42 protein-coding genes, 4 tRNA genes, 2 pseudogenes and 1 riboswitch (2 of these 49 cut by a window edge) are annotated in these 57671 nt (G+C 52.9%); of the genes and pseudogenes, 15 read left to right on the top strand and 33 right to left on the bottom strand.

The genetic code is table 11. The annotated features are described in order from the left end of the window. The 14 genes and pseudogenes from CRN80_RS16515 to CRN80_RS32150 all read right to left on the bottom strand — a co-directional run. Positions 1-2012 carry the 5' portion of a Mov34/MPN/PAD-1 family protein gene (locus CRN80_RS16515; protein ID WP_098950605.1) on the bottom strand. It extends 211 nt beyond the left edge of the window, so 2012 of the gene's 2223 nt are visible here — the first part of the coding sequence; its start codon is at positions 2010-2012; the stop codon falls past the left edge of the window. Between the two features lie 2 nt (positions 2013-2014). Next, positions 2015-3118: a hypothetical protein gene (locus CRN80_RS16510; protein WP_098950604.1), complete on the bottom strand. Its 1104-nt coding sequence runs from the start codon at positions 3116-3118 to the stop codon at positions 2015-2017. A 1175-nt stretch (positions 3119-4293) separates the two neighbouring features. Beyond that, positions 4294-6348 (bottom strand): protease Lon-related BREX system protein BrxL, encoded by a 2055-nt coding sequence (gene brxL / locus CRN80_RS16495; RefSeq protein WP_098950603.1) that lies wholly within the window; start codon positions 6346-6348, stop codon positions 4294-4296. Beyond that, a complete protein-coding gene (gene pglZ / locus CRN80_RS16490; RefSeq protein WP_098950602.1) occupies positions 6332-8953 on the bottom strand; it encodes a BREX-1 system phosphatase PglZ type A in 2622 nt (873 codons plus the stop codon). The genes brxL and pglZ overlap by 17 nt, the downstream gene beginning before the upstream one ends. A gap of 99 nt (positions 8954-9052) precedes the next feature. Then, positions 9053-9991, bottom strand: coding sequence for a nucleotidyl transferase AbiEii/AbiGii toxin family protein (locus tag CRN80_RS16485; protein WP_098950601.1), 939 nt, complete (start codon positions 9989-9991; stop codon positions 9053-9055). Next, positions 9981-10745 carry a type IV toxin-antitoxin system AbiEi family antitoxin gene (locus CRN80_RS16480; protein WP_098950600.1) on the bottom strand — a complete coding sequence of 255 codons (765 nt, stop codon included), beginning with the start codon at positions 10743-10745 and terminating at the stop codon, positions 9981-9983. The genes CRN80_RS16485 and CRN80_RS16480 overlap by 11 nt, the downstream gene beginning before the upstream one ends. A 173-nt stretch (positions 10746-10918) precedes the next feature. Further along, positions 10919-12607 carry a DUF262 domain-containing protein gene (locus CRN80_RS16475; RefSeq protein ID WP_098950599.1) on the bottom strand — a complete coding sequence of 563 codons (1689 nt, stop codon included), beginning with the start codon at positions 12605-12607 and terminating at the stop codon, positions 10919-10921. Between the two features lie 53 nt (positions 12608-12660). Then, positions 12661-16278 (bottom strand): BREX-1 system adenine-specific DNA-methyltransferase PglX, encoded by a 3618-nt coding sequence (gene pglX / locus CRN80_RS16470; protein ID WP_098950598.1) that lies wholly within the window; start codon positions 16276-16278, stop codon positions 12661-12663. Beyond that, positions 16275-16904 carry a hypothetical protein gene (locus tag CRN80_RS16465; protein WP_098950597.1) on the bottom strand — a complete coding sequence of 210 codons (630 nt, stop codon included), beginning with the start codon at positions 16902-16904 and terminating at the stop codon, positions 16275-16277. The genes pglX and CRN80_RS16465 overlap by 4 nt, the downstream gene beginning before the upstream one ends. Positions 16905-16988: 84 nt before the next feature. After that, positions 16989-20666 (bottom strand): BREX system P-loop protein BrxC, encoded by a 3678-nt coding sequence (brxC, locus tag CRN80_RS16460; RefSeq protein WP_256588486.1) that lies wholly within the window; start codon positions 20664-20666, stop codon positions 16989-16991. A gap of 5 nt (positions 20667-20671) precedes the next feature. Beyond that, on the bottom strand, positions 20672-21244 hold the full coding sequence (locus CRN80_RS16455) for a DUF1788 domain-containing protein (RefSeq protein WP_073638088.1): 573 nt from the start codon (positions 21242-21244) through the stop codon (positions 20672-20674). Next, positions 21241-22038, bottom strand: coding sequence for a DUF1819 family protein (locus tag CRN80_RS16450; RefSeq protein WP_098950595.1), 798 nt, complete (start codon positions 22036-22038; stop codon positions 21241-21243). The genes CRN80_RS16455 and CRN80_RS16450 overlap by 4 nt, the downstream gene beginning before the upstream one ends. Next, positions 21974-22725 (bottom strand): annotated as a pseudogene (locus CRN80_RS32155) (ADP-ribosylglycohydrolase family protein). Before CRN80_RS32155 ends, CRN80_RS16450 begins: the two are co-directional and overlap by 65 nt. Continuing rightward, positions 22725-22937, bottom strand: a complete 213-nt coding sequence (locus tag CRN80_RS32150) for a hypothetical protein (RefSeq protein ID WP_371861767.1) — start codon at positions 22935-22937, stop codon at positions 22725-22727. The pseudogene CRN80_RS32155 and the gene CRN80_RS32150 overlap by 1 nt, the downstream one beginning before the upstream one ends. Before the next feature lie 65 nt (positions 22938-23002). Here CRN80_RS32150 and CRN80_RS16440 point away from each other — a divergent pair. Continuing rightward, positions 23003-23248, top strand: a pseudogene (locus tag CRN80_RS16440) (WYL domain-containing protein); the annotation flags it as partial. Positions 23249-23562: 314 nt separating this feature from the next. On the opposite strand, the gene CRN80_RS16435 reads toward CRN80_RS16440, so the two are convergent. Together CRN80_RS16435 and CRN80_RS16430 are read right to left on the bottom strand one after the other, a co-directional pair. After that, the gene (locus CRN80_RS16435) at positions 23563-24561 is read right to left on the bottom strand and encodes a hypothetical protein (RefSeq protein ID WP_098950594.1); all 999 of its coding nucleotides are present in this window, start codon (positions 24559-24561) and stop codon (positions 23563-23565) included. After that, complete coding sequence (locus CRN80_RS16430) at positions 24561-26126, bottom strand: hypothetical protein (RefSeq protein WP_256588485.1); 1566 nt, start codon at positions 26124-26126, stop codon at positions 24561-24563. Before CRN80_RS16430 ends, CRN80_RS16435 begins: the two co-directional genes overlap by 1 nt. A 1140-nt stretch (positions 26127-27266) precedes the next feature. Here CRN80_RS16430 and CRN80_RS16425 point away from each other — a divergent pair. From CRN80_RS16425 to CRN80_RS16395, 8 genes are all read left to right on the top strand, one after another. Then, a complete protein-coding gene (locus CRN80_RS16425; protein ID WP_098950593.1) occupies positions 27267-27659 on the top strand; it encodes a hypothetical protein in 393 nt (130 codons plus the stop codon). A gap of 38 nt (positions 27660-27697) precedes the next feature. Continuing rightward, entirely contained in the window at positions 27698-29077 is a 1380-nt protein-coding gene (locus CRN80_RS16420; protein WP_098950592.1) for a relaxase/mobilization nuclease domain-containing protein, read from the top strand. Positions 29078-29166: 89 nt separating this feature from the next. Further along, positions 29167-29871: a hypothetical protein gene (locus tag CRN80_RS16415; RefSeq protein ID WP_098950591.1), complete on the top strand. Its 705-nt coding sequence runs from the start codon at positions 29167-29169 to the stop codon at positions 29869-29871. Positions 29872-29997: 126 nt separating this feature from the next. Next, positions 29998-30240, top strand: coding sequence for a hypothetical protein (locus CRN80_RS30715; protein ID WP_138183534.1), 243 nt, complete (start codon positions 29998-30000; stop codon positions 30238-30240). Between the two features lie 347 nt (positions 30241-30587). Beyond that, entirely contained in the window at positions 30588-30860 is a 273-nt protein-coding gene (locus tag CRN80_RS16410; RefSeq protein ID WP_098950590.1) for a hypothetical protein, read from the top strand. A 1693-nt stretch (positions 30861-32553) separates the two neighbouring features. After that, positions 32554-33702, top strand: coding sequence for a hypothetical protein (locus tag CRN80_RS16405; RefSeq protein ID WP_098950589.1), 1149 nt, complete (start codon positions 32554-32556; stop codon positions 33700-33702). 174 nt (positions 33703-33876) lie between these two features. Continuing rightward, on the top strand, positions 33877-34443 hold the full coding sequence (locus tag CRN80_RS16400) for a hypothetical protein (RefSeq protein ID WP_138183533.1): 567 nt from the start codon (positions 33877-33879) through the stop codon (positions 34441-34443). A gap of 2 nt (positions 34444-34445) precedes the next feature. Beyond that, positions 34446-35687, top strand: coding sequence for a PD-(D/E)XK nuclease family protein (locus CRN80_RS16395; protein WP_098950587.1), 1242 nt, complete (start codon positions 34446-34448; stop codon positions 35685-35687). 775 nt (positions 35688-36462) lie between these two features. Here the strand turns inward: CRN80_RS16395 and CRN80_RS16390 are convergent. After that, positions 36463-37020, bottom strand: a complete 558-nt coding sequence (locus tag CRN80_RS16390; protein ID WP_098950586.1) for a hypothetical protein — start codon at positions 37018-37020, stop codon at positions 36463-36465. A gap of 136 nt (positions 37021-37156) precedes the next feature. Here CRN80_RS16390 and CRN80_RS16385 point away from each other — a divergent pair, with 136 nt between their 5' ends. Further along, positions 37157-37435 carry a helix-turn-helix domain-containing protein gene (locus CRN80_RS16385; protein ID WP_178081022.1) on the top strand — a complete coding sequence of 93 codons (279 nt, stop codon included), beginning with the start codon at positions 37157-37159 and terminating at the stop codon, positions 37433-37435. Positions 37436-38247: 812 nt separating this feature from the next. Here CRN80_RS16385 and CRN80_RS16380 read toward each other — a convergent pair. Then, positions 38248-40008: a UvrD-helicase domain-containing protein gene (locus CRN80_RS16380; protein WP_098950584.1), complete on the bottom strand. Its 1761-nt coding sequence runs from the start codon at positions 40006-40008 to the stop codon at positions 38248-38250. Positions 40009-40403: 395 nt separating this feature from the next. Between CRN80_RS16380 and CRN80_RS16375 the strand changes: the two genes are divergently transcribed. After that, on the top strand, positions 40404-40934 hold the full coding sequence (locus CRN80_RS16375) for a glyoxalase superfamily protein (protein ID WP_065874734.1): 531 nt from the start codon (positions 40404-40406) through the stop codon (positions 40932-40934). Positions 40935-41017: 83 nt separating this feature from the next. Here the strand turns inward: CRN80_RS16375 and CRN80_RS16370 are convergent, their stop codons facing one another. From CRN80_RS16370 to CRN80_RS16350, 5 genes are all read right to left on the bottom strand, one after another. Beyond that, positions 41018-42544 carry an IS66 family transposase gene (locus CRN80_RS16370; protein WP_098950583.1) on the bottom strand — a complete coding sequence of 509 codons (1527 nt, stop codon included), beginning with the start codon at positions 42542-42544 and terminating at the stop codon, positions 41018-41020. 49 nt (positions 42545-42593) lie between these two features. Further along, positions 42594-42929 (bottom strand): IS66 family insertion sequence element accessory protein TnpB, encoded by a 336-nt coding sequence (gene tnpB / locus CRN80_RS31730; RefSeq protein WP_065874732.1) that lies wholly within the window; start codon positions 42927-42929, stop codon positions 42594-42596. Then, on the bottom strand, positions 42926-43243 hold the full coding sequence (locus tag CRN80_RS16360) for a transposase (RefSeq protein WP_098950582.1): 318 nt from the start codon (positions 43241-43243) through the stop codon (positions 42926-42928). Before CRN80_RS16360 ends, tnpB begins: the two co-directional genes overlap by 4 nt. Before the next feature lie 96 nt (positions 43244-43339). Further along, the gene (locus tag CRN80_RS16355) at positions 43340-44989 is read right to left on the bottom strand and encodes an ATP-dependent endonuclease (RefSeq protein WP_098950581.1); all 1650 of its coding nucleotides are present in this window, start codon (positions 44987-44989) and stop codon (positions 43340-43342) included. Positions 44990-45304: 315 nt separating this feature from the next. After that, a tRNA-Arg gene (locus tag CRN80_RS16350) sits at positions 45305-45379 on the bottom strand. 468 nt (positions 45380-45847) lie between these two features. Here CRN80_RS16350 and CRN80_RS16345 point away from each other — a divergent pair. The 3 genes from CRN80_RS16345 (at position 45848) to CRN80_RS16335 (ending at position 46989) form a co-directional block, all read left to right on the top strand. After that, positions 45848-46075 (top strand): hypothetical protein, encoded by a 228-nt coding sequence (locus CRN80_RS16345; protein ID WP_098952627.1) that lies wholly within the window; start codon positions 45848-45850, stop codon positions 46073-46075. A gap of 11 nt (positions 46076-46086) precedes the next feature. Then, complete coding sequence (locus CRN80_RS31725) at positions 46087-46266, top strand: PA3371 family protein (protein ID WP_003193590.1); 180 nt, start codon at positions 46087-46089, stop codon at positions 46264-46266. Positions 46267-46662: 396 nt separating this feature from the next. Further along, positions 46663-46989, top strand: coding sequence for an Arc family DNA-binding protein (locus CRN80_RS16335; RefSeq protein ID WP_003193592.1), 327 nt, complete (start codon positions 46663-46665; stop codon positions 46987-46989). Between the two features lie 102 nt (positions 46990-47091). Here the strand turns inward: CRN80_RS16335 and mgtE are convergent, their stop codons facing one another. The 8 genes from mgtE to ltaE form a co-directional block, all read right to left on the bottom strand. Then, positions 47092-48534: a magnesium transporter gene (gene mgtE, locus CRN80_RS16330; RefSeq protein ID WP_098950580.1), complete on the bottom strand. Its 1443-nt coding sequence runs from the start codon at positions 48532-48534 to the stop codon at positions 47092-47094. A 349-nt stretch (positions 48535-48883) separates the two neighbouring features. Further along, positions 48884-48960: transfer RNA gene (locus tag CRN80_RS16325), tRNA-Arg, on the bottom strand. Between the two features lie 72 nt (positions 48961-49032). Beyond that, positions 49033-49109 (bottom strand) — tRNA-Arg (locus CRN80_RS16320). 108 nt (positions 49110-49217) lie between these two features. Next, positions 49218-49308, bottom strand: a tRNA-Ser gene (locus CRN80_RS16315). 62 nt (positions 49309-49370) lie between these two features. Beyond that, on the bottom strand, positions 49371-49559 hold the full coding sequence (gene csrA / locus CRN80_RS16310) for a carbon storage regulator CsrA (protein ID WP_003175645.1): 189 nt from the start codon (positions 49557-49559) through the stop codon (positions 49371-49373). Positions 49560-49732: 173 nt separating this feature from the next. Beyond that, complete coding sequence (locus CRN80_RS16305; protein WP_098950579.1) at positions 49733-50974, bottom strand: aspartate kinase; 1242 nt, start codon at positions 50972-50974, stop codon at positions 49733-49735. Between the two features lie 94 nt (positions 50975-51068). Then, positions 51069-53687, bottom strand: coding sequence for an alanine--tRNA ligase (alaS, locus tag CRN80_RS16300; protein ID WP_098950578.1), 2619 nt, complete (start codon positions 53685-53687; stop codon positions 51069-51071). A 146-nt stretch (positions 53688-53833) separates the two neighbouring features. Beyond that, positions 53834-54838, bottom strand: a complete 1005-nt coding sequence (gene ltaE / locus CRN80_RS16295; protein WP_098950577.1) for a low-specificity L-threonine aldolase — start codon at positions 54836-54838, stop codon at positions 53834-53836. Positions 54839-55028: 190 nt separating this feature from the next. Beyond that, a riboswitch (FMN riboswitch) is annotated at positions 55029-55198 on the top strand. Positions 55199-55295: 97 nt separating this feature from the next. On the opposite strand from ltaE, the gene CRN80_RS16290 reads away from it, so the two are divergent. Further along, the gene (locus CRN80_RS16290; RefSeq protein WP_003193604.1) at positions 55296-55805 is read left to right on the top strand and encodes a 6,7-dimethyl-8-ribityllumazine synthase; all 510 of its coding nucleotides are present in this window, start codon (positions 55296-55298) and stop codon (positions 55803-55805) included. 641 nt (positions 55806-56446) lie between these two features. Here CRN80_RS16290 and astE read toward each other — a convergent pair. Further along, complete coding sequence (gene astE, locus CRN80_RS16280; RefSeq protein ID WP_098950575.1) at positions 56447-57451, bottom strand: succinylglutamate desuccinylase; 1005 nt, start codon at positions 57449-57451, stop codon at positions 56447-56449. Positions 57452-57462: 11 nt separating this feature from the next. Then, a protein-coding gene (locus CRN80_RS16275; RefSeq protein ID WP_003175651.1) for a hypothetical protein crosses the window boundary here: on the bottom strand, positions 57463-57671 show its 3' portion. It continues 79 nt past the right edge of the window; the window shows 209 of its 288 coding nt (coding positions 80-288); its start codon lies beyond the right edge, outside the window; it ends in the stop codon at positions 57463-57465.

The following is a 57671-nucleotide window of genomic DNA, read 5'->3' as shown; positions in this document are numbered from 1 at the left end:
TGCAGTCGCCCAGCGGAAGCTTCGGAGATCGCCTCAATGCGCGGTTTGAGATCTTTGATGCCGCGGATGAAGTAGGTTGGCGAACGCTTGCTGTCGAGAGGAGCTGGCAGTGCAGCGACGATGTGGAGCACATTGCGGACGAGATCGAAGCTTCCAATCAGTACGCCACCGGTTTCATTCCTGCCAGACTGACGTCGCAGTTCACGCATTGTTTGTACAACGTCGTCGGACACGGTGACCCGCATGCCACCGTTACGGAATCGATGCGCAGGATGAACAGGCACCGCTACAGAGTCGACCGCGCCAGACACCGTGTCCATTCTCCAGGCACGGAAGCTCGCGTTCTCTTCATCAACAATCTGAGTCAGACGCCCTGCGGCTAAGCCACACAGGGTATGAACCTGCCACGGAGGTAATGGACGAGATAAATCTTGGCACGCATTCGCATAGCGGATCCGGTCCATCCGCGCCGCCGCAAGGTGACCTTTGAGCTTTTCCTCATTGGCTACCGTCCAGAAATACTGCGCCTCGATCTCATCGATCCGCGTGGCCCTGGATAAGCTTTCTGCAAGTACAACCAGGTCAGAACCGCTCGGTCCGAAGAACGCACTTACAACCCGGTTAGCCGGCTGATCGGACAACCAGCTCACCACTGCGGGCGACGCACTGAAGTCGACGGTGATTTCCGCGCTGCGCAGGGCTGCATCAAGCACCTGAGCGTCACCACCCGGGTTGAATACATCAACCGCTATGAACTCGTTACCAGTAGCCGCCAAGACATTATCCAGCTCATGGCGCAGGATCTCTGCCTTCCTGAATCCGACTGCACCATCCCGTTGAACCTGCCTTACTACGTTATGAGGCAGCAGAATGTCATTATCCACGACTGTCCAAGTGCCCAATCCCGAGCGGGTAGTCACCATGGCCACATTCGAGCCAATCGCCCCAGCCCCAATACCCAGAAAACGCACGTCCTTCGGTCGGTCGATGCCCGAGAATTTTCTCGCCGAGGCACGGTTTAGTCTCGTGACCACACGCCACGGCTCAAGACGAATGGAAGCTAAATCCACTCCGTGAGTAGTGCCGAGAACGGTGATGGTCGTGACACCTGCCATCGTTGCAGTGATGCTCAAACGTTCGCCAAGAATGGCTAGGGATTCAAGGTAGCTGTAACACCAGACCTCGACCTCCTCATCATCACCTTCATTGATACGTCGCTTTGGCACCATGAGTAGCAGTATGGGCAAGCGCTCAGTGGCCTTTTCAAGCTGCTCAGGCTCCTTCAGCCAGTCGGCGAAATCACCAATAAGATCGAAGCCAAAGCCTTCGGTAAGCTTATGGAGCGCACCAAGGTCATAGGGAGTTAGCGCCAAGCCCCGATGAACCTGCGAAGGCAGACGGCGGGCGTACACGGCAAACTTGATCTTGCCCCCCTCTTTAGGAGGCTGCGGCCCAACTGCGACAGCGTATCGACCACCATTCTCCACAGCCCATTGAGCATGCCAGGTACCATCAATACGACCTGGAGGCACGATGAGTGTGTGAGCCCCAGGGTGGATCAGAGGCTCTAAATTCTGCTCATCATCATGGATCGTCCCGGCGGCCATAGAAGAGAACCAAGATCTAATACGTTCAATGAGCACCTGTCCAGTGAGCCCCGTTGCCAGGTCGGACCAATTCTCTTCCCAGATGCAAAGGCACAAGCCGCCGTCCGTATCTGGATCAATATTCGTGTGTACCATACCCACAGGGAAATCGGCCCGCTCAGAGCGCACCCTAGGTGGCCAAGAATCGTCATTGGTCATGAAGACTATGCTGATCGGCTCTCTGGAACAGATCGGCACTTGACGACGCTGCTCCAGCCCCAGCTCAAGCTCGATGTCCAGACGATCCTGAGCGCCGTCTTGGCTAACGGAAAGCAGAGTCGCGTATGGGTAGCTTTCAGACTCTAGAAGGTACTGCACAACCGAACGAGCGAGCCGCGAGCGAGGCGCATCAAACTGCCCAGTCATGATCAGATCCCCGCGCGCGGGGCGGGCGTCGCAATCACGATCTTGCTCGGTTCCTTCTTGATCTTGTAACCGGTGCTCTTGATTTCAATCACTAAAGGTTCTGGCTTGCTTTTAGAAGGGTGCTCCATCGATACGACCCACTCGCCCCCCAGGTGCTTTGCAACCCCTTTGTAGTAAGCCGCGGCTTGGCGATGAGGGGGCTGTTTATCTTCGTCGTCAGAAGGAATGACCTTGCTAGTCGAAACCAAAAGCCCTCCACGCTGCCCAGCCTCTTCGTAAAGCCACTTAGACGACGCAGAAGGCTCAGTCTTTTCTTCACCTTTCTCGTCAGACAGAGACTTGTAGCTACAGTGGTGTGGGACGTTGTTGATGTCCCATACCAGGCGATGCTCTCGGTCGTGGTAGCGAGTGACATCGACGATGTCATCAATCACCTCGTGGGTGACGTCAGCAGACAAAATCAGTTTGGTCTGTTGACCATCCACTTCGAATGTCGCCTGCATGAACAGCGCATCGTTATTGCGAACGCGCACGACATTTTCTTCGTCGCGCTTCCCGAATGGGGAGTGGACGAAGAATTCGACACCGTCATGTGCAAGGTTGAACTCCGGGCAAAGTGTCCCTGCGTCAGTGATCAGGTTGCGACGCTTTTTCGGCTCGATGTCACGTTCGGTCAGGAAATCATCAAGCTCCTCAGGACGAGAGAAGACACGCACACCCTCCCCTTTGATGAAGCGGTGCCGCGCCTCAGCGCGAAGGGTACGAGCCTGTCCGGTGACCCCCTCCTCCAAGACAGCATGTGCCGGGACCCACATTGTTTTGATCTTGATGCGATCGTCGTCCTGATACTTTTCCGCATGCTCAAGCCAGAAGACTTCCTTGGCCCGGTTGCAGTGGTCTTTGTCCAGGTGAGTGAACGCAACCACATCGATCGTCTTGTCATCCCCAAGGATGTCGCGAAGCTGTTTTTCAAGGTCGCAACGCTTATCTTCGTCATCGTCCGAACAATGCATGTCAGCGAAATCGAAGAGAATGCGACGGCCGTTTTCCAACTCGATCAAGCAGGTATCGGCGTTGCCGATGGGGAAGAACCGAACAATGTGCATACTAGGTCCCTTAGGATGGGGTCGTCCGAATGGCATGAGGCCATCTTTTAATCACGCAGCCAAAATTACTACATCTTGTGTGGATAAATCAACATAGGCACAACATGAGCGAATCGTTCGGATATTTATCATCCCGTTTGCCCACTCATAAGCTGACTTAAAGGTCAAAATCAGAGGACTCTAGGCAGGGCCCGGCCCACTCTCTGTCATAAACGCAGCTTTCGATGGAATGCGGGCCAGACCTCACTCGAAGGTCGGCACAACCCCCCAGCGGTCTCAAGCTTCAAAGGTACAAATACAGGCAAGGCAGAAGCCTGCCAGTCACGATAGATAAGCACAGTGCGGCTGCGCCGCACCGAACACAGCGATCACCCTGGCTAACGCCGCTTCAGTAACGACGCGCATGTTCATGGGCTCGGTCGCGAGCCAAATGGAATCGATGCGAATCATCGCAGAAGGTCTCGAAGAAAGGTCGAGCAGGCAGCAGCATTTTCAGTGGGCCAGTTCACTTTGACGGTGCCATGTGGATGCTGGATTCAACACAGATATTCGATGATGCTGAGTGCAAGCTTGCCCCGACCAGCGGCACCGGTAACGGAATAAATGCAGGTTGCAGCGCAGTGCTTTGCTGCGCTTGCAGCCGAATCCATTTGTGGACGAGGTTTGCGTTGAGGCTATGGTTGAGTGCGACGCTGGCAATTGAAGTACCGCGCTGGGCACACTCTTGGATGACTTGGGCGTTGAAGGACTTGGAGCAGGAACGGCGTGTTGGCTGCATGAAATACCCGCTTAAAAGGCTAGAACTGGTGCCCACTTAAATTTAAGTGCACACCATGTCTTGGCTTTGTGGGGCTGGGTAGATGACTTGGCCGGACGTACAAATATCACCCGTCCAGACTCGCTCAGGTGGTCAGCCACTTCATACATGGATATCAATCGTGTAGTGATTGGGCACGAGGAGCGACCCGGTGGGAGCATTCTGCGGAGCAGGTCCCTGGAGACAAGCTCCAGGAATTGACCCAGCGGGCGCCGCTCAGCCAACTGGTTTTTGCCTCTAAGAATCAAAATCCTTGAAGCTCGACCTCCGCTCGTTGCACCATCACATCCGAACCGGATGATCGGCGAGTCGGTGCACCGACTCGGGGAACTCGATTGATTGAGCGCACACCCAAACTTCAGCTAACACCCAGAGCCTTAAAAGCGGCATCTACCGGATCGCTGTAAAAACTGGTTTGAAATTTTGCAAACAGCTCGCCAGGTACTGTTGGGATATCGGTAACGCTAGCCATTGGCAGGAGAATCCGTTTCGCGCCAGCGTCAAATGCAACTTGCATGCATTCTGCGAGGTTTTCGACTGGAATCACATTGCCACCCAAGCTCATATCGCCGAGCACAACCATCTGCGCCTGGAGTGGTCTCTGCATCAGCACGGAACAGTAAGCTACAAACCCAGCGAGAGTCAGCGCCTTAGGTGCGCCAGTATTATGAAGCTCGACCGCATGAAGGTGATAGTCGTGATCCCCCACTTTTGACGCAGCACTCACCCGACTGATGTTTGCTTTGAAGTAATCAAAGGCAACTTTCAGCGCTTCCTTAGCGGAAGAGCTGTTCCCAAGACCAGACATATTCAGCCGCCCGCTGCCTGCCGTCACTTGCGTCTCCAGACGGTACAACCCCAGATGTCCGTTAGCGCCTGTGGACACGAGGTGCATCACTCCTGGCTTGCCTTGGCCCTCAGGAATAAGTCCACCACCGCCCTGCTCCGGCACGCTGATGAATGTCTCTTCCAACGTGTCCGCATCGATGTAAGAAAAGTGGACATCGTAAAACTCCATTCCCCCGATTTTCTTCAACTGTTCTTTTACCCTTCGACGCGCCTCCAATGCATATTCAAGGCAACGGCGGACTGCCTCGCGATCATAATCTGCGCTGGGGTGCAGCAGCTTGAGGAGACCAGAAACCGTACGCCTCACTGCAATGGTGTCCCGCTGATTCAGATTATTCCCAAGCTTGAAATAGCGGTCTATGGCATCAGCGAAATTACGCTTACGCATTTCGCGCATGAACTCGGCTAGATAATCAGTGATCAACCCATAGCGATTTGTAAAAAACTCAGGCCGCATCTTAGGTACTTCCCACCCAGGAATGTAGGCGTGGAAACGATCAAAGAATGCTGAGTCGATCATTGCTGAGGGAAACGGAGCCAAGAGATGGCTGGTCTTCACCAGTGTGTCTACAGGCTGATTGATGTTACCCACGAACATCATGCTTGCGGATGCGGAAATGGAGTCCCGGCCACGAGCAAAGGAGCCCGAGGCCATGAAATCTTTCATGATCTGGACCCCATCCTTGTCCTTGAATGAGATACCCGCCACTTCATCAAACGCAACGACGTCCCACATCCCCACCAAGCCGATCTGACGCCGAGACATGTTGTAAAAGAGGTTCGCAACCGTCGTTTGACCACCTGAAACCAGAATACTGTTCGGGCTGACTTCTTTGTAGATGTGACTTTTACCGGTGCCGCGCGGCCCCAACTCACAGCAGTTGTAGTTGTTCTCTACGAAAGCGATCATCCGCGTAAGGAGATGCCACTTCGTGCGCGCGTTGAAATGAGCCGGTTCCATACCCGTCGAACGTAATAGCACGTCCATCCACTGATCTTCTGTGAAGTGCTTCCGAGCCTCCAGCAGCGCATCCATGTCCATGTTTGGCATTTGGATCGGCTTCAGATCATGGACGGTGAAAGGCGAGCCTTTGGCGCCCTCTTCGAACAAATAGTTCATCGTCACGATGCACCAGATACCGCCCGCCAGCAGCTTCTCGAACTCTTTGATAAAGCGGCTGGGTATTTCGGCATCCTTGACCCCCAGGTTCATGAATAGCGCCTGGTAAATATCTCGACGCTCGTTCAGGCTCACGGAAACCTTGTCGATGATCTTGAAGCTACCTCGCTCACGGATCTTCGACTTCACCTTCTCGGCTTCGTCGGGGCGCACGTAGTTCTCTGAGAGAATGCGCTTGACCGTCTCCAGACCGTCTGCAATCACTTCTTCGTTATCTGATGCACAGTACATCCCGAGCAGATACTCAAGAACGTAAACAGGTACGTTGATACCTTCCTTCAATCGCTTGGTGAGATCCTTGCGAACCACCTTGCCCATGAAGAACTCGTTCAGGCGGCCATCAAGGTCCAGATCGAGGTTTTCACTGTCAGAAATCAAAGTCATTGCTGATCGCCAAGTTGATACGGACATCAATACGGAACTGCTCAACATCGGTTTCGGCATCAAGCAGTTTGAAATAATACCGCTCGCCAGAAGGGAACGGTCGATTCAGCAGGGTCAAGATTACCTTGCGCTGCCGCTGATCAAGGTTTGGTGAGTCGCTATCGAACGACACCTGCTCGACGACAGAAACCGCCTCTCCAACGGCGTCAAAGACCCCAACGCGCAATACAGCAGGCTGAACCCGGTCAGACACAGGCTCGGTCTGCAACAGATTGAATACATAGCGGTTGGTCGTCACGGTGAAATTGTTACCCAGCACTGTCACCTGCGCCTTCCTAACTGCTGTCTCTTTGGCCTTTTGGCCTCTCACCTGCTGGACCTTCAGCACAGGAACGGCAATTTCCTGCAATGTTCCCCCGCCGTGGATGAACCGAGCCCCACCCACAAAGTGGAATCGGCTAACCCCACGGGGCGACCAAAACATCATATCGTCAGTAATGCCCGCAGTTTCTCGGATGTACCCACTCAACACCTGTTCACTGGTACCGAGGTTACGCCCAATCAAATATCGCTTTTTCGATACCACGCTGTTGGCAGGCTTGGTAACGAGCTTGCTTTTGTCCAATGACTCTAGCGCTGAGTCCTGGAACAGGAAACCGTGGTCGGCCGTGACCAACACACGATGCCCATTGAGATTGTTGATGATGCGACTCACGATGGATTCCAACTCGTGGATCGCGTCACGGCAGGCGGTAAAGGTGCTGCTTTCCGTGCTTGCTGTGTCGCCTACGGCATCAATCTTGTTGTGGTAAATGTAGATAACCCGGTGGGGCTTGATTAGCTCCCGCCCGTCAGTCTTGTTCATATTCAAAAAATCTTCCGCACGGATGGCCAGACCATTCACTGCCGAAAGAATTTTGTTGCGCGCGTCCAACCCATCTGTGCTCAGCCCATCCACCTGCACCAAACCAGCATCGGTGTAACTAAGAGTTTTGTGGGGTAGCAGGCTCGCCATCCCGAGCTTCGTGTAGGACGGCAGCACTCCCAAGTGACTACCCAACTCAGCCGCGAACCTGTACTTGCCGTTGAGCGAGTCACTCAGTTCTTGAGCAACTTCATAGCGCAATGCATCGCTGATAACTACAAAAACACGCCGGTCATCGCCACCCTTCAAATAGCGATCAACTTGGTCGGCATAAAAATTCTGCTGATTAGGAACCCCTGGGAGCTTCCATTGCTGGAGCAGTCCGCCATCGAGGAATGCTCCCCATTTCTGTGCGAGAGGCTGGAGGAAACCCGTCAAGTAATCTTGCTCAACCCGAGATGTCAACGGAGACAACGCATCCGGGCTTCGGGCATACACGACGTCAGCAGCCTCGTGGTAGATCCTATACAACTGATCAAAGCGGTAAAGCTCTTGGGTATACGCGTTGTAACAAGCTTCCGGAGACTCGAAGGAGAAACCACCCGCATAGCGCCTTCTTAGCTCAAACAACTCAGAGGCTGCGATTAGCGAGCTGTAATAGGAGTGCCACACCGAACGGTTCGCGTCATCGTTATCTGGCCAGCGGGGATTAGCCCAATATCCGTCCATTCGACGAGCCGCCATATCCCGTAGCTGCTGACCCATTATCTCGCTGGTGTTGCTCAGCACAGAATCGCGTAGCCGTTCAGCTATCTGCCGCTCAACGTCGACAAAAGTGCTGACCAACATGAGTGCCTCCACAGATGCCTGAGCCAGCAAGTCACCCGGCCGCAATTCCATTGCAAGTCTGCTGGACAACCGATCATACGCGCGCTGACGAAGTGTACTGTCTCGCCATTGGGACAGGAAGACGGCCACGTTAGCCGCACGTACTGTGCTCAACTGGAGAGAGTGCATGCTGCTTGGTGCCTGTGCGCCCAGTGCATAACCAATGTCGGTAGCAAACAAACGCACAAAAAAATGCTTCACCGATGGATCGGTATGCTGATATCCAAATGCTTGTAGCATGAGTTGCCAGAAGACCGCCTGCATCTCGAATTTGCAGATTGAATCCCACAACACGTTCTCTTCGAGGTTTTCAGCGTCAGCAAGCGACGAAAATATTGCAGTAAAAACCGCAAACTGCTCCGCTTGCTCAACTTTCGCGAGCACAGCCAGGATCTTAAGGTCTACGGCGGCCTCATCGTCATCCGGACTCAAAAGACGCTGAATCTTCGCGACCCTATCCTTGCTAGCAAAGAATGCGCTGCGAGCCTTCAAGTGATCTCGCAAACTTTGACGTCGCAACCCTAGCTCTTGCAGTAGCATGGATGTCCTATCCGCAGCGAAAGAGGCGGCATAAAGGCGGATATCCAGTAGCCAATCATCCTCGGGGGCAGGAGGGCTAGCCTGCTCATAAATGAGAAAAAGAGAGTCCGGCCTGTCGGTTTCTATGGTTTTCTTGATCGCTAACGCGGGCACCGAGGAGCGTCTTAGGACCTGGACGTCTGGAAGAACGATGCTATCCAGTAGCTCACTGAACTCGCCCTCCGGATCTTCCCACCATACAACTCGACAAACGCTGAACAGCTGCAACAAGCTTTGGCCAATCTTTTCTAGTTGTGCAGACTGCTCTGACATGATTCACCGCCCCCAAGCGGGTTTAAAATATTACGAAATAAAACCCTAAAAGGGTGCTTTAAGAGCAAAAAATAAACCGACCGTTTCAAGAGCCGATCACTAGCCTTGTGTTGCTCGGCCCGCAAGTATTTGGTCAACGACAGTTTGCAGAGTATCAACCGCGCCCGCCCGCCTTGAAGCAGACATTTCCATGATGTTACGCAGCTTCCATCGAACCGCTGGCAACTGATCAATCCCAGGCAAATTTAACAACGACCAGTCCGGCTCCCCACGCTTAAGAGAAAGCAAAAAAGCGGCGTCTCGCTCGGTGAATTGCTCACGAATTGCAGTAAGCAACGACGCCCTAGTGGATTCCAATTGATCGAGGGTAACTGGCTCACGCGTCATGCCCGAAAACTCTGCCTGGAAGATCCCATCAAGCTTCTTCCATCGAGGGGAAAGAAGCTCTGCCATAGGTCGACCATGACTGATCAGATAAACCAAGAAACCTTCAAAAATTTCACGTGTCAGCCCTTCTTCACGGAGCATTAGCATGACATCAAAGAGATCTCTGGGATGCTGTCTATCCAGGGCCGCGCAAATTTTTCCGCCATAAAGATCAGGCAAAGAAACGCATAAGATAGAAGCAAATCCAAACTCGTCCTCCACCTGCGCGACCACAGCACGCTCAGTGGGTTGATGAACCGTGCCTCGTAGAACCGGCGACACCTCGACCTTGATCTGAGCTTGTTGGCTTCTCACCAAAATTCGCAATTCATCGTCCCGATTGCTTTGGACGGTTGCACCTGTATTCGGCAAGCCAAGACCCACGGCATCTGCAATACGTCCAAGCGCAGCTCGAACATCCAACAAAGCCTGGTGACGATCAGAGCTGGGTAGGTAAGCCAGATCGATATCCACCGAAAGACGAGGCAGATCTCGAACAAACAAATTGATCGCAGTCCCGCCCTTGAGCGCAAAACAATGCTCAGCCGCCACGTAAGGTATCACCTGGACCAACAAACGGACCTGAGCGGCGTAACGAGGATCAAGAGACATTGGCAAATTTCCCTGGCACGGTTATGAGGAACTCTTTATCAAGTCGACCACCCGGCGTGATCTGACGCTTGCCTTTGCCTATATCCACCTTCGAAACGTCTATTCGGCTATACCATGCGTGGCCAGCATTTCGAGCCAGCAAAAGGAACACACGTTTGACGCGAATGGAGGTGCAGGCCTCAAGCAGTCTTTGCAAGCGGCGGGGGCTAAGGGTACCTAACCCGCTGAACGAGTCGACCACACCGCTAAAAAGACTCTCGTCCGCGCTTCGATGGATAAGCTCAAGCACGGCACGCTCTGGGGTGGAAATTTGCAGGTGAAATTGAGAGTAAGGCACCTGAAAGGCTTGCAACGCAGGATCTTCCATTGAGGCGAAGAGCCCGGTGGAGTGAAAATTTACCGAGACTTCCCATGCGTACTTTCTGAACCAGCCAGGCAGGCTGGTGCCGGCTGTGGCGAACAGTTCGACAGTCTCTTTCCCGAATGATAGGTAATGGCTGTATCCAGCCAGGCTCAAAGCCGTCGCCCCACCCGGCCAAATCCGTAATGGCTCGTCCTGTTGCAATGCGAAAACGCCGCCTTGCCAGTCAATCTTATCGCCGCTTCTCTTCCACGTGCCGTGACCAATACGCTCCAGCCAGCCACTGTGCTGATATTTTTGTACCAGGTTTGGCCCTACGCCATGCTCATGTAGCCACGCTTGCGTGGCAACAGCACCGGAGGGCCAATCGGAAAGGAGCTGGTTTATTTTCACCGCCAGTATTTATCCATAAGGATTATTTTCAGCTAGATTTTAAACCAGTTAGCCGGATTCAGCCAGTCAGATGTCGGTAAGTATGCTCCTAAGGAGCCCGCTCCAAACCACGGCTACGCACCCTACCCGAAGACCATCAACTGATGTGAAATGACCATCGTTCTAACGCTGATTCAAATCTTGAACTCAGCCGAAACTTCCTTCTTTAACTTTTCCTCACGGTGACGAATGAATCTCTTTATTGATTCAAGATCATTCCAATCACAACCGACTTCATTTATTTCATTTTGAGACATTAAAGGCGCTAAATTGAAATGAATAACCTTCTCATCACCACCTTTCCGCCCCTTGCTGGAGTTGGAGGCCGCATGATCAACCACCAAGTTACCCAGATTATTCAGATAGTTCTCTCTAAAGTCATCATCAAACTCAACAGACAATGCTTTCTTTGCAGTGATATGCTCAATACTAAGCTTTTCACGGGCATCCTTTGAAGCGTAGTCTCTGCTCGACAACAATGGAAAGCCCTTACGCCGACGAAGACTATTCTCGTAAGAAAAAAGAATATATCGAACTACATTTTTTTCAAGCCAATCATAATAATTATTATAATCAAAGGCTTCGCGAGCCCGCCCGTTAATGTTCCACCAATTCCCCAAAACAAAGCTCTCGATCACCTCAACGACATCTTTATCGTTGCGCATAGAAGTAAACTGATAGCTTTCACCGTTGCTTCGCAGTCGAGCTAAAGAGGAGCGGAAGGTAAAGGCATTGATGGCTTTAACCAAGCGCGGAAATTCAGATGGTCTTTCACTATGCACCTTCATGAGTGCGGGATAGAAGGGCGCAACACGGCCAATCATAAATGTTTTCGCCAATTCCGGATCAATGAATCGGCGATCTCGGATCTGAGCGAATAATTGAAAACTTTTTTTCAGGCGAGCTGGATAGTCTCTAATTTGCTCTCTCGCCTCCTCCCGTCGCTCCGAGTCACTCACCAACCCCAGTATTTTCTCCTTGATGTAGGCCTTCGGTTTATCAGTGTAATCGCTCGGATACGTCTCAAACGCAAGCATATGATAACGAAGTACATCCCGATCATTAATGTTGTGTGACTCTATCAAGCGATAGATTTCAGCAAAGTCCTCTTGGATTTTACCTATCACTTGCTCGGGGTGGTCGTAGACAATGCCCGCGTTATACATCAGGAAACTTTTGATCGACTCCAGATCGGTCAATCGCCGCCCCCGGTCATTCAACAGTTCAAATATCTGAGTAGCCGTACTAATTTTGTCCACCACATAGAGCAGCACATCAGCATTGATGGCGGTTGTATAAACTCGCTCAAGCATAGCTAGATCATGGCGAGCGAGCTGCGCATCAAAATATTGCCGGGCGTTCAACAAAAGCCGTTGCGAATGGGTTATTAGTGTTACGTCTTCGGTTGCAGGCGGGCGGTCGCCCAATATAAGGTCATGTAAAAAGGCATTACCTTCATTCGCCGACTCAAGCTTGAAGACATCACCATCACGCACAAATATGCGTCGAGTACGTTCAGATACCAGCGTAGAGCCTTGGGAAATAAGTCTCCCAAGTAACACGTGCATAAAGATGACCAGAGTCGTAAGCCGTTGCTGTCCATCAACGATATCCACAAGCGCGAACTCGCTCTTGCTTCCATTCAGATGGAAGAGAAAGGACCCTAGGAAATACGGTCTGTCCGGGTGCTGACTCCTAAGGTCATTGAAAAAGTCCTCAAGATTGTCTTCACGCTCCCAGGAATAGGCACGCTGATAGCTGGGAACACTGAAGATACGGGTGCCGTCGAAAATATCTTTGACAGTGGATTTGCCTGTTTGCACTTAAATTTTCCTTGTCGAGATAAAGCGGCCCACATCAGTGAGCCACCAATCAGTCAGTCTTCCTTACCACCCGTAATTGCTTTTACTTCGGCCAGCAGATCACCAAATTTCCCGTAGTTGACCTTGACGCCGTCATCTAGGTTGAGAGCGATCCGTTGGTCCGCGTATGGACGCAGCGTTTCATCGAAGCGGCGGAGTTCTTCGAGTTGTTTGGTGAATTTGTCTTTGCGCTTTTGCAAGGCTTTCTGCTGAGCGCTGCCGGTGGCGCTGTTGATGTCGTCAGCAAGCTTATCGATGCGCGCCTGCATGCGGCTTTGCAGGGGAACAACATACTCCATGCGCATGCGTGAAAGCGTGCCCTCGTTGTAGCGGTGCAGGTAAACCAAGCACTCGAAGGCCTTTTGTTTCCCACTGGAGAACAACCAGTAAATTGGGCGCTTCTTGTAGGTTTGCAGGTGATCTTTGTAAAAACTGGTGGACAGGTAGCGACGAAGGGTCTCGTCAGCAGACTCGCCTGACTTACGGCCCAGGCTGTCGGCCAGCCACTCCATATTTTCAGGTAAGGCATCATCCCCCCAAGTCACCCTAACGAACTCGCGTACGCGCTCAGCAGCATCATCCGCAAACCAGGCATCATCTGTAACTGGGATGATTCCGTCGCTATCTGCTGGAAATTTTGTGTAACGCGAAGGGTCGAATTCTGTATTGCCACTACGGGCGTATATCAAGCCTGACTCGTCGAGGCTATAGCGTCCCATAATGCAGCCAACGGAGTAGGAGATCAGCTGCCGCATGTCCTTTTCTCGATTAGCACGATACAGCGTAATTTGCTCTTCTTGTACTTCAGAAGATAACTCATCCTGCAAACCATAGGCATCAATAAATAAACGATTATTTTCTGTTTCCAACGCTATCATTTTATCGACTCTTGCATTTATTCCACTTTCAATAGCCGCCCAAGAATCTGCGAGCGAGTCGGCTTTTCCAGTGGCAACCAAAGGCAAGGATTGGAAATTCCAAGAAAGCTCATTAGAGTCCCAATCAAGCGTAGCAATACCAATAGCGGCCTTTGCTACCTCTTCAACTCCTGAAACCATAGAATTGAAGGGAATATTAGAAACATCTCCCTTATTAAACGAAACTGTCTGACAGGTGTAAGACAGGAAATGCTGCGCCACATTGGAACAAAAAAAAGCCGCCAAAAAACCGGACGATACATCCTTGAATGGAAAAGCGGACTGAGCCGTATCATCAAATATATAACCAGAAGGAAAAAACCTTCCTGCAAATCTTCCGGCTCCAATTTTATTCCAGCAAACGCCTTCTTGGAAATACTTATGGCTACTTCTGGGGCTTGCCTTCAACCTGCCATTGGCATCTGAAAAGTTACGAATCTCATTCCCGTCTTGATACCAGTTCACTACCCACTCATTATTACCGTACCATTTCCTAAATGGCCCTCCACTATTACATGGAAACCATTTCAACCCACTTACATATGTTTCCTCTTTAGAAACAACAGAAACACCAATCTTATTAAAATCTATCTCATACCAAAAACGCATAAAAAAGTTATTATCGCCCGTCGTTAAGCCTGCACAAGTATCAGCACAGTCAGAAACGCTACCCAAGGAGCTGTAGATATCAACTACCTTGCTGCTCGCCCAGTAAGCAATCGGCGCTCCTGGAATCCTCTTAAACTCACTCTGCTTAAGCCGATCAAATTTATTACAAGACAATAGTAAATCAGACTGCTTTTGAAGCTCATCACCATTCGTGAGCTTTATAAAAGTAGGCCTAAATTCCTCAATATTAATCCCAAACATAACAAAAGCAGTTGTTTGCACCACCTCACCTGAAATTTCAGAGAAGGCTCTAGCCCCAAGATGCGCCATTGAGGATATCGTTCTATCCGCTAGCAATTTCTCACGTAAAACCTGGTAAGACGAAAGGAACATCCAACTCTGCATGGTTACCATGCTATTAAAACCACTACACTTGCAAAAATAAAATCCGCGTTCAATAAACATTGCAAAAATATCAGACTTGCTATCCTGGAATTCTTTTTTTGCAAAATCCTTAAGCACCGAAGTCATTGCCATCCCGCCCATATACGGTGGGTTCGCCACTACCGCGTCGTACTGAATTGCCAGCAAGCTGGCAGGCAAAGCAAAGGACTCTAATACTTGACTGGAGTAATTTTGCGAAAGGTCATCACCCAGGCTACGGACACTGACGAGCATTTCAATAATTTTGTTCAACTTGGTCTTAAGGCCATCCGGCACTCTGATCAGCGAACCGAAGGTTTTGCCATGCTCAAACAACTGAATCAGTTTGCGTAGGTCGAGCGCGGTAAGCCCAGAACTATGCTGGGTCGCCAACTGCCCGCCACCAAACAACTGCCCAGAGTGGAATGCCTCCCCTCCTTCGATTTGAATAGCAGCATTGATGATGGCCATAGCCATCTCCTCGTCCGGGAGACCTGTACTTTGCTGAATGGCCATGACGTTGAGGTGCGGCGGGTTATCCTCATCATCAAACAGGCGGCGATCATCCTCACGGGCCTTCATCAGCAGAGCAAAACCGGCGAGCTGTGCGGCACGGTCGTCAATATCCAATCCGAAGAGGTTCTTTTGCAGGATAAGCCGAGGAATGTCGCGCAAGCGATAACCACGTTCCTCATATATAGCCCGCAGCAAGTTATAGGCTTCAACCAGGATATGGCCTGAACCACAGGCAGGATCTAGGAAGGTCAGGGACTCAGGATTGAGAATGCCGCCATCCTCATTCATACGTACCTTGATGAGCGTATCAAGCTGGGCCTGAGCTTCCGGCGTTTGTTCGGCTGGCTCAATGTAGTACTGCATTTTTTCTTTTAGGCTAGAACCAGGATTAGCCATCAACCAGAGACGACCTAGGCTGTTCTGGACTAGGTACTGAACGATCCAGTTGGGGGTGAACAACTGGGTGGCGGCGGGAATGTCTTCGCTTTTGACCACCTTGCCGATGACTAGATCCTTCTTCTCGCTGATGTAGAACTGATAAAGCCAACCGATGACTTCAACCTTTTCCCAGTCACCCTCCTCAATATCGCCAACCAAGCGGGCGATGGGTGAATCGGTACGTAGCAGGTTGTCCGGTAGCAAAAGCTCAGTGGCATCATCCAGCGCCTCGAAGAGGAACGGCATGTTGCGGTGCAGCTCATGGCACTGGGCGAGCAGAATTTCGCGGTAAAGCATTTCGTCCTTATTACCCGCAGTTTTCAAGCGGATGACTTCGGCCTTATCTAATCCGAACAGGTCGAGGTGCTGGACATTATCGAGGATCTCCGGCTGCTGGCCCTGCGGATGGCTGAGCACACGATATCCGTGGCTGAGGTACCCCTTGAGTTCCATGAAGCGGATGGCAACCAAGCGGTTGAACCACGTGTAGGCCAGTGCCTCAACTACAGCGCTAAAGCCCTGTTGCTGAATACGCAGGTCCAGCGTGGCCCGCTGCTTTCCAATGATGGCCGGAAATGGCTGGCCGCCGATCAATAACACATCGCCGTTTTGTTCGATACTGACGGGCTGGGTCGGATCCAGCCCCAAACGCCGTGCACGCAGAGTTACGGCCTCGATAAAATCGAGACGGGCTTGGGGAGCGTATTTCTTGAGTGCAGAGCGGTTCATGCGTTTTCCTTGCTCGACGTCCTAGGCTTATGCGACTTAAGGGCGCGGCCATACATCATTAGGTATTTGTCAAAGTCGCTTTCTGAGTACTGAAGCTTGTTAGTCGCTTCGGTTAGAAAACATTTCAGGTGAGCGATATCGCGCCAGTCAGAAGGCTTTTTCTTCGGCTGTTGCACGCGTAGAAAATGATTCATTGCGCGAAAATTATGCTGGTCAATAATCGGCACGTCGCTAGGATGAATCAGGTGAGTCAGAAAAGCCGAAGTGATGTAGCGCAGCCGCCCAAGCCGCTCGTTCCACCATTGAAAGGTATTCTGCGGAGAAGGGGCGTCAGGAAGAACACCTACCCAATTGAGATACTCCCCCCAAAGCGCCGATATTTCAGTTATCAATAGCCCCTGTTTACTGGGATAATTGGCCTTCCCCCAGTGCCCCCATTTCCAGAGCAATGCCAAATCCAGTTCGACGACAGGTTTGAAGGCTGAAAAAGTCTGCTTGAAGCGTTGGTAGTCTAGCGCCGGATACTTGGCATAACTGTATTGGGAAAAATGCTCGCTATAGGTGGACTGGACCTCGCCCTTGATAAGCTGCCAATCGGCAGACCCAAATACTTTTTCAACATCCATGGTCGCTTGCTCCAATGCGCCGACTAAGAAGAACGACGGCTGTACCCCATACAGCCGCCATTTCTGTTTTTGAACCGGAACTCCTTAACGAATTTCCACCCGCTGGTTGTCAGCCACCGCTTCTTCCAGCTCCTTGCGCAGCTTGGCAAGAAAGTTATCAATGTCGACCTGGGTCTCGATGTAGCCAGAACCGGCAAGCAGCTGAGCATCGATGATCCGGCGCTTTTTGATCGGTACAATTGGTGCCACTACTGCCGCTGGAGAGTTATTAACGGGGGCGGTTGGTTCGGCCACGATCAAATCTGGCGTACCGCTATCCGATACTGGAGGTTTAGGGTCCGATTCGCTGGCAGCCTTTTTGGCTTTAGCTGCGGCTTGCTCCGCCAACTGCTGTAGATGGTCCAGTGCCACATCGGCAAGCTCTCTGGCTTCTTCCTGCATTTGGCTGATGTGAGCCAAACTTCGCTGCTTAGCGATGCGCTGACGAAGGGTTTGCAATGGCAGCAAACTGCGGTTTCGTTGATCAGGACTGGCAAGCAACGCGTCCAGCTCAACGCTGACCTTGGTTATGTACTTCTCAACCCAGGAGTCGGCGCGCTCATGGGATTCCCGAAGGAAGCTGTCATTGACTTGGGTAGCAGCCTGAATCAGCCCTTCTCCTTCGCGAATAAGATTGTACGGCGCTTTGGCACTCAAGATTTCGTCAATACGCGCCAAAGCACGGGCCGCCTTTTCGTCCTTCTCCAGCTTCGGCCGGTTGGGCTGAAAATCTAACTGTGCGGAACGCAACTTGTTCCAAGCCGTTTTCTGGCTGCTATAGAAATTATCCAGATCGCCGTAGCTATCGGAGAGATCGAGCAACGGGTTGCGCTCTTTGAGGAACAATTGGATGGCATCGAAGCTATCGGGAGCAGTCTTTAGCTTACCAATCACTTTGAGGCCCAGATCGATTTCATCCAAACCGGGATACTGGCCGTTTTGTGCCAACACACGCCATTGCTTAAGCTCGCCCTCCCATTTGATCAGACTGCTTTGCAGGTGATCGTAGAGGGTATCTTCACCGTCCGGGGCAATTTTCTGAAACACGTCCTTGAACTGCTGGCGGGCCTTTTGCAGTTCACCTGAGCCTACCTGCTGGCGTTTCTGAATTTCGGTGGTGCGCCAGCGAGCAGGAGTGGAGATTTCGCTCCAGATTTGCTGCGGAGCCAAGGGGCCGCCATTGCCGATCAGGCTGACTTCACCTTTGAGCAGCAGGCGTACAATAAGCAGCACCGTTTCCCACTCTGGCCAGCCATATGGACGTCGACCGTAATGACTTTCCGCGAGGTCATGAAGGACGATCCTACGTGATTGCGAGGCCAGCAATTCGATGTGCTGGCTAACTTCCTTGAGCGCACGCGGATTAGCTTCGCCAGTACTCTCCAGGCCGAGGCCCGGCGTCAGTGGCGTGGCCAACAGAGCCTGAATTTCCTTCTGCGGGTCGCTGCTCAAGTGTTGGATATAGCCAAGTTTGCTGAAGGTGTTACGGACGAGATAATCAAGCGCTTCCTCCGCCAGCATCGGTGCACTGGAGGCCTTGGTTTCCAGCTTGTTACCCGCGACGTAAACTTCCGCCTCACGCAGCAGACGGTCCACACTTGCGCTCAAGCGCTGGCGGCGCTGGCGGTTTTCTTCGGCACGATCCTGAAGGATACGTTTGGTGTTATGCGGCAGCGTCCCATCATTCTTTCGCGTGATGAACTTGTCGGTCTGCAAGTACAGGCGCAGTTCACGCGCTAAATCGCGCTCATCGTCCAGGCGCAACAGCACACTGCCCTCCCCCTGACTAGATTCGAGAATGCAGCGTTGCTCGCTCCAGGTATCCCGGTCATCCACCAATGGGCTGATGACCGAGATCAGCAGATCGCCATCGACGCGGTTACCCAGGGGATGCAGATCGCATTGGCGATTGAGACCAAAATCTTTGCCATTGTCTGGGAAGCGAAACTTACGCTGACCACGCAGAGACTCATCGAACAACAATTGACCCAGTTCACGAGCCTCGTCGGCACTGGTGAGATCAACCTCTTTGATCTCGCGACTGATATCGCGCTCTTCATTGGTCAGGAAGAAGAAATCATCACCATTACGACTGACGAGGGTTTCCTTCTCCAGACGCTGGAGGCTGTCTTCGATCTGCTTGCGAAGCGCTTGGCGGTCGGCGTCGATCTCATCAATAAAAAGCGTGATCAGATTATCTACGTTGCCCTTGATCTCATCGACATATCGAATGAGGAACAGGGTTTTCAAAACCAATGTGTCAAACTCTTGCAGACTGAGATTGCTGGCCGCGTTGTCAATGGTCGACTTGACCACCCCTTCAAGGAAGCCTTCGATGGACGGGTAGAAGCGGTAAAGCGGCACCAGTACACCAACGGAGTTCTCACTGACGGCTTTGGCAGCTGATTGGAAGGCATCTAGCAGCGAGCGTTCGCCTCGGGCCAGGTGAGTGCCGGTGGCCCCGGCCTTGCGAATACTTTCAAAGATTCGTTGTACCAACTGGAACTGATACGGCACAAAGGGATAGACGGCGGCGAAGTTGTCTTCGTCAGTAAACGCCTTATAGGTACGCCCAGTATTTGTAAAACTTAACTGATTCCGCAGAATGTCGGCTTTTTCGCGATAGATTTTACGCAAGACATCCTTGGGCTCTGGCTCCTTGTCGAGTAGACGACGCTGGATGACCTCATCGACGTTGCCGCTGGACAACGACAAACGGGTTTTGAAACGTCCCTGAATCTTGGAGAAGTCATTGGCCTTGGACGCGCGTACCTCACCCAGGACTGCATCAATGTCTTCTTGAGAGGTTACCAATACCCATGCACGTCCTCCACAGATTACGCCTAGCTCTTCAGTAATGGTTTGCAGACTGAGCATCAAATGAGTGTCTTGACCGATGAACTGGCCCACCTCGTCCACCAAGAAAACAATCCTGTGATCTTTACCGCGCTTGTCCAGGTAACCCTGGACCCATCTGGCAAAACTTTGGACATTCAAGTTGAAGTCGTTTTCAAAACGCTCAACCCAGGCATCGGCATCTTTGATTTCTTGACCCAACGTCTGTGACAAAGCGTTAGCTAGCGCATCAACCTGAAAGTGATAAGCGTCACGCTCTTCTTCCCAAGTAGAACCCGAAGACTCTGCAAAAGCTTGCTTGAATTCGCCAAACTTACCTTGCTCATCTAGGTAACGCTCCATGTGTGCAATGTGCGGATGGTCGCCACAGAAACCGAGACGCTCGTTGAACACTTTGAGAAACACCCGAAGGATTGCGTCACGACCGTCACCACTGTCAGCCTTACTGTCAATGTTGAACAGCAACACGTCGGTATCAGCCGCAACCGCTCGCTTGATATCAGCTGCGAGCATTGGGTCTGCAATTTTTCGCTCAAAAAAATCTATAGCATGGCGACTTTCGCCAGCGTTGCTCACTCGCTTGTTTTCTAAGAGATATGACAGAATTTTCAGGAAGTGGGATTTTCCCGAACCGAAAAAGCCCGAGATCCACACACCTACACGCCCCGACGCTGCTTGAGGATTATCCAGCGCTGCAAGATAGCTTTCGAAAAAGCTACGAAGGTGTTGATCCAACTCGCGGGTAATAACGTACTCATCAAGCTCCTGCCAGACAGACTCTTCGTCATCTTGGTCAGCCTTGATTACCCCGTTGATGGAGCGGTTGATAGGACGCGTGAACAAATTCTTGATTAACAAAGTGGACATCCTTTTCAGCTCACCAGACGGAAAGCACGGTAGTAGGGTTTTTCGCCTAACTGACAAAACAGCTGGAGTGCTTGACCGTCGTATCGCCCTGGGTAGAACAACACCAAGGGGGTCTGTCCCATGAACGGTTGCAGGTTGTTTAGCAAGTTATGGGTGCGTACTAGCGGGTAAGCGCTACCAACCCCGGTGACCATGATCAGTCCGTATTCTGTGGGTGGATAGCGTCCGACCAACTCTTTTGCGATCTTGCCGGCATCCAGCGGAGCTTTCAGGGCTTTAAACAACGCCTCGTCGCCCTTCGTGGCTTGTCGCTCAATGGATTTTTCAAGCAGGTTTCGGCCGCTCAACATCTCTAGTACTAACTCGAAGAGGTTGACGCACGCGACCTTTAGATCTGGACGACGTTTAGGAATAGCGCCCTGGAGAAACTGCACGTGCTCCCGAACCTTAAGTTCCTCCTGCGGGGGATAGTCGAACGCGTAAAAAGGAACCTCATTACCCAAACCCTGCCCTCCAAGAAAATCGTCGGAAGTGAGGCGGTCCAGAATTTTGTTCAGCCGTTCGTCAAGATTGTTCACGGGCACACCTGGAGACAGTCAAGCACGTATCGTTCGTCGTGCTGATGTAAAAAATGGGAAACAGCAGGCTCAATATGTTGACTGCGCAGCCGCAGGCTACGAGTGTCCTCAATGAAACCGGCCTCAGCAAGCATTCTCATGGCATTTTGCCTCAGCTTGACTTGTGTTGCAGCGCTGAAGGTCGGAGCGTCGAGGTCGACTTGGAGACGGTCCTCTAAAAATGCATTCCAATGGCGCGGTTCAAGGTGCGTAGAAAAACGTCGGAACTGGTCACGCACCACGGTGCGCAGAAAGTCCCCCAGCAACGGAGAAAACTTCACGGTAGCAGCGAGCACCGCCTGCGTAGCGACTGGGAGGCTCTCGTCTCGCACCAGCGCCCATAAATCAGGATGCATAGTCTCCAATCTAGAGCGAGCCGTGCCCGCATAGGTCATGGCCGTCTTCGCAGTTCGCTTCTGCAAGACGTTCAGCTCGACTATCTGCCTCTGCCACTCCTGCTTACTGATCCCCTCTAAAAGCATCGCAGCAACGACACGGGTCTCAGGAACGATGAGGGAACACCGAGTGAAGCTGTTTAGGGATTTAATGCTCATAAATGACTTTGATTCTGCGACAGCTACAAGAACTGTATTTTGACGGTCAGGAGCCAGCAGCGCCAGCGAGAAGGTGACTCGGTCTTCAAAAAATGATCCCGGAGTCAGTCGCACCTTATGCACCTGGGTAGTCCGCTTAGATTTCACCATCAGCGGCACCACCGCAACCCGAGTATTCTCGCTGCATGCGGTCAATACCATGGGCAATTTTCTCTGTCCCGCTGCGCAATTCCTGCCCCTCATACCAGCGGGCCGGAATTGCGGCGGCACCGTACCGCCCCCCTAACAAGTGCCCTGTAATGAGACCGATACTGCCACTATCGCCGCTGTGATTTACTGCACCGATGACCGCTTGCTCAAAGGATGTCGCGGTCAGAGCGCACCACACTCCGATGGCCAAGGCTTGCTCAGCGATCCATCCACCTCCGAACTCATAAATGCTTTCTGGCGTTGCGCGGTAGCCTTCGTAAAAGAAAAAGAGAGCGCGCTCCAAGACGACGCGCAACTCTTCCATGCCAGGTTTGTTACCGCGGACTGCCAAGCTTTCCGCCAGCGCATGTTCAAGCCCGTCTTGCCGGTCTGCCATACACTGAAGGATGTCGGCAAACAAGCCTGCGGCCAAGTAGCCCGTTGGATGCCCGTGAGTGAGGCGTCCGGACGAGACGCGGCGGCGTACTCAAACGCGTTGCCGAAGAAAGCGCAGGGGGCAGCACGCATCACCGCACCACAGTCTTTGCTATTGTTTTCTGCAAGAAAACCGAGACGCTGGCTGGCTTTTAGCGCAATAACGCATGTGTTGCCGGGCGCACGACGTGACCACAAATCCCGATCTTGGACGAGCCATCCATCAGCGCTAACGCCCGTAACCGGTTGATGGTTTTGCGTCATCAACCACCGCACAAAACGTGATGAATGATGCTCGGTACATGACATATTCCCCTTGAACTGCCGCGAACATATGCACGCAGTAATCCTTCGGCGGTGAAGAGCATCATTTGAGTGCTGTCAGTTACGCCGCCTGTGATGCCGTAGGACCGAGTAAAATCGGAGATGCCGCTCGAGACCGCAGTCCGTTTGAGGCCTCTAACGGGCGCGCCCAATGAGTCCCCTACGCGGTCAGCCGGAGTTTGAGCGGCAATCCAATAATCTAATAGCCGACGATCACGACCGGAATACCGAGGTGGCCGTGGTCATTGGACCTGACTCACGCCTTAAGCCCGAGCAGAAAGCTATCATCGAAGCAGACTTCGCCATGGTTAACGGTGCGTTGGTAATCCCGACTCGTCGCGCGCTGATCAAATACGTGTTGCAGCGTTTTAAAATCGATCCAAAAAAGCTCCACCCAAAGGCATCGGCGCAGCAGATTGTGGTGGAGAACTTAGACGAGCTGAAGCCTTGGCTGTATGAGTAAATTCGTTGCCCATACCACACGGCTTGCCTGTGGGGTATTTCCGCGAAGCGGGTTCTTAATCGCAAATACCCGCTTCGCGAAAAGGAGCCAGCCTCAGCCCTCTTGAAAGGTAGAGAGCGATGGATCATTGAAGTGACGCTTCACGAAATGATAATAAGTGGTTGACGCGCTCAATAGCCGATACCCGAAAATCGCTTGCAGCGAACCCTGTCTTTGGAACTTTTCATGCCATCCGGCGAGCCAGCACGTTTCTTCGTGCATTCCCCCACATAATCCGACTTTAGTGAAGGCGGAAGAAAAATGGCACAACAACACTAAAGCACTCCGGCGAGCCACAAACCAGTGATACCTACACTAATAACCGCAACAGTGCCGGCGGCATATATTCCCCGCATCAACTTGGCCTGCCCTGCCTGCAAAACATTGATGGCTGCTGAGGTTTTCTCCGTTTGTGCTTCCAGCGCTTGTCTAAGCGAGTGGATTTCCAGCACGCGTTGTCGATCAAGGTGTTGACCGTCCTCCAAGGCTTGGAGGATCTGTTTGATAGCCATATCCTGGCTTTGGTCCACCGTTGATTTTTCTTCCAAGAGTTTGTCGATGGAGGCCAGTCGGTCTGCTTTGCTGGCGAGTAGCTTGTCTATGGACGATAGGCGTTCGGATTTTGTCTCAAGCAGTTTGTCGATAGACGCCAGGCGTTCGGTTTTCGACTCCAGAACAGAGTGGATTTGGCCGATTTCCTTACTCTGCTTGGCTGCCAGTGCGGTCTTATGGGTCAGTACACTTTTGATGTTATCGATGTCTTGGCGACTCTGCTGGAGGACTTCGGCCTTCGCGATAAAGTCATTTTTTAGGTTGTCGATGTCCTGCTTGTTTAGATCGATCCGGGTCTGGGTAGACTTGGAGCCTTCAGCTATCTTGCAGAAAATATCGTGTGCCCTGCCTGCAAATTGCTGTCCGGTTTCAGAAAGCTCTTGGAAGCGACCCTCGCTGTCGGTCCAGCCGGTCTTGGCGCGCTGTTCCAACTCACCGATCACCGCCGCCAGAAACGAGTAGCTCATAGTGTTGAGCGTAATGATTTCTTGAATCAGGCCAAGCATCAGCTCGTTAATCTTATTCTGCGACTTGGAAATTTCGATCAGATCGGTCTTTGAGCTGGCGAACATACTTTTGATCATGCCGCGCTGTTCGATAGCTCCGGTTTTATCGGTAGACTCGGAGATGCTTCGTTCAATGTCCTTGATCACATTCAGCAGGTCGGAGGCGATTCCCGCTGGTGTCATTTCCTTCTCAACGACAAGCTCTTGAGTACTCATTAAAATAACTCCAATAGATCATCCAGGCTATCAACCGCCTTGCGGTACTCAGCGGCTTTGGTGGTGGTTACGGCCTTCATAGCCCGGACTTCGAACCAATCCTCAGCGAAGGTAACGCGTAACATTTCAGTGGTTACGATGACATGCCGATATGCACAGTCGAGCATGAACATTGACTGTTTGATTTTTAGCAGTCCGACTGCTTGTCCTCGGTGGACATCGGCAAGTTGTTTGTTTTGAAAGGCAATGGAGTCCCGCAGGCGGTTGAAGGCCATAACGGTGAAGAGTGTCAGTGCGCCAGTGATAACTCCGGTAATCACCGGGGAAATAGTCCCGGCGAAGGGCAGGAGCACCGGAATAGCTTCCAGTGCTTTCTGAATCACTTCTTCCAGCGCTATACCTACGCAAAGAGCAATTGAAGACGCGAGGATCTTGGCAACCTCGACAGCGATATCTTTAGCCTCTGTGCCCGGCGGCGGCATCATGATCAACTTAACTGCGCGGACGATTGAAAGCACTGCTTCGCGTATCATCCGTACCAGATTTTTCGCGGTAGTAATGAAAGAGTTGATGATCAACGTCACAAATGTCGACAGAAAACCGCTGATCCCGGCACTCGCCCCCTCTTCCAGATAGTCCGCCCACTTCACCTTTATCCGCTCGTAGGTCGCCTGGATGCGCTCCTTGACGAGTTGCATAAGTGGCTTGGCTTCGGCGAGTCCTTTGTTTACAAGATAGCGAATATCTTGGACTAACCCCTCGATCAGGTCCTTGAGCAGCAGACCAAGGATCTGCCTGATCACCAACTTGCCCGACGCCTTGGCACCCTCGACTAAAAACTCGCCGGATTGCTTACTAAAAAGCGCACTGTTCTGGGTGCTGCCTACTGCCTTGGTTGCTTTCTTGTATTTCTTGAGGAGGGTCTGCTCATCCACTTCAAAGTACTCGGCGTTGGTTTTGCTCGGATCTTTACTACTAGGTAAAGCAGCCCACTCCAACAGATCCTTCTCGCCTTTGGAGCAATTCATGTTGAATGCAGTCAACACTACGTTGTCATCAAGGGTGGCGGTCGCAACTCGCTCTTCGCGGGTTTGCCCAAGCTGTCCTTTGGCCGAGCGCTCGATGCTGCTGGCGCTGACGACGTGATCACGAGCGTCCATACGAGGCCCCTCAGGAATCTCACTCGCAACTTTGTAGCCATCATAGAACTTGCCATCCGCACTGCGCATGTCGTCATGCGCAGCATTCAGCGCAGCGTCATAGTCCTTGCGTTCGAAGCTCTTTTCGTTTGCTTGTTTCCAGGAAGCATGGCGAGCATCATCGGCATCGTTCGCGGCAATGCCTTTCTCAAAATTCTGCAACGTTGTGATCGCACCGCCATCGCGGTCATCGAACATCGCTCTGGTCAGTCCAAATGGCCCCATGAGCTGGTCGATCATCATGTTCTGGAACTCGTCGATGAAACGAGTCTGCTGATGCTGCTGGGGGGCGTCGTTGATCTCTTCGATCAAGGATTGAATCTGATCATCGATTACAATTACCAGATCGCCGGAAATCGGTTGCATAGCATTGCCTCAAGTGCCGTGGCCAGGCGAATTGAATCGCAAGGTGGTCCAGTGGATACGCGTCTAGGATCAGCGGAATGAGGCCTGAGGCTCTCCTTCCATGGATGCAGGTTTCAGCAGTACCCGGATTTAACGGCAGCACTTGCAAGATCTTTAGCTCGCATTAAATTTGAAACGATGCCCAAAAATGCGTCGACAGGGTGGGCTGTAGGCCTTACGTGGTGGTGAGAAGCCCTCTCTAAGTCCTCTCCATCCTACCCGTCCGGCCAATTCATCTATACGATTGGAGGGTTTGTTGGAAACTACGGCTATGCGAGCTGAATCCCGACCGCTGCGCGAAAATACCCAGCGAGGAGCGGTCGTTACCAGTGCCCTTTCTATCAAATGACCGACCGGGCGCCAGCTACGACGAAGTATGATTAACGAAAATTATGAACTCCCGGTGTTTGAAATCAAGTTTCGCTGACCAATCGCCAGCGAAACTACCAGTCTTCCCCGGTGCCAGCCATCTATTAAAGCAACAGGATTGTTGCAATTCAATATTAACACAGTTTGTCTGCCCAACAATTAATCTAAACCCTTTAAATATTTTTCACGTTTTTTTTTAAAATATCTACCAATTGCCCCCCTATTACGCAATCCGGCCGCTGGGAAAATTCCGCGTAGCGGGTCACGTCACTCCTAGCTTGCTTAGAAAACTTCAATTGCAAAAAAGGAAGACTCGTTTGTTGCCCGAAGCCAATAAAACAATAATAGCCACCGACATCCACCAATCCATTTAAACTGTGAAGTCTAAACCTAATAGTCCAAGCCTGTAGAAAAAAGTACGAGATTGCCACAGCTAAAACACTTTAAACAACAGAAACCTACTTAGCAAAAAGATAAACACAACCCTAATCTTCACAACACTCGCAAGCAATCGTAACAAGGACCAATCCCCTTGGGAGTAACCAATGATCACATTATATATAAATACCCAAAAGCACATCACCACAGTCAAAAAATTAAATGTATAATTAGATAAAGATATTTTAAGCAAGCTATGTTTCGAGCTTCAAAAATAAATTTTTGGTGCATGAAACGGCTAGTGCTCAAAATCTTCGATTTCTGCGCATTTATAATAACAACAAGAGAAAAAGCATGATCATCGATCTGACCAAGAAACAAAATGGCCGACCAAAAAAGGCGGACACGGAAAAAGCATCGCGACGTATCACAATGCATCTCAATGAACGAGAATTCGAGCAAGTTAACCTTAAGGCTAAAATGAACAAATACAAAAGCCTTTCTCGCTTCGCCAAAGATTATACCTTTGACAAACTAGAGAGGAATACGGGGTACGAGCGATATATCATTCACGAGATAGAATCTCGAAATGATTACATAGAAGCTTTACTAAGCAAAATTGAAAATTTGAGACTACTCAGCCTAAACGTTCGACTCCCCGCTGAACTGACCACCAGCTTATCAGCACTTGAACACTTTGCAATCGGAGGAAAAGCTTTTAAACCTGCCACCCCCAAAAAACTGTAAAGAATCACAAACAACAATAATAATAATGAGCATATATTATGATTTACAAAAAAGCCCACACATTCCAATCTTGCGAAACACTTATACGCTACATCTTTGCAGCAAACACTAAAGAGATCGACAAACGACCGTTCATAGAATACCTCGGTGGAAGCGCCGTTAGTGGTTCCCCGTTCAAAGGATACAGAGGCGATATTAGAGTTGTTGATACCAGAGAATTAGAGGACGAGTTCAATATACAAATACAACGCTATCACGGCAATGGGGAAAAGCTTATAGAACATCACGTGCTATCTCTACCCGCCCAAGACCAACTCACAGATACTGAGTTTGAATCGCTCACGAGGGAATTCCTGGAGGGCATGGGGGTCGATAATAGCATGATGTGGGTTGCAGCTTGCCATAACGACACTGATCATAGCCATGTCCATATCGCACTGTGCCGAGTCCAATTACGATTCGAAGATAGCAGCTTAGCATCCCATTATGGACTCTTAGCCAACAAGAACGATTTCGAGCGCGGCATGGAGATTGTACGAGTCCTAGAGCAAAAGTATGAGCTAACGCCGACTCTTTCTCCTGGAGACAATGTAAATAACAAAAACCAAGCGTCAATCATTCGTGCAATCGCTAAAAGCATTCTGTCCAGCCATCCTGAAACGGTAAGTGACTTCTTACATGCAATGGCAAAGCGCGGCGTGCAGATAAAGCCCGTGCTCACTACCACAGGAGAAATTAAGGGTCTCAGCTATAAGCTTAACTCTGAGGACGGCAGATGGATAAGCGGAAGTAAGATCATGTCAACCGTGCTAACGTTCGGGGCCCTGTGTGGAAGACTAAACTACTCCCCAGCTCGCGATGAAGCCACCCTGGGACTCGGTGCGAACCCTACGCTCCCAGCGGTATCGAAGTTTGAGCGGGATGTAAAAACTGTAAGCGTCGGCATAATGACCTCAGTAACCCATCTGTCAAATCAAGCTCGCGAATTCATTAATCGAAATAATCGAGAAGGTGTAATTTCCATAGAAACCGATAATAATTATAAAATCGGCTTCAAATTTAACTTTAACTTTACCCCCCCAACCCGCCCCAATGGCAAGAACGAAATGAAGACCTGGGAAACCATTGTCAATCTTGGCACCAAAAACATGCTACGCCTTTTGCAAAAGCATTTTCAGACGCCGATATTCAAAATATTCTTACTACCACCGAATAATATCAAGCCATCAGGTACTATCTCGATTCAAAACCTGACGATAGAAAACCTAGAAGAAAAACTGAATAAGACTCAAATGTATTTTCGCGATAACGGCCTTGTTGAAGCCTTGGATAGAATAGGATTACTAGTACACCCACAACGCTCACTACCCATCGAAAAAGCACAATTTCAAAACCACATTGCAACTCACGAGAATTGAAAATAATACTTTCAAACAGAAAACATTAACTCCAACTTCAAGCGTATATGTTACAATTGAAAAATAAAAAACAATAAAAAGGCACGCGTATGTATATAAAGCTCACCCAAAATTGCGACCGCTGCATAGTTCTCAAAACCGTCAGCTCAAGCATTGTTGCTTATGACGAAAAAAGCAACCTCATAAAAGGAGCCAGGAAAAACTCTACGGTTAAAATTGCTGAATTTAGTCACGAACAAAAAATCGAGCATTGCGAAATACCTCCTGATGACGCCGAGAGATTCACAAATTGGCGAGAAGAGCAAATTCGTCTCATACATATTGCGCTTCTAAGCAACGCTTCAGAGGGAATGCACGGAGGTATACCTCAAGCAAAAACCAAATCAACGATGGGTAAATCTCAAACTAAGATCGGTGAGTTTAGCGGCGTGATACTAGGTGGAATTTTAATAAACCCTGGTACCCAACTCACTCCAGAACCCGATCTAGACAGAGAAGGCCTCGAAAACATTTTGATTGCAACGAACGAAGTAAAGTCTGACTTATTTAACATGTGCAAACGCATACTGTATACAATTCATACCAGCGGAAAAAAATTCTGTAGCGCCGAAGATGCCCGAGAGATGCTTGTAGCTCACTCTGCGCTTGGCTGTGCATTAGATAGCCGGGGTATAGGGTATGTCATCAAAAAAGATGACTCCGCGCAAATCCCTTCCCCCGCCGACCAAGGGACAACCCTGTTCAATAAAATCAAAAAAGAGGTGCAGTTGATCAGGTCATCCGCTAGGTTGTGATCAGACGTCACTCCAGTATTTATTTAGTCGATACGCAGCTGATCAAGCAGCCTGGGCCTACAGACCTGATATCGTCGAAAATCCGAGACCTCCCCTTCAGTCGGTATTTAACGGAGCTAACCTGCAATGCGAAATCAGATTGATCAGGACGCTAAGAATGGTCCGGAACGTCCACATGGGTTCGATACCTGCGCTCACCTGAAGGCCAAAAACCAGGCTGAGCTGGCTGAGCAACGCGTAATTTCGGCATCAAAAATTGAAGGCTTATCGCTAGAGGAGCGCGAGGCTTTTGAAAAGCGATTCGGTGATGCTGCAAAGAAAATTGCGGCTCAATTTGGTCGAAGTAGTCGTTATGTCTCTCCTCAATGAGGAACCTTATCAGCGCCTATGCTTACACAATAGCTCGGGTTGCTTGAGCTTGCTAAGGGCTGCCGTGAGCCCCCCCCCCCCCGCCCCCGACCTCATGTTCATCGAAAGTATGTGCCATCTTTTATTTGGAGAACAAAGTGGAGTATGAGTCCCATCAAGCTGAGCAACTCATTACCCCCCCCATAGAAACCTCACACGCGACTCATATTAATTTCCCATCATAATTTTATGACTACACACTATAAAAATCATCAAAGATAAAAATACTTTAAAGCGCTTATTTTGATTGGTAACCACATTCAGTTTTCGATATAGTACGTTCAGGTTATTTATCGAGTCCCAAATTTATGAGTTACTTATTTGCTGGCAACAGCCTGGAAGGCTGTTTGGAAATTCTTGCTGAAAAAGACTGGTGCGCGCGTCATGTTGCCGACTTCCTAGTCACTGAATTACCAGAGCGCATGCCTCTTGACACTGCCGCTTCCCATATTACTGAATACTACGGAACTGGTATCCCCGAAGACGCGAGGACAGCTATAGATTGGAGAGCTGTGGAGGTCTACGTTGAAGCGTGGCTCGAAGATTTTTTCGCCCAGCGCGGGGAAAAACGGGATTATTGAATTATCGATCGGCGTGACAAGTGCATTAGGAAAGTGTGCACACCGGAGAAACTGCAATTATCGCTGGGAACAAAAGCTTTGGATTAGCATAGGCTAGAAGGGTAGCGCTGAATGCAGCCAGCTTAGTTATGTGAGAGTGATGTGCCGTTTAGAGACCCGTGCGATCCGGAACTAAAAAATAGGTTGCAAGGCATGCCCGCGATTAGCAATCGCCCAGATGACAATGTAAGTTGGATATATCGATCCACTGCAATCCTCCAGCGAGCTTTAGGCAGAATTGAGCATTTTCCCAACATCGTTGTGGAGCTGAGGAGCGTAAACCATAGACATATACGAACGAGCGCGGCCTTAACCGCGCCACCTTGGCGACTAGATCCTCAATCCGTAGAAAGCGCGATCTGCGTGCGTAACCACATTTCCATCGCAACGAGGGCGCTGCCACCCTTCCAACAGAGCCTGATTATTCTCAACCGAACGCTCAAGTCGTATGGCCTCACTGCCATATCGAATGGCGCACTCACATCCGGAGACCAGCGTTATGATCGCGCGCCTCCGTCGACGCGCTGTGGAGATGAGTGGCGGGTTCTGATTCCTGATACAGACACCTCTAAGTCCTTCAATACGGGTGTAAAGGCTGACTACTCACTGAGTGCTTGGAGCCGATCTAGTATCTATCAGAACTGTCGGGCGATGGTGGCACCGATGCACCCAGATCCCCAATTGCAAAGTGCGAATTTTGCACAATGCTAATCACCCATCCCTAGATTTGTGGGTAGCGGGACTCGGTCCTGACATCTTTCGACTCGGAGCCCTCTCACGGCCCTGAGCCACCGTGACGTAACGCTTTTTTTTCTCGTAACACTTCTACGTTACGTAAAAAAAATGCGTTACGGTCGGTAAAATTCTTTTTTGTATAACGCATGGACCTCACCAGTCGCTTTCATCGGACTAGACCAGCACTCTGGGTATCCTTGACCGGCAGAAGTCGGTCAGACGCGGTTCCTAACGCCATTCATGGACAGGTACTCGCCTACAAAATGAAGCGGGTTATGAAGATCCTCGGCGCCAGCAGCTTAATGAAAGCGTAGTCGGCCTAAATGGCTTGGCTTCTTTGCTTACCTGGCAGGCTTGAAGCCTCGCTGATGCCTCCACGACCATAGTGACGACCCGTAGGGCTTAACGCGAGCTGCAACTCGGCTAACAGCCGTCGGCGCTGCGCGCCGACATTACACGCGCGCATTTTTTCACACTCTGGGCCGACAGCTGCCCGCGATGATAGGCGGCAGATAGAGAGACGCTGATGCTCGCCGGTAAGCACTATTGCTCGACCATCGGCATTGAGACGTTTGGCAAATACTATGGGAATCCGCGTAATTTCGTGGTGTCGGTGAAGCGAGTATTTAGTCGTGGGGCCGGGCGCTAACCGCTAGAAGACTCGCAAGGCAATTGGCATCTGAAATCTAGGGGTTAGCCGCGATGAGCATGTCAGTACGTTGCGTACGACTTATCCAGTAGCGAGTGATAAGAGGCTTGTCTTGCAGCAGCAAACTTAACCCTACTCAGATCTCCCAGTACGGATGGCAAAATTAATCGGCCGATACATCCAGCTAGCGCGATGTTGGCAGTTTGCCCAGCCTGCTGGCATGCTCTCGACGATTTGTCGGTAAACAGCATTGAGGCAGGGAGAGCGACTGTGGGTTTAGAGAGCAAGGCAAAGGCAGCTCAACTGAGTATTCTGAGCAAATATGGTGTATTGGCAGACTTTACCGACGTGGAAGAGGTGGTGCTTGACCGTGCCCTGAAGGGCCGCTTGTCTGCGAGCGCGTCGAAGGACCTGACCTTCGCTCACTGGTGTGACCAGTTGCTGGGGCCGGGCGAGCGGCTTCCGGTTGCCCGTTTTGATAATCCAGTTCCGGGGCAAATCCGACTGGGCAAGCTCGCGGTGGGGCAAGACCTCGCCGCCAGCATCAAGTCTCGCGACCGGCAGTTGCAAGCTAGGCTCAAGGCGTCAGAGCAGGAAGTCATACGATTGCAAGGCGAATTGCAGGAACTGCGGCAAATCAAACCTCCTGTGGCATTGATGGAGCCGGTTGGCGAGGACGCGCGGAGGTTGAAATACTGGTATCACGAAACAACCGGTTACTTGCATAACATCCTCTGGGAGATCAAGGAAGTTGACGGTCACATCTTCGACCATCAAGGTCAACTCAACCGGGATTACCGTCAGCAACTGGTCGAAATTATTCTGCGAGCACTGAACGGCTTGGCCGCACTCGGCTTTTTTATCAAGGCTGAGTTGTGCGACGCGTCATCCAAAGAGCCTGTTTTGCCATCCATGATGTTGCATCACAGTCCGGCAGATCCTGATGAAGCACATCGACTGGAGGGCTTTGCCTTTGTCGTAGAGGACGTACAGCCCGATGTGCTGATGGCAGCCAGTGAGTGTCTTTTTCTGGGACGGGCTCTACCCGAAATCGACAAACAACACCGCTTCAATTGTCATGTCAACGTCTCCTGGCGCCACGTGCTTGAGTTGGACGAAGACGAACTGTTTCATCTGTCTTGCTTCCTGCATAAGTTGTTTGAAGCATTGGCCAGATCGAATGACGGGCGGCCGAGGGGGGCATTGCGAGAGGCGGCGATCCTTTGCCTGGTGCTTTCCAGCACCGCACCCTGCATGCCCACGCGGTTACAGCAAGTGCAAGCGCTGGGCTTGCAGGATACGTTTTACCCGGGGTACAGGCCGTACACAACAGTCTCATCGAAGGCTGACACAGATGTATCCGCTGGAAAAATTATCGAGCACCTGTTCCATACCTTGCATGCACTTGTTATGCGCTGACGTAAGCCTTGATTTGCTATGGGATATGCAGGATCTGTGACCGGTAGCTACGGGGCGAATAGCGGCAACGGCGCACTGAGACTGATACACCCTTACCCTCCAGCGACATGGAGGACACCACCATGCACACGCACTCTTGGGTGCCTCTTTGTGCTCAGAACTTGGGAGCGACCTTTGGAAAGACTTGAAGCGGCTTTGAAGCAACTGGTAAGTGCTCATTCAAAACTGACTGAAAATGCGCCAATTACTGCACTTGCCCAACACTTGCGAGAAACCCAAAAAACGCTTGATCTCGGTGAGGATGTTGAGCTTCCTGTCCTGCCTACAAAGCCTGGGATTTATTACTTCGAAGCGAAATTTAAGTTTTCCACAGCAGCGGAACTTGGCGAATTTGGTGAGCTATGGGGAACAATACGGGCCAAAGCGCATGACGAAAAAATCCCTCGTTATTACCCGAGCCGGGCGAAGCATCACTTAGTGGCATTGGCGGCAGGCAAACCGATTCCATTTTATTTAGGGAAGCGAGTGTCGATAGCTGATCGAATCAAAAATCACGTCGAATCGCTCCTGGAGTCCGGAACGTATGCACTTAAACTTCGGGCAAGACCGCACTTAATTCGCGACGTGGAAATTACATATAGTTATCTGAGTTTCGAGGCGCCGCCGACCTCTTACTTCGGGGTTGGGTTAATCGAGTCTGAACTACGAAAAATACTGAATCCGATTCTGGGGAAACAGTGAGCATGGAGAAAGTACAACTGTTGTTGAATCAGGCCGGCAGCCTAGTGAGGGAGACGAACGCCAAACTCGCAGCAAGCGGTGAACTGTTCAACCTCTTCTCCATCACTCGAATCGAGCGGGCCGAGGTCAACACTCACTCGGCGATGATCGCAGAACTCTTGAGCCCAGAAGGCCGTCACGGTAAAGGTGTGTACTTCCTTGACCTGTTCCTGTCGACAACGGGTTTTGAACACGAATGCAGCCTCAGCGACGCCAGGGTGCAAAAGGAGCAGATTTTCGCGGGGTACGGTCGTGTGGATGTGGTGATTCACCTGAGAGATCATCTCATCCTGATCGAAAACAAGATCGACGCCCTTGACGGTAACCAGCAACTCAAGCGTTATGACGATATTGGCAAGGCCTCAGGCAAGCAGTGGCAGTTGTGGTACCTAACAAAGAAAGGCACGGAGGCGCACCCAAGCAGTCATTGCGGCGTGAGCTACCGTCGACTGTCGTACCAGGAACACATCCTCGACTGGCTTGAGCAGTGCGTCACCATCTCAAGCGCGACGCCGGCACTTCAGCATGCATTGATCCAGTACAAGAATCTGGTCCAAAAAATCACCGGGCGAGCCATGACCCATACCACACGCAATGCACTGATCGAACTTCTTATTGCCGACGACAATTTGCAGGCTGCCGAGGCCATCGCCCAGGCACTGCCCCATGCGAAGGGGACAGTATTGTTCGGCTTCTTTGATGCTGTGCGGCACGCATTATCAGAACGTTGTACGCTCATCTCATCCCCGATTGACTTTACCGGGCATGACAGTAGCGAGGCGAATTGCCGCAAGTGGTTCTTGCCCAAGGCATTGAGGTTGAAGCACGTGGGGCAGTTTTTCGACATTGGTGTCGAGGGAATGCTGCTACGAATCGAGGTTGCTACTGATGCGCTGCATTATGGCGTGGTGCCGGTCAGTAGCGGGAAACTGGCGAGCGATGGAGGATTGTTGGCGCAAACGCCACAATTGCCTTTGCACCTGATCTGGCGGAATTGGAATGCGTTCAATTGGTACTCATGCCTTTACCAGGACAACGTTGCCAGCAAAATGGACTGCTTGTCTGATCCCAGGGCATTGGTCACGGAGGTGCTGCGCACTGTCGAGCTGATCAAATCTGAGCTGTCTGGCCAGACTAAGTTGCAGTGTGCAAGTGTCAGTGCGACGCAACTACAAGCAATGCCAGTCAGTTGTCCGGGCCAGTGAGCACATGGCAAGCGTCGTCGAGCGTAGGGGTGTAGTACATAGTTGCTCCGGTAGTGGTTGGTGGTTGATGTGAACGCATCTTGCCAACCCGTTGTGGGAGTTTCGATCAGTCTGCTAGCAGATCCACCGTTTTAATTTCCGGGCAAAATGCGGCTCGATAGCGTTTCATTTTCCTGGCACTCGGCTGAGAGCCATGACGATGTGCTTAAGCTTCAAAGATGAAAGCCTGCGGCCCATTTGGACTGGCCAATGATGTCAGGGTCAAGCAGTGTCCCGAGGGTCTCGACCATTATCATTATGTGGTTACCGAACATCGCTCGGCTGAGAGGCTCGTGGCATCCGATCAGCCCAGACTCATACTCTGTTGCTTTGTGGTAGAGGAACGAGTCCGGGTTCAGCAGCGCTTTCTAACGATGTTTTTAGCGAAAATTTCGATCTGAATACCGTACTCTTCATCTCGCCCATCTCTTGAAAAATTGCCAACCCTGTAGCCGCAATTAGGTGTTGCAGGATGCACATCATCTACTCGCGATCAATGGTGTAAGAGGACGCACGAATACCCTGATCTGCATAGGCACGATATCCAGCTGCTCGCTGGTTTCTTCGTTGAACACATGCTAACGGCAACCACAGGCCCAGGTCAGTTCGAATTCGGAAAGTTCGTGGATGACTTCGAAACGCTCTTGTGTCTTGTGAGTAATATCGTGAATTATCCTGCATAACGACTGAGGTAAAATTCGTCGAGCCTACGTCGCTTTCATGTCCTAACAGATCGCTAATGCGTCACAAAGCGCACGCCATTTCGTTTCAAGGCTTCGATCAATCGTTCCGTACTTTCAACCTCGGGCGGCTGCGCGCTCGGATCCAGAACACGACGAATCGACGAAGAGTTCACCACAGCAGCAGGATCGGGCTGCTTGGGCGATCTCATCCGAAGGCCGCGAAGCTCCGGCAGCGGCGAATCAACAGCCTGGAGATCCATTATGAATCGAGGAGTTTGCGCTGGCGCGGGATTTAGACGCTCATTAATACGGAGGATGCTGCTGAAATAGATCCAACCGATCGGGCTGATAGAAAGAATGCCATACCGACTTCCCTGCTCTGTAACCACCCACATGCTCTCGCCACGGACCTCAATCTCAACCATTCGCGATGTCTCGATGCGATGACCGTCTGCGAATTTCCCGGAGGGTTCGGCTCGAATGTGCCGCCAAATTTCGCCCTTGACGCTTGGAGGATCTTCGACGTAAGCATTCGTGAGATAGCCGGTGAACGGCAGGTCGCCAGCGTCACTTTTTAGCCTCAGGATTGCGTCATTGATGTCGCCAATCATGAAATATCTCCACGTTTAGGTGCCCAGTATGTCGCAGAGAGGATACCAGCGATTCGATAAAAATGAATGGTATACAGTGTAGAAATTACCTCCAAGCAAATTTCTTATGTCCGGATTTGCTCGGGGTATTTTGAGGATGGACGTGAAGCTCGCTTTTGGTAAGGCCTTGAGACAGATACGAAAGGCCCGCGGAATGACACAAGAGGCGTTTGAGCCGGGCGTCGTAAGGACCTATATCAGCGCACTGGAAAGAGGAATCCACTCGCCAACTTTAGAACGCATCGTCGAATTGGCCGCGCTTCTAAACGTCTCCTCAGCAGCATTACTCACCCTCACAGCGTTTTACGAGCAGGACAACCAAGACTCTGCCAGCTTCCTGAGTGAGCTGTGTGAAGACGTTTGCAACTGGATCTGATCCAGCCTGAAGACGCGCAGCCCGTGCGAGCCCGAGCAGTGTAGCGATGAACCAAGAAGCCGTAGAGTCAAGGATGCGGTGCGGTGCCGTGGAAAGTTGCGTCGCTTTTCTGGCTTTTTTCGCATCCCAACAGGCGGCGTCATAAAAAAAGCAGGAGCCACCTACAAGCGCGCAGGCTGGACGATGTAGATCAACCGCCACCCGTGCATAACTATCAACAAGAAACGCTTTATAGGCCATATAAAAGCGTCACACCGCGACAAAACACGACACCCTCCTCATTCAACTGACAATTGCTTGCCGAAAGTCAAAGTCGAGCTTTGATACACAAACCAAAATACATACCCCACCCTCACATAAAAGTCAACACAGGGAGGTTAATTTTTCTCTTGACATACTGTATATATATACATAAAATACCTCTTAGAGGTCTTCCGCCGAACAACCCTGGTTACCTTCCGGCAAAGCCGGGTATGTGTTTTTGATTACAAATAATGCTTTATTAAGAATTTTTCTCATTATTCGTACCCTCGCCACTTCCATTGCCCAATCTGGTAGCCTGACAGCCTGAGCTAGACTGATCCGGCATACGCCTCACTGGCGGCACCCAAGCTGGTCTAGCTTCAGCCTTGAGAAAGACTGGCTGAAGCACCTTCCGCCTCATCAACATCGCTCTATGCGTCGGGACATCACGTTTTCCGTGATTGAACTGGTTGCCACTTCTACCGGAAGCTGCTCAATTCCACTTGGCCACTGCTTGGTCAAGCGAGTCAGCCCGTCATTCAGATATCTTTGTTTTTCAGTTGAGCCGATTATAGTTGCTGCCCTTTTAAGAGAGGACATACAGGCCACAGGGGATTAAGCAGTAGGAGGTGCGTTCGAGCACGCGTGATGCCCACTCGCAGGAGCCTTCGACTTTTGGGGTACGGCGGATCGTCGTCTCTCCACACAAAGGACGACCTCACTCCGTTGGCACTCCGCTTTGCTTCTCTAACTATGATCACACCGTCGAATTGCTTCCCCTTAGCCTTGTGGATATTCATTATCTGAAGACCAGGTATTGCTTCAACCCCATCAAGAATTTGTTCCTGCGCCAAAGCTTGATCGAGGGCACCCCGAGCATTGGTGTATTTCCCGTCGCGGATCCACTCCGCTGCCAATGCGGCAGAGATGCGGTGACCACGCCTGAAGGCCACAAGGTAGTCAAGCTGGTCCGCCACTCTGAGCAACTCGCTCTGGCCACTTCCCCGCAGCGCACCCTTCACCGCCAGCCAATCGTAAGCGGGATCTCCCGTGAACGGAGACTCAGATAGGGTCACCAGCACACCTCGCAATGCTTTTACGAGATTGATCTTCAACTGCTTTCCCTGCCTCATTTGCAGAGCCTGCGCTTTCAGCGTGGCAATAGCAGCTTTTGCCTGGCCCGTGGCATTACGGGCCGCAGCGATTAGATCCATGCTAGATGCTATGTCAAAGGCTTCGTTCTCTAATTTTTTTGGCTCTAGGAGAAAGGCAGCTAACCGTGCTGAAAGCAGAGATTCTGCTTCGTCAAAATGGAGCTTATGTTGAACGGCTTTGCCAACATTAGGCTCCAGTGCGTTGAGCGCATTAGACATCCTTAAAGCGCTGCGATTATTACCGACCAGGATGGCGATCGTGCCTGGCACGGCGCCGGCTTGCTCGATAATGGAGCCATACAGCTCCTTAAGAGCACGACGCAGCAAATGATTCCAATTAGGGGTGGGATTTTCTGGGCGGTACATTAACTGTGATACACCTTGATACGGCGCCCCACGAACGACGCCATTCAACGTGTCGTTCCCGAAGCAAAGTATCTCCGAATTCGGGCTACGGTGATTCTGCGCTCCCAAATCCACAGCAAAAGGCTGCAAAACCTGGCGAATCACGGAGATTCGTTCCGGTCCCACGCCAGGCAAGAAGTCAAAAATCTGTTGCTCTTGGTCAGCCAGGCACATCACCTGGGACCTCGCCGCGAGAAGCTGAATATTGCTCCACGCTGGCTCGCTGGTGTCCTGCGCCTCATCCACGATGATGAGTGGGTGCTTAGCAGCGACCGATTGAAGCAGGTAACTACTGCTCTTTAGCAAATCGCCTACGTTGGTAGCAAAAAGATCGAACGCGACCCTGCCCTCCTCCCTGAACAAGCGATCGCGCTCCACCAGCCAAGCAGGCCAACCTACATCATCATCGTCGATACCCGCCGATAGAGCTTTTTCATCTTGGGGAAGCAAGATAGATAGCTTAGTTGGAGCCCCAAGCAGGTAACCGTGCGCCTTAAGAATGGTCCAAAAAAATGAATGGAAGGTCTGGATTGAAAGGCAATCCTTTTCATGCGTCGTGTTCTCTAGCTTCGCCGCATCTGCGATCCTAGCCACAGCCGCACGTGAAAAACTGAGGAATAAGACGGACTGCCCTGGAAGCAATCCCTGCCTGATCCGGTGGACCGCTTTACGCAAAGCTAACGTAGTTTTGCCGCTTCCGGGGCCGCCTAATACTAAAATGTGCTTCTCGCAGGCGATAACTGTATCGCGCAAATCACGCGCTTCGGTCATATCGGATCATCCAACCAAGCATCATCAGGCTGCGATTCCTCTTCCGCTTCTACAGGACGAGGGAACAGTTTGTAGATACCAGCCAAGAAATCTTTAGTCGCTCCGGGCAGCTCCTCATATTCGCAGTCATTAAGTAAGCGAGCCGCCCATCCCGCGCCCTTGTTACTTCCAAGGTATGCGCCCGGTTAACCCACCTTGCGTGATTTTACGCGGCCTGCTGGCACAAACTTTCGCCTTTATTAGTGGTTGTGTATGATCAGGGCTGGCCGATGCTGCCAGCCGCTCGCTCCGTAAAGGAAAGGTGAAAGCATATTTATACAAACCACATCGTATCTCTCTTGATGGTCGAGGTTTGGCAAGGCGAGCACCAAAATGCTTCGACTCAAGGAGAAATAATGTCTTCAATCCAGAAAGCCAAACAGATGGCCAAGAGCCTGCGTGCTTCGTTGGAGAAGCGCAATCAGGAAGTGTCGCACTCCGTTGCACTCGAACTGGTGGCACAGCAACTGGGCTATAAGGACTGGAACGTAGCATCAGCGATGCTTCCGGATGAAAATCCTCAACCCGCTGTCACATTCGACAAAGCAATTCCCATATTGCGAATATTTGACGAAACCAAGGCCCGCGAGTTTTATTTTGATTTTCTGGGCTTCAGCGTCGAGTTTGAGCACCGATTCGAAGCGGATCTACCGCTGTATTTAGGGATCAATCGAAACGGGTTACAGCTCCACTTGTCCGAACATCATGGTGATGCCAGTCCAGGGTCGACGATATTTGTTCCGATGCAAAATATCGAAATGCTTCGTGATGAGCTACTTGGCAAACGGTACGGATACGGTCGTCCGGATATTGTCCAGCAGGGATGGGGGCAGGTTCTGGAGGTTTATGACCCTTTCGGTAATCGGATAAGATTCTGCCAAAGCTGAATCCGCTGGACGCTAGATTGGATCTGATCCGTCTCGGATCCTATAACTAGCGGAATAGCGCCTACCTAAATCCACTTCCGTGGTTAGGTAGGCGTCCACCCATGTGGCAACAACTGATCAACCTCACTCGCCCGTTGCGTCGGCAGGCGTGTAAGAACATCCTTCAGGTATGCATATGGATCATGCCCATTGAGCCGCGCAGACTGGATCAAACTCATGATCGCTGCGGCACGTTTGCCACTGCGTAGCGAGCCTGCGAACAACCAATTCGAGCGGCCAAGAGCCCACGGCCGGATTAGGTTCTCGATTTGATTGTTGTCGATGGGCACAGCACCATCTTCCAGGTAGCGCGTCAGCGCTATCCAGCGTTTGAGGCTGTAATCCAGAGCCTTGGCCGTAGCCGAACCCTCGGGCACAAGTTCGCGTTGGGCCAGCATCCACTCATGCAGTTTTTCGGCGATGGGCACCGCTGTTTCCTGGCGTAATCGCCAACGGTCTTCATCGCTCATTTCCTTGGCGTGTCGCTCGACTTCGTACAGCCCGCCAATCGAGTGAAGCGCCTGCTCCGCCAATTGGCTTTTATTGGCGACATGCAGGTCGAAGAACTTGCGGCGCGCATGGGCCATGCAGCCGATTTCGATGATGCCCAACTCGAAGCTGGCCTTGTAGCCGGCAAAGTCATCACAGACGAGCTTGCCGTTCCAGGTGCCCAGAAAGTTACGCGCATGTTCGCCAGCACGGCTGGGACTGAAGTCGTAGACCACGGCCTTTAAGGCCGAAAACGGCGTCGTGCTGTAGGCCCAGACATAGGCGCGGTGGGTTTTCTTCTCGCCCGGTGCCAGCATTGGTACCGGCGTTTCATCGGCGTGAACCACGCGCTGGGCCAGCACCACTTCGCGCAGTGCATCGACCAGCGGCTGAAGCTGCACTCCAGTTTGACCCACCCACTGCGCCAGTGTTGAGCGCGGGATAGCCAGGCCGGCACGGCCGAAGATCTTTTCCTGTCGATAGAGCGGCAGGTGATCGGCGAATTTGGCCACCATCACGTGGGCCAGCAGGCCCGCCGTGGGGATGCCCTTATCGATTACTTGCGGCGGCACCGGCGCCTGGATCAACGTTTCGCACTGCCGGCAGGCCCACTTCCCACGGACGTGATGTTCAACGGTGAACACGCCCGGCGTGTAGTCCAGCTTTTCGCTGACATCTTCACCGATGCGCTGAAGCTGGCAGCCGCACGCGCACTGAGTGCTGTCCGGTTCGTGATGGATCACAGTGCGAGGGAACTGCGGCGGCAGCGGCGCACGCTTGGGTTGCTGGCGTGGTTCTGTCTCTGCGGGCGCTGGATGAAGGGCTTTTAACTCGGCCTCGATGGCTTCGAGGTCGGTATTGAGCAGGTCATCAAGTAAGCTGCCTTGCGCCGGGCTGATCTGCTCGCTGCGCTTGGCGAACTTGTGCCGTTTGAGGATGGCGATCTCGTGAGTGAGCTGTTCAATGATCGTTTCATCACGATGGATCTTTCGGCCCATGGTGTCGACCTTGGACATCAACTGCGCAGCCAGTGCGCGCAGTTGTTCGGGAGTCATTTGGTCGAGATCGGGCAAGGAAGTCATGCCGTGGATTTTACCAAAGCCGTCCGAGTGCTAAAGCTGAAAGGAGCATTTAAAGCAATGTAATTGCGCCGCCCGCACCGACTCGTTGCCAAGGCAATCCAAGCACCAGCGCCTGGAGTTGTTCGGGGTCGAGTTCGACCTCCATCCCACGATGGATGCCTGGCCAATGAAACTTACCTTGGTTCAAGCGCCGCGCCGCCAGCCAGATACCGACGCCATCGTGCACCAGGACTTTCATCCGGTTCGCCCGGCGGTTGGCGAAGAGGTAAGCGCAGTGCGGCTTCGCCGCACCGAACACTGCGACCACTCTGGCCAACGCGGTCTCAGTGCCGGCGCGCATGTCCAGGGGCTCGGTGGCGAGCCAGATGGCATCGACACGAATCATTGGGCCAGGCCACGAATAAAACACGCGCAGCCGTCCGGATCCGAGGCTGGCCACTTTACGGTGATGGATTTATCACCCAGAGGCAGCGAGATGGTGACCATTTCTTCTGTTGCTCGCCTTGGTACCGCTTTTACTGGAACAAAAGCCGGCAAGGTTGCAGGCGATTGATCCCGGTAAGCAGGTAGCCACTTGCGGATCACGTTAGCGTTGATGCCGTGATGGATGGCCACGCTGGAAATCGTCGCTCCGGGTTGCAGACATTCCTGGACGACCTGGGCTTTGAATGGTTTGGGGTAAGAGCTTCGTTGGCGCATGAAAGTCCTAGCGATAAGGGCGATGGTGTCCGCTTAAAAATACGCGGACACCATCGCCCTTAATGCTGGAGTTCGGTAGGTGCCTTGGCCGGACGGTTACCTTCCAAGAGCCTGCATCGCCAAAGACCTTACCCCAGCATCACTTGGCTGTAGCTCAGGCACCATCACGTTTCCACTCTCGTCGCTGATCTTCAGATCGAGTAGAAAAGACCAAAGACGTGACGCTGGAACCTCAGCAGCAAGCAGACCCTCGAAGCCCTTGTAGGGGTGTTCAGTGTTTATCTCATAGGTATCGGCCAACGCTTGGAGCACCTCGGGTTTTCGATTTCCTTTGGGAAGAAGATCGTAGAAGGCAAACGTCCGAAGCCCCAAAGTTTTAAAAAACTTGCCGAATTTGGGTACATTCGACTCGCCATCCGCGTCAAAGAATGCCACCCCAGAAATATCCAGCGGCTGGAGACTCGGATCCTGTTCTTCCATGCGACGAGCAATCACTGGCATAGCATGCAGCTCGGTTACCCCCTCAACGACGATGACACCGCGACTTAACATGCACTCAGAAAGCCCCGACTTAGCGAATCGTCTGTAATCATTATCTTTAAGTCCGGTCGCATCCGAGACTTTCCGAGATGTGACAGTACCTGCGTCATGTCGGGCAAGCAGCAGCGTTTGACTAGGCTCAAACTTCTCGATCACAAAGGGAGAATGAGATGTGACGAACGCCTGCGTCGTTTTGGTGAGAAGGTACTCGGCGATCCTTCGCTGAGTATGTGGGGGAACAGCGATCTCAGGCTCTTCCATCGCAAAGATCACATCAGACTTGAGGTCAGCAATAAGTGACAGCAGCGCCAGCACCAGGGTGTTAATCGTTCCAGTGCCGGCATGGGCAAACGGAACATGCGCCTGATCAGCGGACAGCGCCATGAAAAAGGTCAGCGTTTTCCGAAGATGCTCTCTGGTAAGTTCCGATACGTGGAGCTTCGTGGCATTGCCAGGCGATTCAAGGGCTACATATCTGGAGAGCCTTTTTTCAACTGATCTAAGGACGGGAGCTATTTCAGTCGCATCGGCTTCGATGTCTAGGCTTTGAAGCCGAGATATCGTTTTCTGCCAGAGGCTGTGCCTTACACCCTTAGCTCTCAGGATAATGTCCAGCAACGACCCCCGCTCCAAACTGAGCGCTCGCGATCCCGTCCTAAGGGTGCGTAGATAAAGAAATCCGAACTGTCGCTTGATGGTCTTTGGAACAGCCGTCAACTCACCCAATGGTGCATCAGGGCTATGAGAGAAATAAGTCCTGGCGACAAACTCGTCCTCCTCGATGTCGTAGAGACCAATGGTCTCGATCCTTAGGCAAGGTACGACATCGGGTGGATTCGCAGCGGCGATTTCACCAGCCGCGAGAACGCGCTTTTCTAACAGGTGCCAAAACTCCGAGTTACCTCCACACCGATTACTGACCTCGACGCTCAACCCAATCAGGACAGCCTCGATGCGCAGGCGAATTGGCGTAGGCGGCAATCCCTCTTCTAGAGACGGGAACAGATAAATTCCGTTGTAAAAGTCATGCTCATCTATGGGGGGGAACCGATTGAGTCGATCCGGGCCCAATACCAGATCCAGAGCCTCACAGATGGTGCTTTTCCCTACGTTATTCGTTCCAACCAGGAGCGTATGCCCATCGAAGCAAAGACTGGCGCACCGAATCCCGCGAAAATTCTCTATGCCGAGTTTGACGACCTTCATTCTGATCCCTCAGTTGATTCTACGAGCCACTATAGCAGTGGCACGAAATCACAAGGGGATGGATAAAAAGGCCTATAAGCCATGCCTGATGTGAGCTAGCTGACACTTAGACGCGGTTGATATGCGCAGAGGATCGCGCACAGCGCAATGATTGACTTGATATCGGTCAAAGCGAATGAAAATCGAAGCTTGCCGACAGAATGCATGGCGCATGCCTACGTTGCGATGGATGTGCAGGTCAGCGCGAGGCCTAGCTGACCCGAGCAAGGTCATGCTGAGCAAGAAGAGAAGTAGTGACTGAAGTAGTGACTAAGATGGTGTCCCCGGCAGGAATCGAACCTGCATCTGAGCCTTAGGAGGGCCCCGTTCTATCCGTTGAACTACAAGGACTATAGAGATAACGGCTTGAATACAAACAGAAAAATCAAAAAACCAAACCAACAGCGATCACAACTTATCACTGCGCCCTGTCCCTTGCAAGAAATCGTGTCTAGCCTTTAGGAGGGGGATGCTCTATCCAATTGAGCTACTGGGACAAATGCCACGCTTACCCTGAAGGGCTAGCGACAGACGGCGTGCATCTTAACGGCCGAGGCTGGTTTTGTCATGTCGTCCGTTGGCATTTTGACTGTAGGCCAATCCTTGCGCGTACGTTCATCGCCTCATCCAGCATGCCAAGACCTTCACCGTTATCGTGCAAATTGCACTGCGCCAATATGCCATCATTGCAAACTGCAACCCAGCGCCCTCAAAAAACAAACTTAACTCGTTGTTTTTATTGGAATAATAGATTGGCACGACATCTGCAAAGTCATAAGCACAAAACCAATCGTTCCAGGCACCGTGGAGACAATGATGATGAACAGCGCCCTTCTACTCGCACTGAACGCTGTGGCACTGGCTACGGTGGTGACGTTTCATTTTCAGCCGACCAATACTGAAGACGGCGCGCAAATCAGCCAAGCCATTCCCCACCATCTGCAACAGCGCCCTCAGTTGGCACTGATGACTGCACCCCCCCAGTCTCCCATCCGCCTGACCCAAGATACACAACCAGCGCCAGCGGCCGAGCATTGGGTTTTCTGAGAACACTATTCATGTCTAAATCTGCCTGGTTGTTTCTGTGCCTGACGCTCCTATCTGTTGCGCTAGGCCTGGGAGCTACATCACAACAAACTCAAACCCTAGCCTTTGTCGCCAGCGCCGTGCTGGGCAGCCTACTGGTACTGACGCTCATCAAGGGTCGCCGAATCAAATTCGATCCGCTCCTGCGTTAACCCCCCCTTCCCCACCTCCCTCCCCTACCTTATGTCGCCTGACACTCGTAAATAGGCGAACAGCTACTAACCTTAAGCCTGAGGGCAAAAGGCCATATCGCTATAGGACGGGCGCCCTTCAACCCAGAGGCGGTGCAGGCTTGAGCGAAAATTGACGAGCTTCGCTGCACTCGCGGGATTTTTTCCAACCAGTCCGCAAAAACGCAAATCAGTACTGGCATAAAGCCTGTAGGCGGTTCAATATTTGTCACAGAATTGACGCCAATGAAATGTCAAATCTGAGGCATGATGCGGCCTCTTTGCAATTCGGGTTGAACTTTGGTCGTGAGCCTTGTCTTAACACTCATCTTGCGGCCAATTCCAGAAACCGCTCCCCTGAACTAACCGGTTAAATATATGCGCCCATTGAAACAGGCAATTTATTCCAGCCGTACGGCTGACAAATTCGTCGTACGTCTGCCAGACGGAATGCGGGAACGCATTGCCGAGGTGGCTCGCAATCATCACCGCAGCATGAACTCCGAAATCATCGCACGCCTGGAACAAAGCCTTATTCAGGAAGGTGCCTTGGGTGAAGAGTTGAGCATGCGCCTGGACAGCCCCGAGCTGTCACTGCACGAACGCGAACTGCTGCAGCGTTTTCGTCAGCTCTCCCACCGCCAGCAAAATGCTCTCGTCTCGCTTATCGCGCATGACGTGGAGGCGGCCGCAGAAGCCAATTGATTGACACCTGAAAGCCGAAGCCAGCCATGTGCTGGCTTTTTTTTGCCTGGAATTTGGGAAATAAGAAGCAAAGCGAGGGCAGGTTTGCCCCCGCTGGAAGGGTCAGAGCAGGAAGATCGTTGCCAGGCCCAAGAAGATGAAGAAGCCACCACTGTCAGTCATGGCCGTGATCATCACACTGGCCCCCATGGCGGGATCGCGACCTAGACGCGCCAAGGTCATTGGGATCAACACCCCCATCAAGGCCGCCAGTAACAGGTTAAGGGTCATGGCTGCAGTCATGACCACGCCCAGGGACCAACTACCGTAGAGCAAGTAGGCCACCACGCCAATCACGCCGCCCCACACCAACCCGTTTATGAGGCCTACCGCCAGTTCCTTGCGCAGCAGTCGTGAGGAATTGGCGGTACTGACCTGGTCCAGCGCCATGGCGCGTACGATCATGGTGATGGTCTGGTTCCCGGAGTTACCGCCAATGCCCGCCACAATCGGCATCAACGCCGCCAACGCCACCAGCTTCTCGATAGAGCCTTCAAACAACCCGATCACGCGAGAAGCGATAAACGCGGTAATCAGATTGATAGCCAGCCAGGCCCAGCGGTTATGCAGTGAACGCCAGACCGACGCGAAAATATCTTCCTCTTCACGCAAACCTGCCATGTTGAGGACTTCGGTTTCACTTTCTTCACGGATCAAGTCAACGATTTCATCGATGGTCAGACGACCGATCAACTTGCCGTTCTTATCCACCACCGGAGCCGAGATCAAGTCGTAACGCTCGAATGCCTGGGCCGCGTCGTAGGCATCCTCGTCCGGATGGAAACTCACGGTATCGCTGGCCATCAGGTCAGCAACTCTCTTCTCCGGATCATTGACCAGCAGGCGCTTGATCGGCAAAACGCCCTTGAGGATCCCCTCATAGTCGACCACAAACAGTTTGTCGGTGTGGCCGGGCAATTCTTTGAGACGGCGCAGGTAACGCAACACCACTTCAAGGCTGACGTCTTCGCGGATGGTGACCATCTCGAAGTCCATCAGTGCGCCGACCTGGTCCTCGTCGTACGACAGCGCAGAACGCACACGCTCACGCTGCTGCGTATCGAGCGCCTCCATCAACTCATGGACAACATCACGGGGCAGCTCAGGGGCCAGGTCCGCCAGCTCATCCGCGTCCATCTCCTTGGCGGCAGCCAGGAGCTCGTGGTCATCCATGTCGGCGATGAGCGTCTCACGCACCGAGTCCGATACTTCCAGAAGGATGTCACCGTCGCGATCGGCCTTGACCAACTGCCACAGGGTCAGTCGGTCATCCAGCGGCAAGGCTTCAAGAATATAGGCGACGTCGGCGGAGTGCAGGTCATCGAGCTTGCGTTGCAACTCGACGAGGTTTTGCCGGTGAACCAGGTTTTCGACGCGGTCGTGGTTCGGACCTTCCTGGCGATGCGTGAGGTCTTCGACCACGCGCTGGCGCTGCAGCAGCTCGATAACTTGAGCCAGACGATCCTGCAGGCTTTCTTGTGTTTTCTTTACTTCTACTTCGGTCATAGGCGAACTCCACTCCCAGCAGCGGGGCACGCCGGAAGGATCAATCAGTCAATTCATGATTGGTAAAACGGGGTACTGAGTAACTACTGGGTAAGTCCATGGAGGTATTCCACAAGCCCCGGCGGGGCTGACGGGCGCATGATACACCGCCCGGACGTTTTAAACGTTAAAAAACTGGAAAGAACAAGCGCTTGCACGCCAAAGCTCAGTATTGGCTGCATCTATGAACTGCGACGACGCAAGCGCGGGGGAAAACACATGAGGAGGGGAGAAAAAGGAGAACGCCGGATAAAACCTACACAAACCCCAGACGGCAAAAAGCCCGCACTAGGCGGGCTTTTTGTTTGTATGGTGCACTCGACAGGATTCGAACCTGTGACCGCTCGGTTCGTAGCCGAGTACTCTATCCAGCTGAGCTACGAGTGCAGATTGTGTTTTTAGACCAGATCACAACTGGTTGAAGCCAAGCTACCTGCATCGCTGCAACTAACTCTTAAATGGTGCACTCGACAGGATTCGAACCTGTGACCGCTCGGTTCGTAGCCGAGTACTCTATCCAGCTGAGCTACGAGTGCATTTGTTGCCGCGCATTATAGGCCGTTCAATCTCTATGTAAAGCTATTTTTTCGAGTATTTTCAACAACTTACCGAAAAAACCAGATTGCAACGTACTAAGCAAATAATGGCGGAGAACGGGGGATTCGAACCCCCGACACCCTTTTGAGGTGTACTCCCTTAGCAGGGGAGCGCCTTCGGCCACTCGGCCAGCTCTCCGCAACACGGGGCGTATATTAACCACGTTCCTCCCCGTTTGCAAACATAAAAAACGATAAAAATTAAAGGCTTGGTTCTTCGTCCTTCTCTTTCTTGATCCGCAGGTAGATTTCCTCGCGGTGGACAGCCACCTCTTTCGGAGCATTAACCCCAATACGTACTTGATTGCCTTTGACGCCGAGCACGGTCACGGTGATTTCGCCATCACCGATAATCAGGCTTTCTGCGCAACGACGAGTCAGAATCAGCATACCTTTCACCTCACGCATTTCAGTTCAGGAACAACAGTCTGCAAAAAAAAAGCATTCAACCTACAACCAAAAGGTCGTAGCCCTACTCGCTAAGTATTGTCGAGCCCATGCAAAAGACCATGTACCCCACAAAAAAATGAAGGCGCGGTAAACCGCGCCTTCCTGGCAACGCATTACTCGCCCTGTCGGGCCGGAGCATCCAGCTCAAAAGCGGTATGCAGCGCGCGTACAGCCAGTTCCAGGTACTTCTCTTCGATCACTACCGAGACTTTGATTTCCGAGGTGGAAATCATCTGGATGTTGATACCTTCCTTGGCAAGGGCCCCAAACATACGGCTGGCAACCCCAGCATGGGAACGCATGCCCACCCCAACGATCGACACCTTGGCAATCTTGGTATCGCCGACCACTTCACGGGCGCCAATCTCGCTCGCCGTGTTCTGCAGGATTTTCAATGCCGCATCGTATTCGTTGCGGTGCACAGTGAAGGTGAAATCGGTGGTGTTATCGTGCGAAACGTTCTGCACGATCATGTCGACTTCAACATTCGCATCGCTGACAGGGCCCAGAATCTTGAAAGCCACGCCCGGGGTGTCTGGCACGCCACGGATCGTCAGCTTGGCTTCATCGCGATTGAAAGCGATGCCGGAAATGATCGGCTGTTCCATGGATTCCTCTTCATCAATAGTAATGAGGGTGCCCGGACCCTCCTTGAAGCTGTGCAATACGCGCAGCGGAACGTTGTACTTGCCGGCGAACTCCACCGCGCGAATCTGCAACACCTTGGAACCAAGGCTGGCCATTTCCAGCATTTCTTCAAAGGTGATCTTGTCCAGGCGCTGGGCCACTGGCACGACGCGTGGGTCAGTGGTGTAGACGCCATCCACATCGGTATAGATCTGGCATTCGTCAGCCTTGAGCGCTGCTGCCAGGGCCACACCGGTGGTGTCCGAACCGCCACGACCGAGCGTGGTGATGTTGCCGTGTTCATCCACGCCCTGGAAACCCGCTACAACTACCACGCGCCCTGCTTTCAGATCAGTACGAATTTTCTGATCATCAATTTGCAGGATCCGCGCCTTGGTATGCGCGCTGTCTGTAAGAATGCGCACCTGGCTACCCGTGTAGGACACCGCTGGCACGCCACGCTTGTTCAGCGCCATGGCCAACAGCGCAATGGTCACCTGCTCGCCCGTGGAAACGATCACATCCAGCTCACGCGGCAGCGGCTGTTGATCACCACTGATGGCCTTGGCCAGATCGATCAGGCGATTGGTCTCGCCACTCATGGCCGACAGCACCACTACCAGGTCATCACCGGCATCGCGGAACTTCTTAACCTTGTCGGCGACCTGCTCGATTCTTTCGACAGAACCGACCGAGGTGCCTCCAAATTTCTGTACGATCAAAGCCATTTCCAAGCCGCCTCAGCCCGTAAAGGGGCGCCTAATATCAATCCACCCGCACTGAACAAGCCCGTGACTAGACCACGGGCCGGTTAACAGTGCCTTAAATACCTGCCTCGACAAATGGCACGGTCAAGGCCAGCGCCGCGTCCAGAGCTGCGGCATCGACACCACCGCCTTGCGCCATGTCCGGACGACCACCACCCTTGCCGCCCACTGTCGCAGCGGCTTGCTTCATCAAATCACCGGCTTTGAGTTGGCCAGTCAGGTCCTTGGTTACACCAGCAACCAGAACGACCTTATCCTCATGGACACTGCCGAGCAGGATCACTGCGCGGCCGAGCTTGTTCTTCAACTGATCGACCAAGGCCAACAGCGCCTTGCCATCCTGGCCGTCCAGGCGCGCCGCCAGGACTTTTACGTCCTTGACGTCAACCGCCGCTGCCGACAGGTCATCACCTGCAGCGCTGGCCGCCTTGGCCTGCAACTGCTCCAGCTGTTTTTCCAGCGCACGGTTGCGCTCCAGCACGGCGGACAGCTTGTCGATCAGGTTGTCGCGGCTGCCCTTGACCAGGCCGGCCGCTTCCTTGAGTTGTTCTTCGGCCGCATTGAGGTAAGCCAGGGCCGCAGCACCGGTCACCGCTTCAATACGACGCACACCCGAGGCCACACCGCCTTCGCTGATGATCTTCAGCAGGCCGATATCGCCGGTGCGGTTGGCGTGGATACCACCACAGAGTTCTACCGAGAAGCTGCCGCCCATGCTCAGCACGCGGACTTCATCGCCGTACTTCTCGCCAAACAGCGCCATGGCGCCTTTGTTCCTGGCGGTCTCGATATCGGTTTCTTCGGTTTCAACCGGGGTGTTCTTGCGAATCTCGGCGTTGACGATGTCTTCCAGGGCCTTGATCTGCTCAGGCTTGATCGCTTCAAAGTGACTGAAGTCAAAACGCAGGCGCTGGCTGTCCACCAACGAACCTTTTTGCTGCACGTGCTCGCCCAGTACCTGGCGCAGCGCAGCATGCAGCAAGTGAGTGGCCGAGTGGTTCAACGCAGTGGCATGCCGCACGTCGGCATCCACCTGGGTGTCTACGGGCGCGCCCACCGTCAAGTTGCCCAGCACCAGCACACCGTGATGCAGGAACGCACCGCCGGTCTTGGTGGTGTCGCGCACGTCAAAACGACCGGATGTCGAGCTCAGGAAACCGCAATCGCCAATCTGGCCACCGGACTCGGCATAGAATGGCGTCTGGTCCAGCACCACAACCGCCTCTTCACCTTCGCTCAACACGTCGACCGACTTGCCGTCTTTATAGATAGCGACGATCTTGGCCGAGCCCGCAGTGGCCTTGTAGCCGGTGAACTCGGTCGGTACGTCGACCTTGACCAGGGTGTTGTAGTCCAGGCCAAAGGAGCTGGCAGAACGTGCACGTACGCGCTGGGCTTCCATTTCACGCTCAAAACCGGCTTCGTCGACGGTCAGCTCGCGCTCGCGGGCGATGTCGGCAGTCAGGTCCATCGGGAAACCATAGGTGTCGTACAGCTTGAACACCACATCACCCGGCACCACGGTGCCTTTGAGCTCAGCCAGGTCCTGTTCCAGAATCTTCAGGCCGTGCTCCAGGGTCTTGGAGAACTGCTCTTCTTCAGCCTTGAGCACCCGCTCGATGTTGCTTTGCTGTTGCTTGAGTTCCGGGAAGGCATCGCCCATCTCGGCAACCAGTGCGGCCACGATCTTGTAGAAGAAGCTGCCGGTAGCGCCCAGCTTGTTACCGTGACGGCACGCGCGACGGATGATGCGACGCAGCACGTAGCCACGACCTTCGTTGGACGGCAGCACGCCATCGGCGATCAGGAAACCGCAGGAGCGGATGTGGTCCGACACCACCTTGAGCGAAGACTGGCCTTCATTGGCGCAACCAATGGCCGCCGCCGAGGCGCTCAGCAGGTTGGTGAACAGGTCGATCTCGTAGTTGGAGTGAACGTGCTGCATCACCGCACTGATCCGCTCCAGGCCCATGCCGGTGTCCACCGACGGTGCCGGCAGCGGATGCAACACGCCGTCGGCGGTGCGGTTGAACTGCATGAACACGTTGTTCCAGATCTCGATGTAACGGTCGCCGTCTTCTTCTGGCGAGCCTGGCGGGCCACCCCAGATATCGTCGCCGTGATCGTAGAAAATCTCGGTGCACGGGCCGCACGGGCCGGTATCGCCCATGGTCCAGAAGTTATCGGACGCGTAAGGCGCGCCTTTGTTGTCGCCGATACGGATCATGCGCTCGGCAGGTACACCGATTTGCTGGGTCCAGATGTCATACGCCTCGTCGTCCGTCGCGTACACGGTGACCCAGAGTTTTTCCTTGGGCAGCTTCAGCACGCCGGTGAGGAAGGTCCAGGCGAACGTGATCGCGTCTTTCTTGAAATAGTCGCCGAAGCTGAAGTTACCCAGCATCTCGAAAAAGGTGTGGTGACGGGCGGTATAGCCGACGTTTTCCAGGTCGCTGTTCTTGCCGCCGGCGCGTACGCACTTCTGGCTGCTGGTGGCGCGGGTGTAGGCGCGCTTTTCCTGGCCCAGGAAGCAGTCCTTGAACTGGTTCATCCCCGCGTTAGTGAACAGCAGGGTTGGGTCATTGCCTGGGATCAAGGAGCTTGAGGCTACACGGGTGTGACCTTGCTCTTCGAAGAAGCGAAGGAAGGCTTCACGGATTTCTGCGCTTTTCATTAGGTTCTTCCACGGAGGCTGCGGCCAAAGGCCAGTGCGCAACATCATCAGACGGAGCGACGGCAAAGGGCCGCATTATATCGGCCCTTTGCCGGTGGTACAGCGTGTTTATGTGATAGAAACAGTCAATTAGACGGCCTGCACTGTCATTTCTGCGAAAACGCGACGAATGTCTGCACCACTTGCTCGATCTGCGCCCGGCTCACATCCAGATGGGTGACCATGCGCAGGCGCGGCGCGGCACTCAACTTGACCCCACGCTCGGCAGCAAAAGCCTTCAGCGCCTGAGCCTGATCGCCTACCTGCACATACACCATATTGGTCTGCACCGGCTCGACGCTGTAGCCGGCCTTGCGTAACGCATCGCCCAGCCTTTGGGCGTTGGCATGGTCCTCAGCCAGGCGCTGTACCTGGTGGTCCAGGGCGTACAGACCCGCTGCCGCCAGGGAGCCGGCCTGGCGCATGCCGCCGCCGACCATCTTGCGCAAGCGCCGAGCCTTGGCGATCAGCGCCGTCGACCCACACAGCACCGAGCCGACCGGCGCGCCGAGGCCCTTGGACAGGCACACCGACACCGAATCGAAATGCTGGGCGATTTCTCGCGCATCCACGCCCAGCTTGACTGCCGCGTTGTAGAGGCGTGCGCCATCCAGGTGCAGGGCCAGGCCATGCTCGTGGGTAAATGCACGGGCCTTGGCCAGGTAATCCAGCGGCAGCACTTTGCCTTGCATGGTGTTTTCCAGCGCCAACAGGCGTGTGCGGGCGAAGTGGAAGTCGTCGGGCTTGATGGCTTCAAGCACCTGGTTCAGATCAAGGGAGCCATCGGCTTGGACTTCCAGGGGCTGCGGCTGGATCGACCCCAGCACCGCCGCGCCGCCGCCTTCGTATTTGTAGGTGTGGGCCTGCTGGCCGACGATGTATTCCTCGCCGCGCTCACAGTGAGCCATCAACGCCAGCAGGTTGCTCATGGTGCCGGTGGGCACGAACAGCGCTGCGGCAAAGCCCAGGCGCTGGGCCAGTTCGGCCTCCAGGCAGTTGACGCTGGGGTCTTCACCGTAGACATCGTCGCCACTGACGGCGCTGGCCATCGCGTCGAGCATGCCGGGAGTGGGTTGGGTCACGGTGTCGCTGCGCAGGTCGATCACGGTCATCAAGGGGGCCTCTAACGGAATGGATAAGTCCTTTTGTGTGTGATTACTGCGGGCAAAGCCACGGAATATCAAGCCCCGATTACATTCAATCGAATACCAACCAAACAAACCGATATAAGTTATCGAGACGGCAACCGTGCAGTTTTTGAAAAACCATGTTAAAAACTCTGCGCCGCCAGGGTTCTGGCGGCAACGTTCTCAGGGCGGGGTGCAATTCCCCACCGGCGGTAATTGCACGCAATGTGCATAGCCCGCGAGCGCTTGGCGCCTTGAACTGCTCAGGCAGGACGGCGACAAGGTCAGCAGACCCGGTGTGATCCCGGGGCCGACGGTCATAGTCCGGATGAAGAGAGAACGGGATTGGCACCTAAGGGCCGCGCGCCTGTTTGCGCATGCGTACCCTTAAATCCCATTCGATTCATAACGCCCTGTTTTTTTCTTAAACAGGAGTCAGAACATGCAACCCACCGCAATTGACAGCAAAAGCAAAAACCATCACGGCGAGCGCGTCGCGTTTATCCAGGCCTGCTGGCACAAGGATATTGTCGACCAATCGCGCAAAGGCTTCCTCGCCGAAATGATCGCCCAGGGTTATCAGGAATCGGACATCGACTTCTTCGAAGTCGGCGGCGCCTTTGAAATGCCCCTGCACGCCAAGCTGCTGGCCAAGACCGGCCGTTACGCCGGCATCGTCGCTGCCGCGCTGGTGGTGGACGGTGGCATCTACCGCCACGAATTCGTCGCGCAATCGGTGGTCAGCGGCCTGATGCAGGTGCAGTTGGAAACTGAAGTGCCGGTGTTCTCGGTGTCCCTGACGCCGCACCACTTCCATGCCGGCAGCGAGCACACCACATTCTTCTACGAGCACTTCGTGCACAAGGGCCAGGAAGCGGCGCGCACCTGCGCCGATACGCTGCACAAGGTGCGTGCGATCCGTCGTAGCGAGCCGCGTGCGGTAGCGGTCTAAACCCAGTGTGGCTTGCCTGCGATGCAGACACCTGGGTGTATCAGTGATACCCAGGTGATGCTATCGCAGCATAGGTATCTACATAACTCTGTGGGCTTTAGCAGCAGACGGTAACCACGATGCGAAGCGAGTCGCTCTTGATCTTGATCTGCTTTTGATCTCAGGCGCCCCGTTAAACCACGCTGGCCGGAATTCGACAGGGATTTGGGGGGTAAACCGGCAGGGATGCCGGTTTAGCCGCCCCGCGCCATGGATGGCGCGTGGCGGCGGCCCCCCAAATCACTGGCGGATTACGGGCACACCGAGCCTAGGCGAGGTGCCGAGTGGTGGGGCAAGAGCGTTTTGCTTACTTTTGCGCTGTTCAAAAGTGAGCCGCCGTCAGGGCGGAACCCTAGGTGGCCGTTACCGCAGGAATGGATATGTACACAATCCAACTGTGTCGGCTGCCAGGCCGCCTTCGCGAGCAAGCCCGCTCCCACATTTGAATCGCGGCGCGTTAGTGAGATCGACGCCGGCTGTTAGGCCGTCACGGGAGCAAGCTCCCTCGCCACAGGTTCAGCACCACAATTATGTAGATACCTATGGCTATCGCACCACATTTACATATCGCACCACATTTACATCGGGTCAGGCCTTGAGATCTACACCAGGCCGGCATCGGTGGTTGGCACGATCAGTATCCCGGCGCGCAAGCCGTTCTTCACCTTTGGGTTGGGGAAGATGATGCGGGCGCCCTCCTCCTCGATCACCCAGCGGGTCTTGGCCACGTCTTCGGCCAGCAGGTAGCCCTTTTCCAATTCCGAAAAGTTTTCCACATCTGCGGGCAGGTGCATCAGGAAGGCGTCGCTGTGCTTGATCACTTCTCGCGCAACGGCGAAGAGTTGCAGGCCGTCGAGGCTACCGGTCTCAGGCTCGTTACCCTCGATGATCTGCTTCAGACGCGCTTCCAGGCGCGACACGTCCACTCCGTCGTTCTGCCCGAACGGCCGCGCCTTGCCCAACTCCAGGGTGAACGCCTCGGCGCCGAGTTGCTCGTAGGTAAACGCGGTGAAGGTAATCGAGGTTTTATTCTGCAACAGCACCGCCTGCATGCCGGCAGCGTTCAAGCGCTCCAGCTCACGGCGCGAATGCTGTCGGTCTTCCTTCCACGGGTACAACGCGAACTGCTCGATTTTCGAACCACGAATCGCGGTATGCAGGTCGTAATGCAGGCGCGAGCGGCCAGGCAGGCTGAAAAAGCTGCGGGCCAATTGCTCAAGCTCGGCGGCGCGCATGGCTTCGGGGCCGATGTTTTGTTCATGACGGCCGTTGAACAGCCGGTTGACGTCCAGTTCGAGGTAACGCTCACCGCGGCGCATGGCCTCGGTATTCCCGAACAGGAACAGAATACGGGTGCGGGGTTTGATCTCCCCGCGGGCAATGCCATGCAACAGGCGGTCGAGCAGTTCGATCGGCGCGGTTTCGTTGCCATGGATGCCGGACGACAGCAGCAGGTCGCTGCCGTTGTCCAAAGCTTCAGGAGGACGCACTTCAAGCGCGCCTTCGCTGAGCCAGCGCATCTGCACGCCGTCGACAGTCAGTTGAATTTTTTGCGCCGGTTCACGACCGGCGAGGGTCAGTTCAAGCAGTTTGCCGAGGGCGAGCATAAGCAGCTTCCTTAGTGGTTGCAGCCTGGGCCGTGGACGTGATCGTCGTCGTCACCTTCAACGTCGGCCGGTTCCATTTCCAGTTGCAGGCTCATCAGGTTGGTGGCCAACGGGCGCATCAGCAGGTTGGCGTACTCGGCGTCGCCTTCTTCTACGTCCACGCCAATCAGCAGTTGGCCGCGGCCATCGTGCTGGATCCAGATCTCCTTGCCCTGCCAGA

It is taken from the genome of Pseudomonas sp. FDAARGOS_380 (assembly GCF_002591235.1).
Classification (GTDB): Bacteria; Pseudomonadota; Gammaproteobacteria; order Pseudomonadales; family Pseudomonadaceae; genus Aquipseudomonas; species Aquipseudomonas salmasensis.
The sequence above is the reverse complement of the archived record's forward strand: the minus strand, read 5'-3'. Positions and strand labels throughout refer to the sequence as shown.

Bases quoted from the DNA above. Each gene is read 5' to 3' on its own strand.
- CRN80_RS16510 (WP_098950604.1), bottom strand. From the start codon at position 3,118: ATGCACATTGTTCGGTTCTTCCCCATCGGCAACGCCGATACCTGCTTG.
- brxL (WP_098950603.1), bottom strand. From the start codon at position 6,348: ATGACTTTGATTTCTGACAGTGAAAACCTCGATCTGGACCTTGATGGC.
- pglZ (WP_098950602.1), bottom strand. From the start codon at position 8,953: ATGTCAGAGCAGTCTGCACAACTAGAAAAGATTGGCCAAAGCTTGTTG.
- CRN80_RS16485 (WP_098950601.1), bottom strand. From the start codon at position 9,991: ATGTCTCTTGATCCTCGTTACGCCGCTCAGGTCCGTTTGTTGGTCCAG.
- pglX (WP_098950598.1), bottom strand. From the start codon at position 16,278: ATGAACCGCTCTGCACTCAAGAAATACGCTCCCCAAGCCCGTCTCGAT.
- CRN80_RS16465 (WP_098950597.1), bottom strand. From the start codon at position 16,904: ATGGATGTTGAAAAAGTATTTGGGTCTGCCGATTGGCAGCTTATCAAG.
- brxC (WP_256588486.1), bottom strand. From the start codon at position 20,666: ATGTCCACTTTGTTAATCAAGAATTTGTTCACGCGTCCTATCAACCGC.
- CRN80_RS16450 (WP_098950595.1), bottom strand. From the start codon at position 22,038: ATGGTATTGACCGCATGCAGCGAGAATACTCGGGTTGCGGTGGTGCCG.
- CRN80_RS16435 (WP_098950594.1), bottom strand. From the start codon at position 24,561: ATGAGTACTCAAGAGCTTGTCGTTGAGAAGGAAATGACACCAGCGGGA.
- CRN80_RS16430 (WP_256588485.1), bottom strand. From the start codon at position 26,126: ATGCAACCGATTTCCGGCGATCTGGTAATTGTAATCGATGATCAGATT.
- CRN80_RS16425 (WP_098950593.1), top strand. From the start codon at position 27,267: ATGATCATCGATCTGACCAAGAAACAAAATGGCCGACCAAAAAAGGCG.
- CRN80_RS16420 (WP_098950592.1), top strand. From the start codon at position 27,698: ATGATTTACAAAAAAGCCCACACATTCCAATCTTGCGAAACACTTATA.
- CRN80_RS16415 (WP_098950591.1), top strand. From the start codon at position 29,167: ATGTATATAAAGCTCACCCAAAATTGCGACCGCTGCATAGTTCTCAAA.
- CRN80_RS30715 (WP_138183534.1), top strand. From the start codon at position 29,998: ATGCGAAATCAGATTGATCAGGACGCTAAGAATGGTCCGGAACGTCCA.
- CRN80_RS16410 (WP_098950590.1), top strand. From the start codon at position 30,588: ATGAGTTACTTATTTGCTGGCAACAGCCTGGAAGGCTGTTTGGAAATT.
- CRN80_RS16395 (WP_098950587.1), top strand. From the start codon at position 34,446: ATGGAGAAAGTACAACTGTTGTTGAATCAGGCCGGCAGCCTAGTGAGG.
- CRN80_RS16390 (WP_098950586.1), bottom strand. From the start codon at position 37,020: ATGATTGGCGACATCAATGACGCAATCCTGAGGCTAAAAAGTGACGCT.
- CRN80_RS16385 (WP_178081022.1), top strand. From the start codon at position 37,157: ATGGACGTGAAGCTCGCTTTTGGTAAGGCCTTGAGACAGATACGAAAG.
- CRN80_RS16380 (WP_098950584.1), bottom strand. From the start codon at position 40,008: ATGACCGAAGCGCGTGATTTGCGCGATACAGTTATCGCCTGCGAGAAG.
- CRN80_RS16375 (WP_065874734.1), top strand. From the start codon at position 40,404: ATGTCTTCAATCCAGAAAGCCAAACAGATGGCCAAGAGCCTGCGTGCT.
- CRN80_RS16370 (WP_098950583.1), bottom strand. From the start codon at position 42,544: ATGACTTCCTTGCCCGATCTCGACCAAATGACTCCCGAACAACTGCGC.
- tnpB (WP_065874732.1), bottom strand. From the start codon at position 42,929: ATGATTCGTGTCGATGCCATCTGGCTCGCCACCGAGCCCCTGGACATG.
- CRN80_RS16360 (WP_098950582.1), bottom strand. From the start codon at position 43,243: ATGCGCCAACGAAGCTCTTACCCCAAACCATTCAAAGCCCAGGTCGTC.
- CRN80_RS16355 (WP_098950581.1), bottom strand. From the start codon at position 44,989: ATGAAGGTCGTCAAACTCGGCATAGAGAATTTTCGCGGGATTCGGTGC.
- CRN80_RS16345 (WP_098952627.1), top strand. From the start codon at position 45,848: ATGAACAGCGCCCTTCTACTCGCACTGAACGCTGTGGCACTGGCTACG.
- CRN80_RS31725 (WP_003193590.1), top strand. From the start codon at position 46,087: ATGTCTAAATCTGCCTGGTTGTTTCTGTGCCTGACGCTCCTATCTGTT.
- CRN80_RS16335 (WP_003193592.1), top strand. From the start codon at position 46,663: ATGCGCCCATTGAAACAGGCAATTTATTCCAGCCGTACGGCTGACAAA.
- mgtE (WP_098950580.1), bottom strand. From the start codon at position 48,534: ATGACCGAAGTAGAAGTAAAGAAAACACAAGAAAGCCTGCAGGATCGT.
- csrA (WP_003175645.1), bottom strand. From the start codon at position 49,559: ATGCTGATTCTGACTCGTCGTTGCGCAGAAAGCCTGATTATCGGTGAT.
- CRN80_RS16305 (WP_098950579.1), bottom strand. From the start codon at position 50,974: ATGGCTTTGATCGTACAGAAATTTGGAGGCACCTCGGTCGGTTCTGTC.
- alaS (WP_098950578.1), bottom strand. From the start codon at position 53,687: ATGAAAAGCGCAGAAATCCGTGAAGCCTTCCTTCGCTTCTTCGAAGAG.
- ltaE (WP_098950577.1), bottom strand. From the start codon at position 54,838: ATGACCGTGATCGACCTGCGCAGCGACACCGTGACCCAACCCACTCCC.
- CRN80_RS16290 (WP_003193604.1), top strand. From the start codon at position 55,296: ATGCAACCCACCGCAATTGACAGCAAAAGCAAAAACCATCACGGCGAG.
- astE (WP_098950575.1), bottom strand. From the start codon at position 57,451: ATGCTCGCCCTCGGCAAACTGCTTGAACTGACCCTCGCCGGTCGTGAA.